At 61.4% G+C, this 54864-nt stretch carries 57 protein-coding genes, 1 tRNA gene and 1 other RNA gene (2 of these 59 running past the window's edge); 25 read left to right on the plus strand and 34 right to left on the minus strand.

Annotated elements, in window-relative coordinates; all coding sequences use genetic code 11:
- A protein-coding gene (locus tag JYU29_RS17735) for a PstS family phosphate ABC transporter substrate-binding protein (RefSeq protein ID WP_213986193.1) crosses the window boundary here: on the minus strand, nt 1–770 show its 5' portion. The gene continues 256 nt to the left of window position 1, outside the view; 770 of the gene's 1026 nt are visible here — the first part of the coding sequence; it begins with the start codon at nt 768–770; its stop codon lies off the left edge, out of view.
- A gap of 257 nt (nt 771–1027) precedes the next feature.
- Entirely contained in the window at nt 1028–1339 is a 312-nt protein-coding gene (locus JYU29_RS17740; protein ID WP_213986194.1) for a hypothetical protein, read from the minus strand.
- Nucleotides 1340–1507: 168 nt separating this feature from the next.
- On the opposite strand from JYU29_RS17740, the gene JYU29_RS17745 reads away from it, so the two are divergent.
- A complete protein-coding gene (locus JYU29_RS17745; RefSeq protein ID WP_250157562.1) occupies nt 1508–1870 on the plus strand; it encodes a hypothetical protein in 363 nt (120 codons plus the stop codon).
- Between the two features lie 159 nt (nt 1871–2029).
- A complete protein-coding gene (locus JYU29_RS17750; RefSeq protein ID WP_213986195.1) occupies nt 2030–3514 on the plus strand; it encodes a sensor histidine kinase in 1485 nt (494 codons plus the stop codon).
- A gap of 4 nt (nt 3515–3518) precedes the next feature.
- Here the strand turns inward: JYU29_RS17750 and JYU29_RS17755 are convergent, their stop codons facing one another.
- A complete protein-coding gene (locus JYU29_RS17755; protein ID WP_213986196.1) occupies nt 3519–4205 on the minus strand; it encodes a gamma-glutamylcyclotransferase in 687 nt (228 codons plus the stop codon).
- A gap of 283 nt (nt 4206–4488) precedes the next feature.
- Between JYU29_RS17755 and JYU29_RS17760 the strand changes: the two genes are divergently transcribed.
- The 3 genes from JYU29_RS17760 to JYU29_RS17770 all read left to right on the plus strand — a co-directional run bounded on the left by JYU29_RS17760 (nt 4489) and on the right by JYU29_RS17770 (nt 6386).
- Nucleotides 4489–4752: a hypothetical protein gene (locus tag JYU29_RS17760; RefSeq protein WP_213986197.1), complete on the plus strand. Its 264-nt coding sequence runs from the start codon at nt 4489–4491 to the stop codon at nt 4750–4752.
- A gap of 149 nt (nt 4753–4901) precedes the next feature.
- Entirely contained in the window at nt 4902–5222 is a 321-nt protein-coding gene (locus tag JYU29_RS17765; protein WP_213986198.1) for an RcnB family protein, read from the plus strand.
- A 153-nt stretch (nt 5223–5375) separates the two neighbouring features.
- Nucleotides 5376–6386, plus strand: coding sequence for a bile acid:sodium symporter family protein (locus JYU29_RS17770; protein ID WP_213986199.1), 1011 nt, complete (start codon nt 5376–5378; stop codon nt 6384–6386).
- 14 nt (nt 6387–6400) lie between these two features.
- Here JYU29_RS17770 and JYU29_RS17775 read toward each other — a convergent pair.
- Nucleotides 6401–6475 (minus strand) — tRNA-Glu (locus JYU29_RS17775).
- Between the two features lie 95 nt (nt 6476–6570).
- Nucleotides 6571–6957, minus strand: coding sequence for a fimbrial protein (locus JYU29_RS17780; RefSeq protein WP_213986200.1), 387 nt, complete (start codon nt 6955–6957; stop codon nt 6571–6573).
- A gap of 77 nt (nt 6958–7034) precedes the next feature.
- On the opposite strand from JYU29_RS17780, the gene JYU29_RS17785 reads away from it, so the two are divergent.
- Both JYU29_RS17785 and rpoH read left to right on the plus strand, forming a co-directional pair.
- On the plus strand, nt 7035–8048 hold the full coding sequence (locus JYU29_RS17785; RefSeq protein WP_250157577.1) for an RluA family pseudouridine synthase: 1014 nt from the start codon (nt 7035–7037) through the stop codon (nt 8046–8048).
- A gap of 165 nt (nt 8049–8213) precedes the next feature.
- Entirely contained in the window at nt 8214–9122 is a 909-nt protein-coding gene (gene rpoH, locus JYU29_RS17790; protein WP_213986202.1) for an RNA polymerase sigma factor RpoH, read from the plus strand.
- A gap of 101 nt (nt 9123–9223) precedes the next feature.
- Here rpoH and JYU29_RS17795 read toward each other — a convergent pair whose 3' ends face one another.
- Together JYU29_RS17795 and JYU29_RS17800 are read right to left on the minus strand one after the other, a co-directional pair.
- A complete protein-coding gene (locus JYU29_RS17795) occupies nt 9224–10873 on the minus strand; it encodes a prolipoprotein diacylglyceryl transferase (RefSeq protein ID WP_213986203.1) in 1650 nt (549 codons plus the stop codon).
- Nucleotides 10874–10940: 67 nt separating this feature from the next.
- Nucleotides 10941–12239, minus strand: coding sequence for an adenylosuccinate synthase (locus tag JYU29_RS17800; protein ID WP_213986204.1), 1299 nt, complete (start codon nt 12237–12239; stop codon nt 10941–10943).
- A gap of 195 nt (nt 12240–12434) precedes the next feature.
- On the opposite strand from JYU29_RS17800, the gene JYU29_RS17805 reads away from it, so the two are divergent.
- From JYU29_RS17805 to JYU29_RS17815, 3 genes are read left to right on the plus strand one after another with little or no spacing between them, the layout of a single operon-like run.
- A complete protein-coding gene (locus JYU29_RS17805; RefSeq protein ID WP_213986205.1) occupies nt 12435–13322 on the plus strand; it encodes a DMT family transporter in 888 nt (295 codons plus the stop codon).
- Between the two features lie 52 nt (nt 13323–13374).
- Complete coding sequence (locus JYU29_RS17810; protein ID WP_213986206.1) at nt 13375–13629, plus strand: FitA-like ribbon-helix-helix domain-containing protein; 255 nt, start codon at nt 13375–13377, stop codon at nt 13627–13629.
- Nucleotides 13626–14039, plus strand: a complete 414-nt coding sequence (locus JYU29_RS17815) for a type II toxin-antitoxin system VapC family toxin (RefSeq protein WP_284144937.1) — start codon at nt 13626–13628, stop codon at nt 14037–14039. Before JYU29_RS17810 ends, JYU29_RS17815 begins: the two co-directional genes overlap by 4 nt.
- A gap of 22 nt (nt 14040–14061) precedes the next feature.
- Here the strand turns inward: JYU29_RS17815 and serA are convergent, their stop codons facing one another.
- The 14 genes from serA to ybgC all read right to left on the minus strand — a co-directional run bounded on the left by serA (nt 14062) and on the right by ybgC (nt 30083).
- The gene (gene serA / locus JYU29_RS17820; protein ID WP_213986208.1) at nt 14062–15663 is read right to left on the minus strand and encodes a phosphoglycerate dehydrogenase; all 1602 of its coding nucleotides are present in this window, start codon (nt 15661–15663) and stop codon (nt 14062–14064) included.
- A 114-nt stretch (nt 15664–15777) separates the two neighbouring features.
- On the minus strand, nt 15778–16953 hold the full coding sequence (locus JYU29_RS17825; RefSeq protein ID WP_213986209.1) for a phosphoserine transaminase: 1176 nt from the start codon (nt 16951–16953) through the stop codon (nt 15778–15780).
- A 173-nt stretch (nt 16954–17126) separates the two neighbouring features.
- Complete coding sequence (locus JYU29_RS17830) at nt 17127–17831, minus strand: outer membrane protein (protein WP_213986210.1); 705 nt, start codon at nt 17829–17831, stop codon at nt 17127–17129.
- A gap of 173 nt (nt 17832–18004) precedes the next feature.
- The gene (locus JYU29_RS17835) at nt 18005–18793 is read right to left on the minus strand and encodes an outer membrane protein (protein WP_250157563.1); all 789 of its coding nucleotides are present in this window, start codon (nt 18791–18793) and stop codon (nt 18005–18007) included.
- Nucleotides 18794–18974: 181 nt separating this feature from the next.
- Nucleotides 18975–20324, minus strand: coding sequence for a phosphoglucosamine mutase (gene glmM, locus JYU29_RS17840; protein ID WP_213986211.1), 1350 nt, complete (start codon nt 20322–20324; stop codon nt 18975–18977).
- 214 nt (nt 20325–20538) lie between these two features.
- Nucleotides 20539–22482 (minus strand): ATP-dependent zinc metalloprotease FtsH, encoded by a 1944-nt coding sequence (ftsH, locus tag JYU29_RS17845; protein WP_213986212.1) that lies wholly within the window; start codon nt 22480–22482, stop codon nt 20539–20541.
- A 167-nt stretch (nt 22483–22649) separates the two neighbouring features.
- Nucleotides 22650–23789 carry a tRNA lysidine(34) synthetase TilS gene (tilS, locus tag JYU29_RS17850; protein ID WP_213986213.1) on the minus strand — a complete coding sequence of 380 codons (1140 nt, stop codon included), beginning with the start codon at nt 23787–23789 and terminating at the stop codon, nt 22650–22652.
- The gene (gene ybgF / locus JYU29_RS17855; protein WP_250157564.1) at nt 23783–24730 is read right to left on the minus strand and encodes a tol-pal system protein YbgF; all 948 of its coding nucleotides are present in this window, start codon (nt 24728–24730) and stop codon (nt 23783–23785) included. The genes tilS and ybgF overlap by 7 nt, the downstream gene beginning before the upstream one ends.
- A gap of 195 nt (nt 24731–24925) precedes the next feature.
- Nucleotides 24926–25447, minus strand: a complete 522-nt coding sequence (gene pal, locus JYU29_RS17860) for a peptidoglycan-associated lipoprotein Pal (protein ID WP_213986215.1) — start codon at nt 25445–25447, stop codon at nt 24926–24928.
- A gap of 249 nt (nt 25448–25696) precedes the next feature.
- Entirely contained in the window at nt 25697–27010 is a 1314-nt protein-coding gene (tolB, locus tag JYU29_RS17865; RefSeq protein ID WP_213986216.1) for a Tol-Pal system beta propeller repeat protein TolB, read from the minus strand.
- A 51-nt stretch (nt 27011–27061) separates the two neighbouring features.
- Nucleotides 27062–28183 (minus strand): TonB family protein, encoded by a 1122-nt coding sequence (locus JYU29_RS17870; protein WP_213986217.1) that lies wholly within the window; start codon nt 28181–28183, stop codon nt 27062–27064.
- A gap of 7 nt (nt 28184–28190) precedes the next feature.
- Nucleotides 28191–28643, minus strand: coding sequence for a protein TolR (gene tolR, locus JYU29_RS17875; RefSeq protein ID WP_213986218.1), 453 nt, complete (start codon nt 28641–28643; stop codon nt 28191–28193).
- A 31-nt stretch (nt 28644–28674) separates the two neighbouring features.
- On the minus strand, nt 28675–29391 hold the full coding sequence (tolQ, locus tag JYU29_RS17880) for a protein TolQ (protein ID WP_213986219.1): 717 nt from the start codon (nt 29389–29391) through the stop codon (nt 28675–28677).
- A 203-nt stretch (nt 29392–29594) separates the two neighbouring features.
- Nucleotides 29595–30083 (minus strand): tol-pal system-associated acyl-CoA thioesterase, encoded by a 489-nt coding sequence (gene ybgC / locus JYU29_RS17885; RefSeq protein WP_213986220.1) that lies wholly within the window; start codon nt 30081–30083, stop codon nt 29595–29597.
- A 43-nt stretch (nt 30084–30126) separates the two neighbouring features.
- Here ybgC and JYU29_RS17890 point away from each other — a divergent pair, with 43 nt between their 5' ends.
- Nucleotides 30127–31377 carry a glycoside hydrolase family 5 protein gene (locus tag JYU29_RS17890; protein ID WP_213986221.1) on the plus strand — a complete coding sequence of 417 codons (1251 nt, stop codon included), beginning with the start codon at nt 30127–30129 and terminating at the stop codon, nt 31375–31377.
- On the opposite strand, the gene ruvB is transcribed toward JYU29_RS17890, so the two are convergent.
- The 6 genes from ruvB to rcdA all read right to left on the minus strand — a co-directional run bounded on the left by ruvB (nt 31374) and on the right by rcdA (nt 34853).
- Complete coding sequence (gene ruvB, locus JYU29_RS17895) at nt 31374–32414, minus strand: Holliday junction branch migration DNA helicase RuvB (protein ID WP_213986222.1); 1041 nt, start codon at nt 32412–32414, stop codon at nt 31374–31376. The two genes, JYU29_RS17890 and ruvB, sit on opposite strands and share 4 nt — an antisense overlap.
- A gap of 10 nt (nt 32415–32424) precedes the next feature.
- Entirely contained in the window at nt 32425–33042 is a 618-nt protein-coding gene (ruvA, locus tag JYU29_RS17900; RefSeq protein ID WP_213986223.1) for a Holliday junction branch migration protein RuvA, read from the minus strand.
- A complete protein-coding gene (locus JYU29_RS17905) occupies nt 33039–33455 on the minus strand; it encodes a type II toxin-antitoxin system VapC family toxin (RefSeq protein ID WP_213986224.1) in 417 nt (138 codons plus the stop codon). Before JYU29_RS17905 ends, ruvA begins: the two co-directional genes overlap by 4 nt.
- Nucleotides 33433–33702, minus strand: coding sequence for an AbrB/MazE/SpoVT family DNA-binding domain-containing protein (locus JYU29_RS17910; RefSeq protein ID WP_213986225.1), 270 nt, complete (start codon nt 33700–33702; stop codon nt 33433–33435). The genes JYU29_RS17905 and JYU29_RS17910 overlap by 23 nt, the downstream gene beginning before the upstream one ends.
- A gap of 55 nt (nt 33703–33757) precedes the next feature.
- On the minus strand, nt 33758–34270 hold the full coding sequence (gene ruvC / locus JYU29_RS17915) for a crossover junction endodeoxyribonuclease RuvC (RefSeq protein ID WP_213986226.1): 513 nt from the start codon (nt 34268–34270) through the stop codon (nt 33758–33760).
- A gap of 64 nt (nt 34271–34334) precedes the next feature.
- Entirely contained in the window at nt 34335–34853 is a 519-nt protein-coding gene (rcdA, locus tag JYU29_RS17920) for a protease adaptor protein RcdA (protein ID WP_213986227.1), read from the minus strand.
- 399 nt (nt 34854–35252) lie between these two features.
- On the opposite strand from rcdA, the gene JYU29_RS17925 reads away from it, so the two are divergent.
- The 9 genes from JYU29_RS17925 to JYU29_RS17965 all read left to right on the plus strand — a co-directional run bounded on the left by JYU29_RS17925 (nt 35253) and on the right by JYU29_RS17965 (nt 44709).
- Nucleotides 35253–35915, plus strand: a complete 663-nt coding sequence (locus tag JYU29_RS17925) for a thiamine phosphate synthase (RefSeq protein WP_213986228.1) — start codon at nt 35253–35255, stop codon at nt 35913–35915.
- 16 nt (nt 35916–35931) lie between these two features.
- Nucleotides 35932–36900: a tetratricopeptide repeat protein gene (locus JYU29_RS17930; protein WP_213986229.1), complete on the plus strand. Its 969-nt coding sequence runs from the start codon at nt 35932–35934 to the stop codon at nt 36898–36900.
- A 116-nt stretch (nt 36901–37016) separates the two neighbouring features.
- Nucleotides 37017–37583: an elongation factor P gene (gene efp / locus JYU29_RS17935; RefSeq protein WP_213986230.1), complete on the plus strand. Its 567-nt coding sequence runs from the start codon at nt 37017–37019 to the stop codon at nt 37581–37583.
- Nucleotides 37584–37648: 65 nt separating this feature from the next.
- A complete protein-coding gene (locus tag JYU29_RS17940) occupies nt 37649–38449 on the plus strand; it encodes an inositol monophosphatase family protein (RefSeq protein WP_213986231.1) in 801 nt (266 codons plus the stop codon).
- 105 nt (nt 38450–38554) lie between these two features.
- On the plus strand, nt 38555–39580 hold the full coding sequence (locus tag JYU29_RS17945; RefSeq protein WP_213986232.1) for a MotA/TolQ/ExbB proton channel family protein: 1026 nt from the start codon (nt 38555–38557) through the stop codon (nt 39578–39580).
- 4 nt (nt 39581–39584) lie between these two features.
- On the plus strand, nt 39585–40616 hold the full coding sequence (locus tag JYU29_RS17950) for a peptidoglycan -binding protein (protein WP_213986233.1): 1032 nt from the start codon (nt 39585–39587) through the stop codon (nt 40614–40616).
- Nucleotides 40617–40775: 159 nt separating this feature from the next.
- Nucleotides 40776–42287, plus strand: coding sequence for an EAL domain-containing protein (locus JYU29_RS17955; RefSeq protein WP_213986234.1), 1512 nt, complete (start codon nt 40776–40778; stop codon nt 42285–42287).
- Between the two features lie 99 nt (nt 42288–42386).
- Nucleotides 42387–43868, plus strand: coding sequence for a carboxypeptidase M32 (locus JYU29_RS17960; protein ID WP_213986235.1), 1482 nt, complete (start codon nt 42387–42389; stop codon nt 43866–43868).
- Nucleotides 43869–43959: 91 nt separating this feature from the next.
- The gene (locus JYU29_RS17965) at nt 43960–44709 is read left to right on the plus strand and encodes a YebC/PmpR family DNA-binding transcriptional regulator (protein ID WP_213986236.1); all 750 of its coding nucleotides are present in this window, start codon (nt 43960–43962) and stop codon (nt 44707–44709) included.
- Nucleotides 44710–44827: 118 nt separating this feature from the next.
- Here the strand turns inward: JYU29_RS17965 and JYU29_RS17970 are convergent, their stop codons facing one another.
- Nucleotides 44828–45847, minus strand: coding sequence for a zinc-binding alcohol dehydrogenase family protein (locus JYU29_RS17970; RefSeq protein WP_213986237.1), 1020 nt, complete (start codon nt 45845–45847; stop codon nt 44828–44830).
- A gap of 107 nt (nt 45848–45954) precedes the next feature.
- Between JYU29_RS17970 and JYU29_RS17975 the strand changes: the two genes are divergently transcribed.
- Nucleotides 45955–46314, plus strand: a complete 360-nt coding sequence (locus JYU29_RS17975) for a winged helix-turn-helix transcriptional regulator (protein WP_213986238.1) — start codon at nt 45955–45957, stop codon at nt 46312–46314.
- Nucleotides 46315–46951: 637 nt separating this feature from the next.
- On the opposite strand, the gene rpmE is transcribed toward JYU29_RS17975, so the two are convergent.
- Nucleotides 46952–47173 (minus strand): 50S ribosomal protein L31, encoded by a 222-nt coding sequence (rpmE, locus tag JYU29_RS17980; protein ID WP_189505516.1) that lies wholly within the window; start codon nt 47171–47173, stop codon nt 46952–46954.
- A 209-nt stretch (nt 47174–47382) separates the two neighbouring features.
- Here rpmE and JYU29_RS17985 point away from each other — a divergent pair, with 209 nt between their 5' ends.
- Nucleotides 47383–49182, plus strand: a complete 1800-nt coding sequence (locus JYU29_RS17985; protein WP_213986239.1) for an ABC transporter transmembrane domain-containing protein — start codon at nt 47383–47385, stop codon at nt 49180–49182.
- 32 nt (nt 49183–49214) lie between these two features.
- Here JYU29_RS17985 and JYU29_RS17990 read toward each other — a convergent pair whose 3' ends face one another.
- The 5 genes from JYU29_RS17990 to JYU29_RS18010 all read right to left on the minus strand — a co-directional run bounded on the left by JYU29_RS17990 (nt 49215) and on the right by JYU29_RS18010 (nt 52250).
- The gene (locus JYU29_RS17990; protein ID WP_213986240.1) at nt 49215–49967 is read right to left on the minus strand and encodes a TerC family protein; all 753 of its coding nucleotides are present in this window, start codon (nt 49965–49967) and stop codon (nt 49215–49217) included.
- Between the two features lie 118 nt (nt 49968–50085).
- Entirely contained in the window at nt 50086–50910 is an 825-nt protein-coding gene (locus JYU29_RS17995; RefSeq protein WP_213986241.1) for a TIGR00282 family metallophosphoesterase, read from the minus strand.
- 54 nt (nt 50911–50964) lie between these two features.
- The gene (locus JYU29_RS18000; RefSeq protein ID WP_213986242.1) at nt 50965–51543 is read right to left on the minus strand and encodes a 5-formyltetrahydrofolate cyclo-ligase; all 579 of its coding nucleotides are present in this window, start codon (nt 51541–51543) and stop codon (nt 50965–50967) included.
- A 101-nt stretch (nt 51544–51644) separates the two neighbouring features.
- Nucleotides 51645–51801, minus strand: a non-coding RNA gene (gene ssrS, locus JYU29_RS18005) — 6S RNA.
- A gap of 2 nt (nt 51802–51803) precedes the next feature.
- Nucleotides 51804–52250 (minus strand): DUF4345 domain-containing protein, encoded by a 447-nt coding sequence (locus JYU29_RS18010; protein ID WP_213986243.1) that lies wholly within the window; start codon nt 52248–52250, stop codon nt 51804–51806.
- A gap of 117 nt (nt 52251–52367) precedes the next feature.
- On the opposite strand from JYU29_RS18010, the gene JYU29_RS18015 reads away from it, so the two are divergent.
- The 3 genes in view from JYU29_RS18015 to JYU29_RS18025 are tightly spaced (at most 11 nt apart) and all read left to right on the plus strand, a layout consistent with a single transcriptional unit that may run on beyond the window.
- On the plus strand, nt 52368–53207 hold the full coding sequence (locus tag JYU29_RS18015) for an AAA family ATPase (protein WP_213986244.1): 840 nt from the start codon (nt 52368–52370) through the stop codon (nt 53205–53207).
- A 10-nt stretch (nt 53208–53217) separates the two neighbouring features.
- A complete protein-coding gene (locus JYU29_RS18020) occupies nt 53218–53664 on the plus strand; it encodes a GNAT family N-acetyltransferase (protein WP_213986245.1) in 447 nt (148 codons plus the stop codon).
- 11 nt (nt 53665–53675) lie between these two features.
- On the plus strand, nt 53676–54864 hold the 5' portion of the coding sequence (locus JYU29_RS18025; protein WP_213986246.1) for a vWA domain-containing protein. Its footprint extends 2 nt past the window's final position; only the first 1189 of its 1191 coding nucleotides appear in the window; it begins with the start codon at nt 53676–53678; the stop codon is cut by the window's right edge — 1 of its three bases falls inside, at nt 54864.

Raw genomic sequence — 54864 nt, forward strand, 5'->3', positions numbered from 1 at the left:
TCGACGGTGGCGACCTTCAGCGTATCGCGGTTCTGGTCGTAGAAGGACAGACCGAACACGCCGACGGTGGACGGATTGGCCTGCAGGCGAGCGAGCGTTTCGGTGTAATCGCCCGAAATCTCGACAACGACGTCCTGGCGGAAGGTCTCGCAAGCCTTCGTCATGGCTTCCTTTTCCATTTCCGGCAGACCGGCTTCCTTGCAGCCCGGCGCGATCATCTTTTCCTGGAAGACTTCGCGGGTGCCGTGGTTGGAGCCAGGGATTGCGACGTTGATTTCCTGGTCGGGAAGCGAAGGATCGACATCCTTCCAGCTCTTGTAGGGGTTGGCGACCATCTTGCCGTCAACGGGAACTTCGGCGGCAATGGCCTTGTAGACCATGACCGGCGTCAGGGCGAAGTCTTCCTTGTCGGCGCTGGTGGCGAACACGATGCCATCATAGCCGATCCGGACTTCCTGGATCTTGGCGACGCCATTGGCCTGGCAGGTCTCGATCTCTTCGGCCTTGATCGGGCGCGAGGCGTTGGCGATGTCGATCGTGTTTTCACCGACGCCCTGGCAGAACTGCTTCAGGCCGCCGCCCGAACCACCGGAGCCGACCACCGGCGCCTTGAAGTCTGGAAATGCATTGCCGAACTCTTCCGCGACGATCGAGGCGAAAGGCAGCACGGTCGAGGAACCGGCGATCTGGATGGTGTCGCGGGACTGAGCCGAGGCTGGGCCAGCGAGAAGGATCGCCGCTACGGCTGTCGAAAGCAAAAGCTTGGTCATGGAGCCTACTCCGTTCCGGAAAAAATCTCTTCGGACACGCCGCAAGGCTTGCTGCCAGCGGCGATGAGGGAGGCTTTAGGGGGTCCATGTAACAGTTACATGACAGTTTTATATCGGCTCAATGATGCGTGCCGATGCGTTTGCGCAATGGCCTACGGAGCGCAGTTCGAGCGTCTTTCGCGCAGTGAGTTTTCACTGGCGCCGAAACAAAAAAAGCCGGCTCGAAAGCCGGCTCTTTCATGAAATGGGTGCTGCGATCAGCGGCGCGAGAAGAAGAACGCGATCAGCAGGCCGATGATGGTGATGCCCACGGCGGTGGTTGCCACCGGGTTTTCCTTGGCCGTGTTTTCCACGAAGCGGGCCTTGGAGTAGATCTCCTTGCGCGCGCCCTTCGTGTTGGTGAGGAAGCTGTCGATCATGTCAGCGATGGTTTCGGACGCATCGTCATAAACCTGCGACGACTGCTTCTTCACCTGCTTGCGCAGAACAGCCACTTCCTTCTGCAAGGAAGCAAGCTGATCGCCTACGTCGCTTTCAAGATCGTCGCGGAATTTCGAAAAAGACGCCATGGATCAGTCCTCAAATCAATGATTGGAAGTTTTCTGAACGGTTTGACGCGAGCTTTGTTCCCGGGCGGGACGTTTCGGGAGCGCGAGAATTTGCCGGATCATCCCGCAACGAACCGCCGCCACAACGGTTCTAGATCCGAACACCCTGTTTTGCGCAAGGAAACCAAGATGACCGACCAGAACAATCGCGAGAATGCGGAGATCGACGCGGAACGCGCTGAAACCATTCATGACCGCTCGCTGCAGGCCGCTTCGGCCCAGAACGAGGAAGCAGCTCTTGCCGGAAGCGATCTGCTTGATGGCGGCGCAGAAGACGCCGCCCTCGCCGATGCCGACCTGTTCGACAACGAAGACGACCTCGTGCCGCTCGACCAGATCGAAAACCTCGATGACGACGAAGCCGAGGACGTGACCGGTCAGGACGACGACAATCCGTATCAGGAGTCGGACGAGGCTTTGCCGGACGACCAGGAAGAACGCTCGATCGCCCGCGACAATTCCCGCGAAGGCTCGCGTTTCGATCAGGTCTGACCCCTCGCAAATTGAGAAAAATGGCCCGGCTGTTTCAGCCGGGCTTTTTTTATGTCAGGAGATCGGCCAAGGCTGATGCCGATCTTTTCTGTTGGTGATGACCCAGCGCGCTTAAGACGTTAGACTGACTTTATTTCCGTGTTGGACGAACGCCCATCTATGACGAATTCTGAATGGGTGAATGACCCGGTCCTGCAAGGTGGCGGCGAGTGCGGCGCGCTGATGCGCGCGCTCGATTGGACGCGCTGCCCGCTTGGCGTTCCGAGCTCCTGGACACCGCAGCTGCGCACCACGGTCGGTTTGGCGCTCGGCTCCGTTCAGCCGATGCTGATCGTCTGGGGCCCCGAGCAGATCACGCTCTATAATGACGGCTATGCCGTGATGTGCGGCAAGCGTCATCCGGCCTCCTTGGGCCAGCCTTTCAAGGATCTCTGGTTCGATATCTGGGACTCGGTCGAGCCCATCCTGACCCGCGCCTATGACGGGTTGGGCACGCAGATGGACGACATCCAGTTCACCATGCATCGTAACGGCTATCCCGAGGAAACGCATTTCGCCTTTTCCTACACGCCCGTGCGCGCCGATGACGGCACGGTGCTCGGCATGTTCTGCGCCTGCACGGAAACCACGGGGCAAATTCTCGCCAAGCGTCGGCATGATCGCGAGAGCGACCTGCTCAGGCAGGTTTTCGAACAGGCGCCGGGCAGCGTCGCGGTGCTTCGTGGCGACAGCTATGTCTTCGAAATGGCCAATGCATCTTATGAAAAGCTGGTCGGCCGCAGCGATCTGATCGGCAAAAAGGTCGACGATGCACTGCCGGAGGTCGCCGAACAGGGCTTCATCGATCTTCTGGACCAGGTGTACCGCAGCGGCGAAACCTATGCCGGCACCAACATGCCGATCACGCTCCAGTCCGGCCGCAATGGCGAGGCTGAAGAACGCTTCATCGATTTCGTTTATCAGCCGCTGCGGGGTGCGAACGGAAGCGTGGACGGTATCTTCGTTCAGTCCCTGGACGTCACCGACCGCGTGCAATCCGACCGCCAGCAGGAAGTCCTGAACCAGGAACTGGCGCACAGGCTGAAGAACCAGCTGGCGATGGTGCAGGCGATCGTTTCGCAGACCATGCGCTCGGCTGACAATCTGGCCGACGCACGCAAGAGCATCACCGACCGCATTCAGGTCCTCGGCCGCGCCCACGACATGATCCAGGTCGGCGTCGGCGGACGCACAAGCGTGACCGAGATCGTGGATGCCGTGGTCAACCTGCACAGCGACTTCCGCAACCAGCAGTTCACGATCAACGGTCCGAAGATCGCCTTCGGCTCCAGACAGGCTCTGTCGCTGTCGCTAATCCTTCACGAACTGGCCACCAACGCCTTCAAGCACGGTGCGCTGTCGGTGGAAGACGGACAGATCGACCTGCACTGGAGTGTGGAAACGCGCGACGGTCTCGAGCATTTTGTGATGGAATGGACGGAAAGCAACGGACCGCTCGTGGCCGAGCCTTCCACCCTGGGATCCGGCAGCCGCCTCATCAAGGCAGGCTTGGCCGGCGCGATCCGCTGCCGTGGTGAATCGATCTACGCGCCAGAAGGCTTCCGCTTCCGCTTGTCAGCCGATCTGTCGAGCCTGCGCGATTAAGCGCTCACGCAGCTGCGGCCGGGTGCAGCGCCTTCAGTTCCTGCGCCACGAGATCCTGCAAGCGCCAAAGATTGCGATCATGGATGCCGAAGGCTTCGAGATGGGCGACCGTGTTGTAGAGATATTCGGCGCATGATCCTGCGTGCCCGCACGCCCGCGCCAGGATAAAAGCGACGTCCGGCAAAGGCAGCTTTCGCTGGGTCTGCGGCCCGCTCGGCCCCGCCCAAAACGCCATTACCCGCTTCTTGCCTTCGGCCGTATCCACCGTGATCCAGCGGATCATGTGGGCGTTCTGGCGAAACCGCAATTCGCGAAACAGCATGCGGCGGATCTGGGCTGGCCGATTGTCTTCGGCAATGCGGTAGATCACGCCGTCGCAGCGTCCACCGCGCTCCATGGCCATCATCAGACCCGGCTGCTGCGGCGTGCCGCGCCAGGCGCGCATGGTCAGGCAAAAGGAGCGGTGCCAGCCATAGGCACTCGCGCGCATATGCGCGGTCGCATCGAAGTCCGGCTTCCAGATCAGCGAGCCATAGGCGAATACCCAAAGCGGATCGCTACCGCATTCGGCATCATAGCGGCGCGCCAGCGCTTCCAGTTCGTCATCGGTCAAAAGGGTCAAGCCGGGCTCAGGACCGAGTTCCGGCTCCGGGCGCACGCTCAAGGCGACAAGCTCGGGTGTCAAAGTCATGTGGCGGGTCATGGAAACACAAGCTAGGCGTCCGACAGCCTCCTGTCATCAGCGACGCAGCGTCAACCCCAACAATCCCCCGCTAACCCTGCGCCGCGATGCGGAATTACGCGGTTTCAGCGCCGAACTAGCGACTGACTGGCGAACCGAACTGACTAAACGGCCTTCCCGCCGAGATGCTAACTGACCTCATTGTCAGCAGGCTAAGCATTCCAGCTGCGAGCGGCCCTTCAAAAAGCGCAGGCAGTCCCTAAATTGGCGTGGATTCGGGGGTTTCGAAATCATGTCATCCAATCATCGGCTATCGGCCTGGGCCGCGGCCGAAGCCTATATTCTGGCGCGTCGCTCGTCGTCGCGCCCGCTTTCCACCCGTGCCGCCGTCGCGCATCTTCGCGAAACCGTTGCCGACTGCGAGCATACGGACGAGGAACTGGTGCAACTGATCGCCATCAGCGCAGTGCGCCATCGCTGCCCACTCGCTTTCGACGGTCCCTTCAAGCCAGATCCGGCTGTGATCGAACAGGCGGCCCTCAAGGCCGCCGGCTAGACGATTTTTCAGTGAAGTATCCGTGCCTTGGAAGCCAAGGACCTGAAAACAAGTCACTGTTTTCATTACGGTTTCTTAATGTGATCATTCACTCCTCGTTCATGGACACGGGCTCAAAAACGATCGCGTTGAGTTCAAGGAGTTTCCCAATGTCCAAGTTTTTCACACGCCTCGTTCTATCCACCGCCGCCGTTGCCATGCTGGCCGTTCCCATGGCGCAGGCGCAGAGCCGTCACGATACGCGACAGGGCCATCATTACAGCCAGAAGAAGCATCATGATGCCAAGCGCCACAACTGGAAGCGTGGCGAGCGCGTTTCTGATTGGCGCAAGCGTGCCGCGATCCGCGACTACAGGCGCCACGGTCTGCGCGCCCCCAACCGCGGTCAGCATTGGGTCAAGGTTGATAACCATTATCTGCTGATCACGCTGGCGACCGGCATCGTTGCCAGCATCGCGACTGCACGGTAGCCGACAAACCTTCTGCACCGGCCAGCTTCCGATGGCCGGTGCATAGTGCTAGGTCTGACCCGACTGGATGATCCATCTTCCAGCCTGTGCCCCTGCAACGAGCAGGGAATGATGCCATAGTGGCGGCTGTTCGATTCCCGAAAGCCTGCCGCCATGCATCTGTTCGTCCGCAAGATCCTGCTTGATCCGTTTCTGCTTCTGCTCCTGAGCGCCATGCTCATCGCCGCCGTATTGCCGGCGCGTGGAGAAGCGGCCGACCTGCTCCACTGGATCGTGACGGCGGCGATTGCGCTTCTGTTCTTCTTGTATGGCGCCAAGCTATCACCGGCAGCTGTTGCATCCGGCCTGCTGCATTGGCGGCTGCAATCCCTCGTTCTCGTGTGCACCTACGGCATCTTTCCCGTTCTGGGGCTGGTCGCCTCGCATCTCCTGCGCGGTCATCTGCCGGATGATCTGGTGCTCGGCATCCTGTTCCTGTGCTTGCTTCCTTCCACCGTGCAGTCCTCGATCGCCTTCACGTCGATCGCCCGCGGCAATGTGGCGGCCGCCATCACCAGCGCCAGCCTATCCAATCTGGCCGGCGTTTTCGTCACGCCGCTTCTGGTCGGCCTCGTCATCGGCACCCATGGCGGCGACGGCTTCGATCTGAGCTCGGTCGGCGATATCGCGCTGCAGATCCTCCTGCCCTTCGCGATCGGCCAGCTGTGCCGCCCTCTCGTCAGCGCTTTCCTGCAGCGCCATGCCCGCCTGACCCAGTTCACCGATCGCGGCGCGATCCTGCTGGTGGTGTATTCCGCTTTCAGCGAAGGCATGGTGGCCGGCATCTGGTCGCATGTGGATGGCACGGACCTGCTGTGGATCCTCGCCACGGCCTGCGTGCTTCTGGCGCTGATCCTGGCGATCACCGCGCTGTTGGGAAAGCTGTTCGGCTTCAGCCGCGAAGACCAGATCACCATCCTGTTTTGCGGCTCAAAGAAAAGCCTCGCCACCGGCGTGCCCATGGCCGGCATCCTGTTTGCCGGTCAATCCGTGTCGCTGGTGGTCCTGCCGCTGATGATCTTCCACCAGATCCAGCTCTTCGTCTGCGCCCTGCTGGCCGAGCGATTCGCAAGCCAACCAGAAACCGCGAGCACAGCGGTGCAGACTTCAGAACGACGGGTATGAAAGGGAGAAGGGTTTGGTACGCCCAAGGGGAATCGAACCCCTGTTTGCGCCGTGAGAGGGCGCCGTCCTAACCGCTAGACGATGGGCGCTAGCCGAGTGACCGCGATATAAACGGCACTTGGCGAAAAGGCAATGGCCTGTTGATGCGTGTGGCAAAAACCGGTGGAGATTACTCCAGGGGCAATTACAGGGCGGGCAAGGCGACGCGGGCGATCACGCGGCCGGCTGCGAAATCGTAGATCACCAGAACGCGGCTGCCGTCGGTGTTGATCGTATCCAGCGCAAGACGATTGCCCTCGAGCGACTGGCTGGTGACGCGTGCTCCCTCGGGCAAAGGCACGGTCTGGATGCGGTCGTCGCCCTGGGGAATGGTGGCCGTCTCGGCGGCGGGCGCGGCGTCCGGTTCCGGCGTTCGGGTCCACCGGTAGACAATTGCCAGCACGACCGCCATAAGCGCCACAAACAGCAGACCGAGATTGATGGCCATGAAGCGCACGAGCTTTCCGCGAACGCGCTCCATCGCCGGTTCGAGCGGCTGATCGTCGTCGAGTTCGGGTTCGGGCTGGTTCATGGTCTCGTTTCCAGGAGATGCGTGCCGCAATGAGTGGCCCTGATAACGAAGCCGACGCCCCAAAGGAAGGTGCCGAGATGGATCCAACCGCCGCAACGGCGCCGATTACACTTGTTGTTGAAGAGGATGGCGCTGGCACGCGGCTCGATCAATGGCTGTCGGCGCAACTGGCGCCCGATTATTCGCGCAGCCGCATCCAGGCGCTGATCAAGGCCGGCGCGGTGCAGATCAACGACGCCCCCGTCAGCGACCAGAAGCGCAAGCTGGCTGCCGGTCAAAGCGTGATTATCGCCGTGCCGCCGGCCGAAGATCCCGAACCGCAGGGCGAAAACATCCCGCTCGACGTGTTGTTCGAGGACGAGCACCTCATCGTCATCAACAAGCCGGCCGGCCTTGTCGTGCATCCGGGCGCCGGCAACTGGACGGGCACGCTGGTGAATGCGCTGATCCATCATTGCGGTTCCAGCCTTTCGGGCATCGGCGGCATCAAGCGGCCGGGTATCGTGCACCGGCTGGACAAGGACACGAGCGGCGTGATGGTGGCCGCGAAAACCGATCAGGCGCATCGTGTTTTGTCGGACGCCTTTGCCGATCACGGCCGCAGCGGCGATCTCGAGCGTGCTTATCTCGCGCTGATCTGGGGCACCCCGCCGCGCAGCGCCGGCAAGATCGACGCCGCGCTTGGCCGCGCATCCGATCGCGTCCGGCGCGCGGTGGTCCGCGAAACGCGCGAAGATGCGCGCCATGCCGTGACGCATTATCAGGTCACCGAAATCTTCGGCGACAAGGATGCGCCCTCCGCTTCTCTGGTGGAATGCACGCTGGAAACCGGTCGCACTCACCAGATCCGCGTGCATATGGCCCATATCGGTCATCCCGTGATCGGCGATGCCGATTATGGACAGGCCTTCCGCACCAAGGCGAACCGGCTGGCGGAACCGTTGCGCCAACAAGTCGTTGCATTCCCTCGGCAGGCCCTGCACGCTTGGCTCCTCGGCTTCACCCACCCGGCAACGGGCGAGCTGATGCGTTTCGAAGCACCACCGCCTGCCGATATGGCCGAACTGCTGGCGGGATTTCGCGCTTTGTAACGGCTCCTCCACCGCGTTCACACTAGGGTGACGCTGTGTTGCGGGCCACACAAAAGGTGTAATTTCTCGATTTGTTCTGATATAAGAACGTCGTCGCGCATGGCTTGTTCAGGCGCGCGCGACAGGCCTGCCAGCAGGAGGCCGTTCGAGAAGGAGGGTGCTTTTATGGCCCAGACATTACCAAGTATCGCTTCCGGCGAAGGCGGATTGTCCCGCTACCTGGAAGAAATTCGCCGCTTTCCCATGCTGCAGCCGCAGGAAGAGTACATGCTCGCCAAGCGGTATCTCGAGCATGAGGACACGAAGGCGGCGCACAAGCTCGTCACCAGCCATCTTCGCCTCGTGGCCAAGATCGCGATGGGCTATCGCGGCTACGGTTTGCCGATCGGCGAGGTCATTTCCGAAGGCAATGTCGGCCTCATGCAGGCCGTGAAGAAGTTCGAGCCGGAACGCGGCTTCCGCTTGGCGACCTATGCGATGTGGTGGATCAAGGCGTCGATTCAGGAATATATCCTGCGCTCGTGGAGCCTCGTGAAGATGGGCACCACCGCCAACCAGAAGCGGTTGTTCTTCAACCTGCGCAAGGTGAAGGGCAAGATCCAGGCTCTGGAAGACGGCGATTTGCGCCCCGACCAGATCGCCGAGATCGCAACCAAGCTGAACGTTTCGGAAGCCGAAGTCGTGTCGATGAACCGTCGCCTGTCCGGCGACGCCTCGCTCAACTCGCCGATCCGCGCCAGCGAAGGCGAGAGCGGCGAATGGCAGGACTGGCTGGTGGACGATTCCGAAAGCCAGGAAGCCATGCTGATCGAGCAGGATGAGCTGGATAACCGGCGCGGCATGCTGTCTTCTGCCATGGATGTTCTGAACGATCGCGAACGCCGCATCTTCGAAGCGCGCCGTTTGTCGGAAGACCCGCTGACCCTGGAAGAACTGTCGTCGGAATTCGACATCAGCCGCGAGCGCGTTCGCCAGATCGAAGTCCGTGCCTTTGAAAAGGTGCAGGAAGCCGTTCAGGTCGCTGCCCGCCGTCAGGCTCAGGCACTACGCACCATCGAGGCAGAACCGGCCTGATCCCAGGATCATCCGTGATCCCCGCGATCATGTAATCAAACAAAAAGCCCGCCCGGATCGCTCCCGGCGGGCTTTTTGATGCTTGGGTTTGATATTTTGGATCAGCGGCTCGCGGCGTTCTGCCAGGCCTGCATGGCTTCCTCGAACACGCGCTCGCCCGGCACACCCTTTTCCATCGTGATCAGGGCGCGGCGACCGGAATTGTAGATCAACGGCACGTCGATCCAGTCCTGACGGCGCAACAGCGTCATATTGGCCTGAATTTCGGCCGGTGAATCGCTCAGCGCCACAAGGAAGAAACCGTCGGCGATGCGCGCAGGGATGCCGAGCAGCGGACTGCCGGTGGCCTGTTCGCTGTCCTTCATCGCCACGCGAACCACGTTCTGGATGCCACCGCCCTCGAAGCCTTCCGGCGTCAGGAAGATCATTTCCATGATGTGGCTGGCCGGCAGCGTCGGATCCGCATTGCGGCGGATCGTCATGCGCAGCTGCAGGTTCTTGCCGGGAATGTTGGCTTCGGCCCGGATCGCAGGCTCGGGCGGTGCATCGCCGCCGGGCGATTCCTGCACGAGCGACCACACGATCGATCCGCTTTCGGCCGTGTTCGGCGAAGTGGAGGTGCGCTCCTCATAAAAGATCGCGCGCTGGCCAACCGGAACGGTCTGGTCCGATGAAGCAGGCGTGCTGCCGTTCGGCGTCGTGGCCGGGGTCGCGTCGGGGGCTGGCGTTGCCCCCTCGCCTGTTGTTGTATCGGCCTGCGCGGCTTGGCTCAATTCGGCAACCGACGTGCCCTCACCGATCGCAGCGCTGCCATCGGCAGGACCGGGATCGGTTTCACTGCCATCGGCCTGCAAACGCTGGGTGTATTTGCGCAGCGGCTCGGGCGCAGTGGCGGCCGGCGTTGCAGCCGCTTGTTCAGGCTGGTTGGGCGACACGGCGGCGACTTCCGGCTGATCGTCAGCGGCCTCCGGTTCAACGCCATCGGCCGGTGCAACGGCTGCACTATCGGCGTTCTCGCTGTTGGCCGCAGCATCGTCGGCCAGGTCCGTGCCTTCGTTGACGTCGCCCGCATCGTTCAGGCCGAGGAAAGCCGTCAGCGCATCCTTGTTCGACCAGGCGGCATAAGCGCCGCCGGCAACGAGGAGCAAGGCCACAACCGCGGCAATCAAGCCGCCGGACAGACCACGGCGTGGCTTGTTGCGATAAGGCGGCTGCGGCGTGAAGGGACGATCCTGCTCCCGGTCACGATCAAGGTCGCCGTCAAGATCACGATCGAGGTCACGATCCCGATCGATATCATCGAGCACCGGCTCGTTGTGATCGACATGGTCACGCGGCGCTTCCGCATCATGCGTGGGCGCTTCGACCTCATGCGCAGGCACGTCGTCCCGCTGCGTGTCGTGTGAAACGGCAAAGTCGCCGGTGCGCGGCAATGCTGCCGGTTCTTCGCGCTCGAAGGCCGGTTCGGGAAACTGGTCGTCATCCGCCTGGTAGGTGTCGAACAACGTGTCGAGTTCGTCGAGATCGTCTTCCGGTGGCGGCGGTGCGTAGTATTGCTCCACTGCCTGGATCGCATCCTCGATCGCCTGACGCTGGCGTTCGGCAACGGCGGCCGGTGGCGGCGGGTTGATCGCGGCCAGCTTGGCATCGATGGTCGCGCGCGCCTTGGCGTAAACCTTGGCGCGAACGTCCGGCGTGTTTTCGCTCAGCCCTTCGATCGTCTTCTTAAGGACGGCGACGAAATCTGCCATACGGGTTGAAACCTTATCTGGGCGGCGACGCCAGCCAAATCACCGGCGTCTGGTGTTTCCACGAAAATTAATCTTGAAACGGATCGGTCACAAGGATCGTGTCGTCGCGTTCCGGGCTCGTTGACAGAAGCGCCACCGGCGCACCGATCAATTCCTCGATATAGCGCACATATTTGACTGCCTGCGCCGGCAGGTCGTTCCAGGAACGAGCGCCCCGCGTGGTACCCTCCCAGCCTTCAAGCGTCTCGTAGATCGGCTCGACCCGCGCCTGCGCGCCCTGGCTGGCCGGCAGATAGTCGATCACTTCGCCATCCAGTCGATAACCGGTGCAGACCTTGATCTCGTCGAGCCCATCGAGCACGTCGAGCTTGGTCAGTGCGATGCCGTCGATGCCGTTCACGGCCACCGCCTGGCGAACCAGCACCGCATCGAACCAGCCGCAGCGCCTTTTACGCCCGGTAACTGTGCCGAATTCATGGCCGCGTTCACCTAGGAACTGGCCGACATCATTGTCCTGCTCGCTCGGGAACGGCCCTTCGCCGACGCGCGTCGTGTAGGCCTTGGTGATGCCGAGCACATAGCCGATCGCGCCCGGACCGACGCCCGAACCCGCCGCAGCCTGGCCGGCCACCGTGTTGGACGAGGTCACGAACGGATAGGTGCCGTGATCGATGTCGAGCAGCGTGCCCTGCGCACCTTCAAACAGGATGCGCTCGCCGGCGCGGCGCTTGTCGTCCAGCACCTTCCACACGCGGTCCATGTAAGGCAGGATCTTGTCGGCAACCGAGGTCACTTCCTGCAAGAGGTCGTCATAGGCGACTTCCGGATGACCGAGGCCGCGACGCAGCGCATTGTGGTGCGTCAAAAGGCGATCGAGCTTGGCCGGCAGCGTTTCAGTATCGGCCAAATCCATGATGCGGATCGCGCGGCGACCGACCTTGTCTTCGTAAGCCGGGCCGATACCGCGACGCGTGGTACCGATCTTGGTGCCCGAATTGGATGCGGCATCTTCACGGAAGCCGTCGAGTTCGCGATGCAGCGACAGGATCAGCGGCGTGTTTTCCGCAACCTTGAGGCGATCCGGCCCGACCTCGACGCCAAGCGCGCGAATGCGCTCGAGTTCGGCCACGAAAGCATGGGGATCAAACACCACGCCGCTGCCGATGATCGACAGCTTGCCGGGGCGCACGACGCCGGACGGCAGAAGCGAAAGCTTGTAGACCTTGCCGTCCACCACCAGCGTGTGACCGGCATTGTGGCCGCCCTGGAAGCGCACAACCACATCGGCGCGCTCCGACAGCCAATCAACGATCTTGCCCTTGCCTTCATCGCCCCATTGCGAGCCGACGACCACTACGTTGGCCATACTATCTTCCGTGCAGGTTCTTGGCGGCTGGAAACCGCAAACAGTTGAAAAGAAGTGGTCTCTATAACGTCTGCACTACCGTTGCGCGACCCTTCATTAACGTTTTCAGCCAATCCAGGCACAACAAACTGGCCCTCTTGCCACTTTACTCGGGCGAGCCTTGGCAGCTACTGCCCTGCTGATCCTGGAGGAGCAATGCGCAGAACCGCTTACATCTTGCTGGCATTGGCCACGCTCTTCTGGGCCGGCAACTCGATTGCCGGCAAACTGGCGATCGGCCATGTGTCGCCGATGATCCTCGTGCCCGCGCGCTGGGGCGCCATTCTCGTTATCCTCCTCGCATCGAGCCACCGCCAGCTCCGCCAGGACTGGCAGGCAATCAAAACACGGTCGATCTACCTTCTTGCGCTCGGCGCGCTCGGCTTCACGGTGTTCAGCGTCGCGCTTTATTATGCACTGCTTTACACAACGGCGATCAACACCAGCATCCTGCAGGGCGGCATGCCGCTTTTCGTGTTTGCGGCAAGCTTCGTTTTGTTCGGCAGCCGGGTTCAGCTGGAACAGGTTCTCGGCTTCACACTGTCATTCATCGGCGTTCTGGTGATCGCCTTGCGCGGCGATTGGTCGAACCTCGTCACGCTCAACATCAATTTCGGCGATGCGCTGATGCTGATCGCCATTGTCGCCTATGGCTTCTACACCGCTGCCCTCAAGGCCAAGCCGATCCTGCACTGGACGAGCCTGATGACCATGCTGTGCCTGGGCGCAACACTGGCCGCCCTGCCCTTCCTGGCGATTGAGGCGGTGAGTGGCTCCACCATCCTGCCCGATCTGGAAGGCTGGGCCCTGATCGCCTTTATCGTTCTCTTCCCGTCCCTGTTGGGACAGGTGCTTTATATCAAGGGCGTCGAACTGATCGGCTCCAACCGCGCCGGCCTGTTCATCAACCTGCTGCCTTTATGGGGTGCGCTGCTTGCCGTGGTCGTGCTTGGTGAAGCGTTCCACGTCTACCATGCCATCGCCCTCACCATGATCCTGGCCGGCATTGGTCTGGCCGAACGACGCAGTTTCGCTCGACCGTGATGACGCCAGGTGATATCATCGCCATGTGAATTGATATCACGGAGCAGAAACAATGGCTCAGCTTCTCATCCGCCGCCTTGACGACGACGTCAAAGAACGCCTGCGCAGCCGCGCAAAAGCGCATGGCGTCAGCATGGAAGAAGAAGCGCGGACGATCCTGGTGGATCAGCTTGCACCGACGGAGCAGCAGGATACGCGCGGTCTCGGTACCAAGATTGCGGACCTGTTTCGACATATTGATTGGGAAGGCGAGGAACTGCCCCGGCTCCCACATCAGCCGTATAAACCGTTCAGTTTCGACGAATGATAGTTCTCGACACGAATGTAGTTTCGGCTCTCATGAAGCCCGGCGACCATCCCGATATCGCGGGATGGCTGAACCATTGGCCTGAACGGCTGGTACGAACGACGTCCATCACGATCATGGAACTGAACTACGGCATCCATCGACTACCGTTTGGACGAAAGCGGCGGGAACTTACGGAAAGCCTAGAGACCTTGCGCAGGCAATACCTGTACGACGTTCTCGCCTTTGATCAAGACGCAGCCGAGTTTACCGCCACGCTCCTGGCTAAAGCGCATTCTGCCGGTCGCAATCTGGATTTTCCAGACACCCAGATCGCCGGCATCGTCTTGGCCAACAACGCCACCCTCGCCACACGCAACATCCGTGACTTCGACGGCTTGGGCTTGAAGCTCGTCAATCCCTGGGACTGACGAGCCTCATTGTCGTGTCGGCTTACGCAGCCGGCGCCACGTCGAAGCTCAGCGGCTTGGCGGACTGGATGACCTTAAGATCGCGCAGCTCGTTCAGAACGGCTTCAGGGAACGGCGCATCGAGGTAAAGCAGCGCGATCGCATCGCCGCCCGGATGGTCGCGACCCAGATGGAAGTTGGCGATGTTGACGCCGTTCTTGCCGCATACGCCACCCAGCAGACCGATCATGCCCGGCACGTCGGCATTGGTGGTGTAGAGCATGTGCTGGCCGACCTCGGCATCGAGGTTGATGTTCTTGATCTGGATGAAGCGCGGCTTGCCGTCGGAGAAACAGGTGCCGGCAATCGAGCGCGTCATCTTCTCGGTCTTCACCGTCAGCTTGATATAGCCGTCGAACACGCCGGATTTGTCGCGCTTGACCTCGGAAACGATGATGCCGCGCTCCTTCACCATGATCGGCGCCGACACCATGTTGACGTCGGCGACCTGCGGACGGATCAGGCCGGCCAGAGTGGCGCTGATGAGGGCGCGCGTGTTCATCGTGGCCGTTGCACCGTCGAACAGAATCTCGACTTCCTTGATCGGATCGTCGGTGACCTGACCCACAAACGCGCCGAGCACTTCGGCGAGCTTCACGAACGGCTTCAGGCGCGGCGCTTCCTCGGCCGAGATCGACGGCATGTTGATCGCGTTGGTGACGGCACCCTTGATCAGATAGTCGGCCATCTGCTCGGCCACCTGCAGCGCGACATTTTCCTGCGCTTCCGAGGTGGATGCGCCGAGATGCGGTGTCGCCACGACATTGTCCATGCCAAACAGCGCGTTCTCGGTTGCCGGCTCGGTTTCGAACACGTCGACGGCCGCACCCCCGACCTTGCCGCTCTTCAAGGCTTCAACCAGATCGGCCTCGACGATCAAACCGCCACGCGCGCAGTTGATGATGCGCACGCCGTTCTTCATCTTGGCGAAAGCGTCGGCATTGATGATGCCCTTGGTCTTATCGGTCATCGGCGTGTGCAGCGTGATGAAGTCGGCGCGCTTGAGCAGATCCTCGAGTTCGACCTTTTCGACGCCAAGCTCTTCCGCACGCTGTTCCGACAGGAACGGATCAAAGGCGATCACGCGCATTTTGAGGCCGACGCCGCGCGTCGCCACGATCGAACCGATATTGCCACAGCCGATCACGCCCAGAACCTTGCCGGTGATCTCGACGCCCATGAAGCGGTTCTTTTCCCACTTGCCGGCTTGCGTCGAGGCATTGGCTTCGGGCAGCTGACGGGCAAGCGCGAACATCAGGGCAATGGCGTGCTCGGCCGTGGTGATCGAGTTGCCGAAGGGCGTGTTCATCACGATGATGCCCTTGCGGCTGGCAGCCGGGATATCGACATTGTCGACGCCGATGCCGGCCCGGCCGATCACCTTGAGATTGGTCGCGGCTGCGATCAGCTTTTCCGTGACCTTGGTGGCCGAGCGGATCGCCAGGCCATCATACTGGTCGATCACGGAAAGCAGCTTTTCCTTGTCCTTGCCGAGATCCGGCAGGTAATCGACATCCACGCCGCGATCCTTGAAGATCTGAACGGCGGTCGGGGAAAGTTTGTCGGAAACGAGTACGCGCGGCATAGGAAGTTCCTTTGCGATGAAGTTCGCCTCTCAGCACCAAAGGGGCGAAGCGAAAGAAGAAGATCAAGAAATGAGATGGTGAGCGACGCGGCCGGAGCCGCGATCGCAAAAGCCTCAGGCCGCAGCCTTGAGCTGCGCCTTCTGCGCGGCGAAGGCCCAGTCGAGCCAAGGCAGCAGGGCCTCGATGTCGGCGGTTTCCACCGTCGCCCCACACCAGATCCGCAGGCCCGACGGCGCATCGCGATAAGCGCCGATGTCGAGCGCGACACCTTCCTTCTCGAGCGCGGAAACCATGCCCTTGGCGAAGGCCGCCTTTGCATCGTCATCCAGCGCCGCAACCTGCGCGTCGGTGATGGTGAGGCAAACGGAGGTGTTGGAGCGGGTATCCGGCTCAACCGCCAGATGTCCCAACCAATCGCTGGCCTGAACGAAGCCGTCCAGCGCGGCGAAGTTGGCGTCGGCGCGCTTGATCAGGCCATCAAGACCGCCAACCGACTTCGCCCAATGAAGCGCGTCGAGGTAATCTTCCACGCACAGCATGGAAGGCGTGTTGATCGTTTCGCCCTTGAAGATGCCTTCGATCAGCTTGCCGCCCTTCGTCATGCGGAAGATCTTGGGCAGCGGCCAGGCCGGCTTGTAGCTTTCGAGACGTTCAACGGCGCGTGGGCTGAGGATCAGCATGCCATGGGCCGCTTCACCGCCGAGCACCTTCTGCCAGGAAAAGGTCACGACATCGAGCTTGGCGAAATCGAGACGCTGCGCGAAGGCAGCCGACGTCGCGTCGCAGATCGTCAGACCCTGCCGGTCGGCCGGAATGAAGTCGCCATTAGGCACGCGCACGCCGGAGGTCGTACCGTTCCAGGTGAACACGACGTCGCGGTCGAAATCGACCTTGGCGAGATCGGGCAATTCGCCATAAGGCGCATCGAGCGTGCGCACATCAGGGAGCTTGAGCTGCTTGACCACATCGGTCACCCAGCCGGCGCCGAAGCTTTCCCAGGCGAGCACGTCGACAGGACGTGCGCCGAGCAGCGACCACAGCGCCATTTCAACGGCGCCGGTGTCGGAAGCGGGCACGATGCCGATGCGGTAATCCGCGGGCACCTGCAACACCTCACGCGTGAGGTCGATCGCTTCCTGAAGTTTGGATTTGCCGAGCTTGGCGCGATGCGAGCGGCCGAGTGCGGCATCGCTCAGGGCATCCAACGACCATCCTGGTCGTTTGGCGCAAGGTCCGGACGAGAATTGGGGATTGGCCGGGCGCACTGCCGGCTTGGTCTCAGTCGTCATCGTGGTCTATCCTTCCAGATAGTCGGCACCTCGTTGGGGAGGTGTGGCCCACGGACGGTTTTATTGGCGAAGCGCTCTGCCGTCAAGAACAAACAAAGCGTCGCTTCCAGACCACGCACAAACGAAAACGGCGGACCGAAGCCCGCCGCCTGATGCTGGTCTGGTGCAGTTCCTTACCAGAGGTCGTAGCGCAACCCGACCTTGATCTGATGCATGTCGAAGCCTTCGTCGACATAGGTGTCGCCGGATGCCGAGAAGTGCTTGGCATCCGGCGAATTCAGATACTGGTAGCCGACATCGAGCGACAGGTTCTGGCTCATGCGATAGGCGAAACCGGCATTGAGCGTGTAGGCGAAGGCGAAATCATCATCCGGATACGCGCCGGGGAAATCCGCGAGGGCGACATCCCCGGAATTGGTGTTGTGCGAATAGATGAAACCGGCACCGGCGCCGATATAGGGCGTGATCCCCACAACCGTGCCGAGATCCACATAGCCCGTTGCCATGCCGTAGCTCATCGTCGACTTGATGCTGCCGCGCAGGCCGCCGAGATCGAGCGTCGCTTCTTCCTGCTGAAGGAAAGCACCGGTGATGTCGGCGCGGAAGTAATCGGTGAAATGGTAGCCGACACCGCCGCCGCCAAAGACGCTCGTATGGTCTTCGTCGATGCCGAAGAAACCGCCGCCGCCATTATCCGAACCGTCCGAAACGGTGTAGCCGACGTCACCGCGCAGATACCAACCCGAGCCGACTTCCACCGGAACGACTTCCGGCGCGTCCTCGATGATGATCGGCGGATCGTAATCGGCGGCGAGCGATGGGCTCACAAAGGCTGCGACCAAAGCGGCAGGCAGAAAAAGACGCGAGATGGTCGACATCGAAATGAACTCCTGATCGGCGGCGTGTGCCGGTCCCTGTTGAGGGAGATCATTAACCATCCCGGTTAATTGCTGGTTAAGCATAACGGCCAAATCGCGGCTGGCGCGCACATCCGGAACGCAAAAAGGCCCGGCAGATCTGCCGGGCCTTTCTCACTGGGAGGATCGCGACCTCAGTTGAACTTGTAACGGAAGCCCATCTTGAAGTCGTGCGAATACAGATCCTTGAAGGTGAAGCCGTCATTGGGGCGCGAGAAAGCAGGATCGTAGTTGCGCGCTTCGCCCGTCTTGCCGTCACCGAGATGGACGTAGCTATAGCCGACATCCATGGTCAAACGATCGGTGACGGCATAGCCGAGGCCGGCATGCAGCGCGTAGGCGAATTCCCACTGTGAATCGCTTGGCGCATACCCACCGCCACCCGCCAGCACATTGCTGTCGTTGAAGTTCGAGATCGTGTTGCGAGATGCGCCGACGCCCGCGCCGATATAAGGCGTGATGCCGTGGAAATCGCCGAGATCGACATAGGCGTTGGCCAGCAGAAGCCATTCCGACTTCGTTGCCGAATAGTCGTTGGTGCCGATCACAGCACCCGTCGCATCGTTGGTGAAGCTGTCGAGCGCGTGGAAGCTGGACTTGCCGCGATATTCGGCCGTCAGATCCGTGCGCAGCCAACGATTGAACTGGTAACCGATACCGCCGCCGCCGATCGGGGCGGAATCGAAATCGCCGTCATCGAGCCAGTTCTGCGTGAAGCCGGGAACGTCGAAATACTCGTAATCGAGCCCCTTATGCTGCTGGTTGCTCATGCCGACATGGCCGCGCAGATACCAGCCGCCGAACTGCGGCGCGGCAACCGGTGCTTCCACCGGCAAGGGCTCGTAGAGGTCGGCGGCAACGGCCGGAACGGCGAAGCTGCCAAGCAGCAATGCGCCGACCAGCGGCATGCGGAAATTGAACATCGGTCGTACCCCTGATCATTCGCCGATGGCCCGGCGCCAATGAATTCAGGTCACGATGACACCCATTGGTTAAATCGCGCTTAACCGTCTTCCTTAACTACGATTGCCGATGATTTTTCGTAGCTCCAAAAAGAAAAAGCCGGCACGAGGCCGGCTTCGATAGGTGATGTGCTTTGCGTGATCAGGCGGCGCGCTGTTCGGCAATCACGCCGATCAGGTCGTTCACCACCGTTTCAACCAGGCTGCGATCATCGCCTTCCGCCATGACGCGGATCAGCGGCTCGGTGCCCGACGGACGGATCACGAGGCGACCGCCCTCGCCCAAACGCGAACGAACATCTTCGATCATCTTCTGGACAGGCTTGCTTTCGAGCGGCTTGCCGCCGGAGAAGCGCACGTTCTTGAGGACCTGCGGCACCGGCTCGAACTTGGCGCAGACTTCCGACGCCGGCCGTCCCTCGCGCTTGATGCAGGCCAGAACCTGCAAGGCGGCCACGAGGCCGTCACCCGTGGTCGAGAAATCCGACATCACGATATGGCCGGACTGCTCGCCGCCGACATTGAAGCCATGCGCGCGCATATGTTCCACCACATAGCGATCGCCGACCTTGGTGCGATGAAGCGACAGGCCCTGATCGGTCAGGAATCGCTCGAGGCCGAGATTGGACATCACGGTGGCAACGAGACCGCCGCCGGCGAGACGTCCGGATTTCGCCCAGCTTTCGGTGATCAGCGCCATGATCTGGTCGCCGTCGATCAGCGTGCCGTTTTCATCCACGATGATCATGCGATCGGCGTCGCCATCAAGCGCGATGCCGATATCGGCGCGCACTTCGTGAACCTTCTTCGACAGGCTCAAAGGATGGGTCGAGCCGCATTCCTTGTTGACGTTGATGCCGTCCGGCTCGTCGTGGATCGCGATCACCTCTGCGCCAAGTTCCCAGAGGGCCGCGGGCGCGACCTTGTAGGCAGCGCCATTGGCGCAATCGATCACTATGCGCAGACCCGACAGCGACATCGAACGCGGCAGCGTGCGCTTGGCGAACTCGATATAGCGATCATGCACGCCGTCGATGCGCTTGGCGCGGCCGATCTGGTCGGGTGCTGCAACCTGCAGCGGCTCCTTTTGATCGAGCATCGCTTCGATCTGCATCTCGATCGCGTCCGACAGCTTGTAGCCGTCGGGGCCGAACAGCTTGATGCCGTTGTCATTGTAAGGGTTGTGCGAGGCCGAGATCATCACGCCGAGATCGGCGCGCAGCGAGCGCGCCAGCATGGCGACGGCGGGCGTCGGAATGGGTCCGAGCAGGAACACGTCCATGCCTGCAGCCGTGAAGCCCGCGACCAACGCGTTCTCGATCATGTAACCGGACAGCCGCGTGTCCTTGCCGATCACCACCCGGTGGCGGTGGCTGCCGCGATGGAAGCAAAGCCCTGCGGCCATGCCAACCTTCATCGCGACGTCGACAGTCATCGGGAACTGGTTTGCCGTTCCGCGGATGCCGTCCGTTCCGAAATACTTCCTGCTCATATCAGTCGATTGCCCGCAATGTTATGGGTCATGGCGCTTGCTTTGGCACGAATTCGCAAGATGCGAGCATCACAATATATGAGCAGGTGTTACTTCTTCCTAAGCAACCCCTTGCACGGCAAGGTTGACGCAAGCCTGGATGCTTGCGCGCAAAACAAAAAATGCCAGCAGGCGACCTGCTGGCATTTTGATTGTCGAAGTCTCGGAAGGACGCTTAGCCCTGCGGCTGCGGCTCCATTCCGCCTTCCGGCTCTTCGCCACCCTTCTTGCGGCGGCCACCGCCCGAACCGGCATTCGGCACGGCCGACCCGCGTGATGGCGGCGTATCGTCACCGATGTCGCGCGAAGGCTTCTTGCCTTCCATCATGCCGCGCAACTCGTCGCCCGTCAGCGTTTCGTATTCCAAGAGACCTTCCGCGATCGAGATGAAGGTATCATGGTTTTCGGTGATGATCTTGCGCGCTTCCGTTTCACCATACTCGATCAAACGGCGCACTTCCTCGTCGATCAGCTTGGCGGTTTCCTCGGACATGTTGTTGCTCTGCGCAACCGAGTGGCCGAGGAATACTTCCTGGTCGTTGCTCTTGTAGCGCACGCGGCCGAGCTTTTCGGACATGCCCCATTCCATCACCATCGAGCGGGCAAGATTGGTCGCCATCTGGATGTCGCCTGACGCGCCTGTCGTGACCTTCTCCTTGCCGAAGGTGATGATCTCGGCTTCGCGACCGCCAAACAGCATGATCAGGCGGGCAACGGCCTTTTCATAGGTCCAGTTGTAGCGGTCCGATTCCGGCAAGGTCATCACCATGCCGAGCGAACGGCCGCGCGGAATGATCGTCGCCTTGTGGATCGGATCGATCGTGGACGACAGCATCAGCGCGATGATGGCGTGACCGGCTTCGTGATAGGCGGTGTTCTTCTTTTCCTCGGGCGTCATGGCGAGCGAGCGGCGCTCGGCACCCATCATCACCTTGTCCTTGGCGTCCTCGAACTCGGCCATGGTCACGAGACGCTTGTTGCGCCGCGCAGCCATCAGGGCCGCCTCGTTGACGAGGTTCATCAGATCGGCGCCGGAGAAGCCGGGCGTGCCGCGTGCCAGGATCTTGAGATCGACATTGGGAGCCAGCGGCACGTTGCGAACGTGAACCTTGAGGATCTTTTCGCGGCCGTTGACGTCCGGATTGGGCACAGTGACCTGACGGTCGAAGCGGCCTGGACGCAGCAAAGCGGGATCGAGCACGTCCGGACGGTTGGTCGCGGCGATCAGGATCACGCCTTCATTGGCCTCGAAGCCGTCCATCTCGACCAGCAACTGGTTGAGCGTTTGTTCGCGCTCGTCGTTACCGCCGCCGAGACCGGCGCCGCGATGACGGCCGACAGCATCGATCTCGTCGATGAAGATGATGCAAGGCGCGTTCTTCTTGGCCTGCTCGAACATGTCGCGCACACGGGATGCGCCGACGCCGACGAACATTTCAACGAAGTCGGAACCCGAGATCGTGAAGAACGGCACATTGGCTTCGCCGGCAACCGCACGCGCGGTCAGCGTCTTACCCGTACCGGGAGGGCCCACGAGCAGGACGCCGCGCGGAATCTTGCCGCCCAGACGCTGGAACTTCTGCGGATCGCGCAGGAACTCGACGATTTCTTCCAGGTCCTGCTTGGCTTCGTCGACGCCCGCCACATCGGCAAAGGTCACGCGCCCATGCGCTTCGGTGAGCAGCTTGGCCTTGGACTTACCGAAGCCCATGGCGCGGCCCGAACCCGACTGCATCTGGCGCATGAAGAAGATCCACACGCCGAGGATCAGGATCATCGGCAGCCAGGACAGGAGCAGGCCAAGAATACCGCTTTGGCCGTCGCTTTCCGGGCGCGCATTAATCGTGACATTCTTGCCTTCGAGGCGCTGAACGAGGTTGGTATCGCCCGGCGAATAGGTCTGGAAGCCGGTTTGATTGTCCGTGTAGGTGCCGGTGATGCGCTCGCCGGCGATCGTCACGCTCTTGACGCGGCCGGAGTCCACTTCCTGCAGGAACTCGGAATAGGCCACATCGCGCGATGCGCCACGCTGCTGCGGCGTTTGAAACAGATTGAAGAGCGCAATCAGAAGGACAGCGATGATCGCCCAAAGAGCGAGATTGCGATAATTCGGATTCATTCTTTGTCCTGTCGGGCCTGTTTTCGCAGACCGCTTTGTGGCCGCACTGGCCCGTTCATCTCGCCCCGGTTTCCAACCAGCCCGCTGAACAAACAGCTGCGCCTCGGGAAGTTCCTTGTAACATAGGTGGAGCTATCTCCCTTGCCAAGGAGATCACATGCGATGGTTTAAGGGAATGGCGCATTGTGTTGGGAGGAAGGCGAGGCCGGCAAATCCTGCGCCTTCAGGATCTTCGCCAGCGCCCGCATGGCCGCAAGATCAAAGCCAGGAACGATTGGTCGCAGCACGCGATGAGCAAACATCGTCGTGATCGTGCCGTGATCGCCCGTCCCCCGGCGCTCGGGCCGCAGGGAAATCCCGGCACGGCGGTGACGACCGACGCAGCCGGAGAGCGAACCGGAGAAGCCGGGCTGGCTCATTTGCTCGAACATAAGCGTCGCACGCGGCAAGTCTGGCCAATGCGGCTGGCGGCCAAGGACGCCAAGCAGAAGGCGAAAAGCGTGGATCGCCGCATCGTGATCCACCGCCTGAAAAAACCCTGGCGCGATCATCACCGCCTCGTCAGTGGCCGCGCAATGCTCAACCAGCAGGCCAGCCGCCTCCTCCGCCAGCGCCCGCCGTGCAGCGCCAGCCTGCCCTGCTTGTTCAACCAGCCGCATCCGATCATCCGGCGTCAGTGCCGCTCTCACCCGCACGCGCTCTGATCGGGGATTGCTGTTGCTCGGATCATCGATCCAGCTGACGCCCTCACCCTGAAGATGGGCGCGCAGAGCCGCACGGCTGACGGGAAGCAGCGGCCGCAGGAGCCAGATCGATCCGTCCAGCAGCGTTTCCGCCGCCATCCCGGCCAGGCCGATGCCTGTCGAGCGTTCGGCGCGCATCGCAACGGTTTCCGCCTGATCGTCAGCAGTATGCCCCGTCAGGACCACGTCAGTGCCAATCTCCCGCGCGGTCTCGATCAAAAGGCGATACCGCGCCGCGCGCGCGGCAGCGGCCAGACCGGTCTGCGGCTTTTCGCCGGTCCAGACCTTGGTGATGTGAGGAATGGCGCGTTCCGCGCAAAAGGCAGCGACGGCGCGCGCCTCATCAGTGGCTTCCGCGCGCAAACGATGATCCACGGTGACGGCAACGAGCGCGTCGCGTCTTCCGTGTTCGTGAAACCAGCTTCGAAGGAGTGTGAGCAGCGACAGCGAGTCGCTTCCGCCGGATACGGCTACGAGAACCGAGCGGCGTTGAAAAAGGCCGAGCTCGCCAAACAGGCGCTCAGGCGCAAGATCTGAACCCGAAGCAAAGGTCGGGTTCAGCAACCGTTTGTTGCGAGTTCCTGCCGAACCCGCTCCTTGAGCGCGTCTGAGGCCTTTGGGTAACGCGAACCGACTTCGCGCAAGGTGGCGCAGGCGACTTCGCGCTGCTTGAGCGCGGAAAGGCTGATGCCGAGCTTCAACAGCGTATCGGGCGCCTTCTTGGAATCCGGATACTGGCGGCTGGTGGCCAGAAACACTTCGGCGGCTTCGCGATGACGCTTCTGCGCGGCCAGCGCTTCGCCCAGCCAGAAATTCGCATCCGGCACGCGGTTGGCGGACGGGAAACGGTCGATATAGGAGCGGAAACCGGCTTCGGCGGTCTTGTAGTCGCCCGACAGAATGAACTCGTAGGAATTGCGATAAAGCTCTTCCGGATCATCCGTCGCAGGCAGGGCAGCAACCGTGGTGTCGCTTTGCGCCGGTGCGCTCTGCGTGCCGCTCAAAAGATCGACCGGATCGGAATTGGTCGTGCCGCCGATCAGATTGCCATTGGTGTCGAAGCGGATCGAACCGAGCGTGGTCGGCGCACCGACCGTGCTCTGCTGATCGGTCGCGGCAACCTGGCTGTTGTTGTCGATCGCGGGCTGCGTTGCAGCCGGCGATGTGCCGGCTGCGGATGTATCTGGCGTGGCGAGCGGGGGAACGCTCGCCGTCTGGGTTCCGGTGTCGGTGCCGAGATCCGACTTCTTGGCCGGAGCAGGCTTCGCGCCGCCGCTGCCGCCTTCCAGCTCCTGGAAGCGGAATTCGTTGTCTTCCTGCTGCTTGCGCAGCTGTTCCTGCGTTTGCAGAATGAGGAAGTTCAGCTCTTCCAGCTTGCCGTTGAGCGAGCGCACCTGTTCTTCCAGTGCCTGAACGCGCGGATCACCAGCCTGCGCCGAAGCGGGAACAGCTGCCGACAGCATTAGCGCGGCCGCCATAGCGCCCAAGGCCAATTTAGTCTTCAAGGTCTTTGCTAAAATCATCCGTGTCTCTCGATCGATCAATCCGGTCGTTGGAGAACCGTTGCTTTCACGTTGGAGATGAACTGCGTCAGGGACTTCGGCCGAATTTTGTTGCAGATGGGTGTGGAACCGCAGAAACAGCAAAAAGGCGATCCGAGGACCGCCTTTTCACCTGTTCATGCGGCATTAATGCGGCAATCAGCTGCCGGCGCCGTTGAGCACGGTGACGGCGCGACGGTTCTGCGACCAGCAGGAAATGTCGTCGCAAACGGCAACCGGACGTTCCTTGCCGTAGGAGATCGTGCGGATACGGTTGGCCGGAACGCCGCGCGAAGCGAGGAAGTCGCGGGCAGCCGCGGCGCGACGCGCGCCCAGTGCCAGGTTGTATTCGCGGGTGCCGCGCTCGTCGGAGTGACCTTCAACGGTGATGGCGTAGTTGGAATACTGCTGCAGCCACTGGGCCTGACGCGACAGCGTCTGCTGCGCATCGGCGCGGATGGCCGAAGAGTCGGTGTCGAAGAAGATGCGGTCGCCGACATTGACCGTGAAGTCCTGGCTGGAACCGGGCGTTGCCGCACCAGCACCGCGTCCGCCGTTCAGGCCGAGCTCGGAGCTGCTGTTGGGCAGATTGTTCTTCTTGTTGGCGCAACCGGCGATCGCCAGCGACGCGACCAGCGCGACGGCGACCGGATTGCGGGTAATAGCTGCGAAACGACGCATTGCCCTCTCCTGAGCATTAAAGTGAATTCGTTGAAGCACCAGTAACCACAGTTTGGTTAACCCTGATTCAACGAACAAGGTTAATAATCTCTTGCACTGCCGGTCGTGGACGTCACGTTTCGGTTCTGCGTTCACCCTGATCCCCGGCGAATCATCGAACCGCATCCCTTCGATTGCGGCTCAAAGGTGACAAAAAAAAGGAGGCCCCCAAGGGAGCCTCCTTCAAACCGTCAGCAATCAGCGCCCCGATCATTCCAGCAGCGGCGACCAGGCCGGATCCGACGCGTAGTTCGCGGTCGGGATCTGTTGTTCGTTGCGGCCGGTCAGATCAACCGAAACCAGCTTCGGACCGCCCGAGCCAGAGCCTTCGCGGAAGAACATCAGCACGCGGCCGTTGGGTGCCCAGGTCGGGCCTTCCTGCTGGAAGCCGGACGACAGGATGCGCTCGCCCGAGCCATCGGTGCGCATGACGCCGATCTGGAAGTCGCCGCCGGTCTGCTTGGTGAAGGCGATCAGATCGCCGCGCGGCGACCACACCGGCGTGGAATAAGAGCCACCGCCGAACGAGATACGCGAAGCGCCCGAACCATCCGCGCCCATCACATAGATCTGCGGCTGACCGCCACGATCCGAGGTGAACACGACCTTGGAGCCATCCGGCGAATAGGATGGCGAGGTGTCGATCGCGTTGGAATTGGTCAGGCGCATCGTGTTGCGGCTGCGCAGATCCATGGTGAAGATGTTGGAGTTACCATCGTCGCGCAAAAGGCTCATGATGACCTTCTGGCCATCGGGCGAAAAGCGCGGCGCAAAGGTCATGCCGGGGAAGTTGCCGACGAGCTCGCGCTGTCCCGTTTCGATCTGCAGCAGGTAAACCTGCGGCTGACCGCTTTCATAGGACATGTAGGTGATTTCCTGGCGCGTCGGCGAGAAACGCGGCGTCAAGGCAATGGTGCGGCCATCCGACAGAAAGCGCTTGTTGGCGCCGTCCTGATCCATGATCGCCAGACGCTTCACGCGCTGCGCCTTCGATCCGGACTCGTCGATATAAACGACGCGGGTGTCGAAATAGCCCTTCTCGCCCGTCAGCGCCTCGTAGATCGCATCGGCAATGATGTGGGCGACCCGGCGCGAATTCTGCGGATTGGCGAAGAACTGCTCGCCCGTGATCTGCTTGTTGCCGAACGTGTCCCAAAGGCGGAACTCGGCGCGCAAACGGCCATCGCCTTCCTTCGTCACGCGTCCGGTGACGATCGCCTGCGCATTGATGACCTGCCAGTCCTGGAAACGCGGTGCGACATCCGGGTTGGAGATCTTCTCGATAAAGGCTTCGCGGCCGATCGGCGCGAACAGGCCGGAGCGCTTCAGATCCGCCGTCACGATAGACGAGATTTCCGCGCCCATGCCGTCACCCGACACGAAATCGGTGATGGCGATCGGCAGCGGCTGCACATTGCCCTTGTTGACGTCGATAACAAGCTGCGCATGCGCCGGTGCTATGGCGAAAACGGCGCTCAAACCGAGCGTCGCGGCAGTCATAAGAACTTTGAGTGTTCGGATCATTCCATCCAGCCTCTTGGTCTCTTGCATGGGAGCGGGTTCGACCTCATCGGGTCAGAACATCTCGCTCGGATCGAAATTAACAACGACGCCGCTGGCCCAAACCTCGGACTTGCTGGCGGGAACTTTCAGGCCCTGGCGGTTGCAGATCTGCACCGCGCGAACCGCACTGCGATCGAAAGCGGAATTGCCGCTGGAGCTCGACACCACCGGTTCGCCATCGAGCTGACCACTCGGATCGAGCCGGAAGGACACCGAGGTGCGCAGACCTTCCGCGCCTTCGGCACCGGCCGGAAGCGACCAGCAGCTTGCGAGCTGATCGCGCAGCGCACCTTCTTCGCTTTGCGACAGTTTCGCGCCGGTTGTCTTCCTGCCGCCGAGCGAAGCCGTTTCGGTCGAACGCTTGGCGCCACCGCCCTGCGACGCCGCCTTGTTCAGGAGGGCCGCGACTTCATCGGCGTCGAACGTCTTTTCTTCCGACTTCGGCTTGGAAGCGGCAGCCGTTTCCTTCGGCTTTTCCGGCTTCTTGGCTTCTTCCGGCTTCTTTGCCGGCTCTTTCGGCTTTTCTTCCACCTTGGCCGTTTCAACCGGCTTCGGTTCGGGCTGCGGACGCATCTGCGGGGCCGGCGCGCTCGTTGGCAGCGGCAAGGCTTCCGCCTGCGGCGCAGGCTGGGGTGCCGGCTCGGGCTCTACGGCTGGCTCTGGCGCGGGCGTCGGTTCAGGTGCCGGCGCTGGTTCCGGGGCCGGTGTGGGCTCAGGTGCTGGCGTCGGTTCGGGCGCCGGCGTTGGCTCAGGTGTGGGCTCGGGCGCAGGTTCCGGTGCTTCGGCCGGTGTTGGTGTCGGATCGGGCGAAGGCGGCGGCGCGGCAGCCTGCTCGACCTCGCGCGTCGCGGGCTTTTCGGATTGCGGCGTCGACAGGTCGGCATCGTTGTCGCCGACATTCTGCGCTTCGGCCATCACTTCGGGTCGCGTGGTGGGCACGGGTGCCGGCGTTTCCGAAACCGGCGCTTCCTTGTCGCCCTGCACGCTTTCGGCGAACTCGGCCATCGGCACGATATCGACCGGAAAGGATTCCTGCGAACCGGCATCGAGCGGCGCAGGCGCAGACAGCGTCAGCAGGCCGAAGCCAAGCGCTGCCGCGTGCAGAACTACCGATGTGGTGAGCCCCGCCTTCATGTCCATCTCAGTTGGTCTGCTCCGGCAGCGTCACGAGGCCGAGATTGCGGTAGCCGGCCGCGTTGATCCGCGCCATCACCTGCATCACCATGCCGTAATCCGCCGCCTTGTCGCCGCGCACGAAAATGCGCTCCTCATAACCGGTCTGCGCGATCGCCTGCAGCTTGGCCACGATCTCGTCCGCCGGGATTTCGGTTTCCTGCAGGAACACCTGGCCGGCCTGGTTCACGGTGACCGTGATCGGCTGCGTGTCGGCGTTGAGCGCCTTGGCCTGCGTTTCCGGCATGTCGATCGGCACGCCGACGGTCAGCATCGGCGCGGCAACCATGAAGATGATGAGAAGCACGAGCATCACGTCCACGAAGGGCGTGACGTTGATCTCGGACATCACGCCATGCTTGCGGCCGCGTCGGCGATGACCGCCCCGTCCACTTCCGCCCTGGCTGACTGACATACCCATTGATGATCACTCCTTGGTGCAGCGGCGGCGATCAGGCCGCTGCGCGCTGCACGACCTTTTCATCGATTTGGCGCGAAAGGATGGCGGAGAACTCGTCGGAGAAGCCTTCCATGCGGCTGGACAGCTTGGACGCGTCCGTCGACAGCTTGTTGTAGGCGATAACGGCGGGAATAGCGGCCAGAAGGCCGATGGCGGTCGCCAGCAGCGCTTCGGCGATACCCGGCGCCACAACCGCGAGATTGGTGGAGCTCGATCCGGCAATGGCCTGGAACGAAGTCATGATGCCGACAACCGTGCCGAACAGGCCGATAAAGGGTGCGGCCGACCCGACCGTCGCCAGGAAGCTCAAACGGCTTTCGAGGCGCTCCATTTCGCGGGTCAGCGCGAGATCCATCGCCTTGTCGATACGGTTCTGCAGCCCGAGCGGCGTGCGTGCGCCCTTCTCAAAGCTCTTCTTCCATTCGCGCATGGCGGCCACGAAGATCGCGCCCATGCCGACCGCGTTCTTGTCGGACAGATTGCGATAAAGCTCTTCCAGCGACTGGCCGGACCAGAAGGTCTGCTCGAAGCGGTTCAGCGCCGCACGCATGCGGTTGTAGGACACCACCTTGTCGACCACGATTGCCCAGGTCCAGACGGAAGCTGCAAGCAGGCCGATCATCACGAGCTTGACGACCCAGCCGGCCTGCCAGAACAGACCCCAGATCGACATATCATGGCCTGTCGCGGCCATCGGCAACGTTTCCATCTCAACAGATCCTTGATCGATGCGGGTTCCGAGACACCCTCGCGCTGCGCTCGACCTGTTTGCCAACACGGCCGAAGCTGCACATGAACGCTTGTTTCGGCTTGTTCCGGCAAATCTTGGTCAAACGAAGGCGCGTCGAAAACCTCTAACCATCCAGCTTTTGTTCATGAAGCAGTAAGGTTAAGGATCTGTAACGATGCGGGTCAGGCCGGCTGATCCGGCTGAAAAGCCTCGATCCATTCTTTCGGAAAGCGCCGCGGCCGCCCATCGGGTCCAAGCACCGCTGCCTGAACCTTGGCCTGAACGAGAACCGTTTCGCCGCGCTTGATCACCTGCGCCATCGTGATGCGGGCACCCGAAATCGCCTGCGTGCGCGTTTCGATCGTCAGGATGTGGTCGATGCGCGCCGGCGAGCGCCAGTCGATCTCCATGCGCGTCACCACCCAGATCAGCGCTTCGCCATGCTGCCCGGCCGCAAGCTGGTTATGATGCACGCCGGCAAGCCTGAGATAATCGGAGCGCCCGCGTTCAAAGAATTCGAGATAGCGGCCATGATAAACCACGCCGGAAAAGTCCGTATCGGCGAAGTAAACGCGCGCTTGAAGACGATGCCCGCCGGGAAACAGCGTGCCTGCCAGACCAACGCTTGGGTTCACATCGGCAGCGGCTGCAGATTCAGCATGATCGGCCATGAGGGTCTTTCCTCCGTGATCTCGAAATGACATGACTTGCCGCATGGCACCATCATCTGTCTGGATCAAGACTTGCCTTCTCGCCGCCGGCCTTCTCCTCGCCGCAGCGATCCCGTCTTCGGCCGCCAGCTTCACGATCAAGCGCGGCATCAATCTCGACCAGTGGGTCACCTGGCCCATGGAAGACCGCTGGAACGATGAAACGGCCCTCCTCCCCTTCCCCGAATGGAAGCGCTTCGTCGTTCCCGAAAAGCTCGCACAGCTGAAAGCTGACGGCTTCGACTTCGTGCGCATGCCGATCGATCCCGCACCGTTTCTCTCCGCCAAAGCCACGGCCCTGCACGACCGTCTGTTTGAGGAAGTGCTTGAAGCCGTACGCCTCCTAGATGCGGCCGGGCTCAAGGTGATCGTCGATCTGCATCTGATCGAGCGCGACGACAATCCGGCCAACGGCATGTCGGGCGTGCTTGGCTCGCCTGAACGCTTCGACGATTATCTCGCGTTCGTCAGGCAGATGGGCCGAACGCTGGCCACGCAAGATCCGTCCCGCGTCGCGCTCGAACTCATGAATGAGCCCGGCACTACCTGCGACGAGGCCGGCAATGCCGATTGGCGCGATCGTCTTCTCAAGCTTTATGCCGCTGCCCGGTCATCCGCCACCAAGCTGACGCTCGTTCTCACCGGCGGCTGCGCCGGCAACGCCGAAGGACTGGTCGCTCTCGATGCAAAGGACATCCCGGACGAAAACGTCATCTGGACCTTCCACTCCTACCAGCCCTTTCTTCTCACCCATCAGGGCGCGCTATGGGCTGGCGACTTCATCCGCTATGTGACCGGCCTGTCCTACCCGCTCGATGGATCGACAAACGACGTGCGCGAAACGATCCGAAAGCGCATCCAGGAAGAAGCGCCCGTCCACCGCCGCGCCGGCATGCTTTATTATCTCGATGAACAACTGGCCGAACTCGACACGCCGGAAAAACTCGACGCCGTGATCCAGCGTCCGTTCGACCAGGTCGCCGAGTGGGCGAAGCACAATCAGGTCGCGCCTGAGCGGATCCTGCTCGGAGAGTTCGGCATGATCCGGCAGGAATACCAGAACCCCTTCATTATGCCCGCCGCAAGCCGAGCCAAATACGCAAAAGACATGATTTCGGCCGCGCAAAAGCATGGTTTTGCCTGGGCCATCTGGGGATATGGCGGTGCTTTCGGCGTCGTGGAAAGCTTCGACGGCCAGCCCGCGGAGCCCGATGTCCTCGACGTCATCCGCGCTTTGCCGAAGCAGAAAAACTAGTCTTCGTCCTGGAACAGAGCGATCTGCTGCTGCGCCAGATCGCGCGGCGCTTCGAGCCCAAGATGCTTCCAGGCATTGGCCGTCAGCACCCGTCCGCGCGGCGTGCGCTGGATGAAACCCTGCTGGATCAGAAACGGCTCGATGATGTCCTCGATCGCATCGCGCGGCTCGAAAAGCCCCGCCGCGATCGTCTCGATCCCCACCGGCCCGCCGCCGAAATTGTTAGCAATCATCGTGAGATAGCGCCGGTCGAGCTGGTCCAGCCCGAGTGAATCCACATCGAGCCGCGACAAGGCCGCATCCGCGATCTGGCGCGTCACTTTTTCGGATTTGGCGACATCCGCGAAGTCGCGCACGCGCCGAAGCAGACGCCCCGCAATACGCGGCGTGCCCCTTGCGCGCCGCGCAATCTCCAGCGCCCCCGCATCGTCGATCGCCAAGCCCATCAGCCGCGCCCCGCGCCGCACGATGAGCTCCAGCTCGTCCACCGTATAGAAATTGAGCCGCACCGGAATGCCGAAGCGATCGCGCAGCGGCGTCGTCAAAAGCCCGAGCCGCGTGGTCGCCGCCACCAGAGTGAACTTGGCCAGATCGATCTTCACCGACCGCGCCGCCGGCCCTTCGCCGATGATCAAGTCGAGCTGGAAATCCTCCATCGCCGGATAAAGAATTTCTTCCACGGCCGGACTAAGTCGATGAATTTCATCGATAAACAAAACGTCGCGATCTTCCAGATTGGTCAGGAGTGCGGCGAGATCGCCGGCCTTGGCAATGACCGGGCCGGACGTCGAGCGAAAGTTGACGCCAAGCTCGCGCGCCATGATCTGCGCCAGCGTGGTCTTGCCGAGACCGGGCGGACCAACGAAAAGCACGTGATCGAGCGCTTCCCCGCGACCGCGCGCGGCCTCAATGAACACTTTGAGATTGGCGCGTGCGGCGGCCTGGCCGACGAAATCGTCCAGCACCTGCGGCCGCAGCGATGCATCCACATCTTCGGACCGCTTCTCCGGCGTGATCAAACGCGGCGCATCACTCATAGGGGCAGTCTCAACGCGCCAGTTCCTTCAGGCCGAGCCGGATCAGCTTGGCTGAATCCGCTCCTTCTCCGGCTTCCTTCATCGCCGCGGCAACGGCATTGGCCGCGATGTCGCGGGAATAGCCGAGATTGGTCAGCGCCGAAACCGCATCCGCCACGGGCGCCGGCGCAACACCTTCGCCGATCTCCTGCTTCAACCCGATCGTGCCGGTCGCCTCGCCTGCAAAGGCCGGCGCCTTGGTTTTCAGCTCGGTCACGATCCGCTCGGCCACCTTCTTGCCGACGCCCGGAGCACGCGACACCATCGTGATGTCACGCAACGCGATCGCGTTAGCGAGTTCGGCGGTCGTCAGCGTCGACAACACCGCCAGCGCCACTTTCGCGCCAACGCTTTGAACCGATTGCAGCAGCCGGAACCATTCGCGTTCGAGATGGCTGCGGAAGCCGTAAAGACGGATCATGTCTTCACGCACATAGGTCTCGATAAACAGGGCAGTCGCCTCACCCGGCCCCGGCAAAGCGCCCAGCGTGCGCGCCGAGCAATAAGCGACATACCCGACGCCGCCAACATCGATGATGCAATGATCCTCGGCGATCTCGTCAACCAGTCCCTTGAGCTTGCCGATCATGGATGTGTGTCCGGTGCAATGAGGTCGAGGTCGGGGAAATAGGTGCGGTAGCGTTTCACGTCGCGTGTCAGAAGGCGATGCCCTCCAACAAGCGCGTGCGCACCAATCAGGAAGTCCGGCAAGGTCTTTTCCCGAAGGCCACCGCGCGCCTTGTAGGTCCGGTGCGCCAGGCCAGCGGGATAGGCCGCTTCAAACGGGAAGTCTTCCCGCTGCGGTTTGAGCCATTGCAGCTTTCTCCAAAGCTGCTCTTCGGTGAGGCCCGGTGTGGCAAACTCCGCCCACACGACGGCGCTTAAGACGATCGGGCCATCATGCATGGCTTGTTCCAGCGCATCAGCGGATGAGGGGTGCAGCGGCCCACTCCCAAAGATGTCGATCAGGATGTTGGTATCAATGAGGGTCGAGGTCTTCATAAGGTCCGCGCAGCCAATCGACGAATTCTTTGCCATCCATGCCGTTCGTGTCGATCGTCCCGCGTACGGACTGGAGCCATTCACGAAACTCGCGCGCTTGCACGTCGGGATCTTCGCGCTCGGCTTGTCTCACCAGACGCACCCCGTCATCATCCTCGATGAAAGCCACTTCGCTTCCCTCCTCGATCCCCAGACGGTCGCGGATTGGCTTTGGGATCGTCACCTGCCCCTTGGATGTCACACGCATGGTAATACCTCGCTGGTATTACTTAGGCGGAGATATCGGAACAAGTCAAGAACATCTAGGAAGCAGCAGCTAGCGGAATGCGTCGTGTGACCTGCCGGTGATGCGCATGACAGATCGCGATGGCCAGCGCGTCGGCGGAATCTGCGCCGTTGTAAACGGCCTTCGGCATCAGCACCTTCACCATCATCTGGATCTGCTTCTTGTCGCCGTGGCCAACGCCGATCACCGCCTTCTTCACTGCGTTCGGCGTATATTCGGCAACGGCCAGTCCGGCGCGTGCGGGAACCAGCAGCGCGATACCGCGTGCCTGTCCAAGCTTGAGCGTGGAGGTCGGATTGACGTTGACGAAGGTGTGCTCGACCGCAGCTTCTTCGGGCTCGAACGCCTGGATGATCCCAACCAAGCCATCATGCAGCTGGCACAAGCGCTCGGCCAGGCTGCAGGTGTCGTCGGACTGAACCGTGCCTGCGCCGATGAAGCGCAGACTGTTGCCAGCGCTTTCAATCACGCCCCAGCCGGTGCGGCGAAGGCCGGGATCGATGCCGATGATGCGAATCGCGTTTGCCATGGCAGATACCATAGCACGTTCACATTGTGTTCCTGGTTAACGGCTTTATGCGCGATTGCTGTTTTTAGTGCGCGAAAGCTGTTTTCAGCAAAAGGATCTGCTCGGACACCGGATTGTCGTTGGCCCGCGCGCTGAGGCTCGGATGCCCGAGACCGTAAATTTCGTCATCCATGCGCCGCACGCGCGTCTGCAGGGACAGCGAGCGCTCTACGAGATCGCGGAAGGCACTCGGCAGGTCGGCAAACAGCGGCGCTTCGTTGAAGGCCGAAGCCGTATCCAGCCGCACCTTCGCCTTTTCGGCTGAAACCTGATCGCGCGTCATCTCACCGGAATTGGCGGCGCGCTGCAAAAGAAGCCAGGATGCGATCTGCATCAAACGCGTGGTCAGCCGCATGGATTCAGCAGCGTAGAGCATCGACACGTCCCGATCGAGCACCTTGGCTTCGACGCGTCCCGGACCATCGAGATAAGCAGCCGCCTGTTCGACGAGGCCCATGCCCTCGTCATAGATCATCTGAAACAAAGGTGAGAGTATGCGCCGCTCCGCCAGGTTGACGGGAACGTTCAGTTCCACTTCGTTCATCAAAAACTCCTGGGACTCACACACTCGCGTATCGACGCCACAGCGGACTATTGGTTCCACGACGTCATGCGAATGGAGAGTGCAATCCTCTCCACCGCAAAGCAAGCACATGTTTAACAGAAGGTTAACGGCGAGATTGGGGCATTTGACGCGCTGCCCGATCGATCAACCGATAAAAAAAGAGCCGCTGGAAGCGGCTCAGGAGTTAACAGGGAGGCGTCAAACAAAGTGGCTGCACCACTCAGTCAAATCCAGGATCGCTGGATGACGATAGTAATGACCTGTAAACCTTAATGATCAGTTAAGCGGTGCCCTTTCGCCTGACGCACCCTGTTCAAGAAGCATCCGCTACGCTAGGCGTGCCCCACTCGCACCATGATCTCCTGAGATAGCGCACCCATGTCCAAAACCGCCCTGCCCGATCGCTGCCGCCTTGTTCTGATTGCGCCTCCTGAAGGCGACATCGGCGCCTGCGTGGCCAAGGTGGAAAGTGCGCTGGAAGGCGGGGATGTGGCGTCGCTCATCATTCCCGTCGGCGGCCGCGACGAAGCCAGCCTGCAAAAGCTCGGCGAAGCGCTTCTTCCGCTGGCCCAGGCCAAGGGCGTCGCGGTGATGATCGAGAACGACACCCGCATTGCGGGCCGCATCAAGGCCGATGGCGTTCATCTGGAAACCAGCGCAGCCGATCTCGCCGAGCAGATCGAGCATCTGGATGGCCGCCTGATGGTTGGCGCCGGCGGCATCAAGACCCGCGACGAAGCGCTCGATCTCGGCGAAGCGCAGCCGGATTACGTGTTTTTCGGCCGCTTCGGCTACGACAACAAGCCGGAAGCCCATAGCCGCAACCTGAAGCTCGCCGAATGGTGGTCGGAAATGATTTCGCTGCCTTGCGTCGTGCTCGGCGGCACCGACATTGCGTCCGCCCTGGCGGTGGCCGAAACCCGTGCGGATTTCGTTGCCTTGTCCGCAGCCGTGTTCGATGGCGCGAACGGCACGCCGGCGCAAGCTGTTGCCGCCGTCAACGCCCTGCTCGATCAATCCGCTCCCCGCTTCACCGAATAAGATCCGGTTCGCACCGATGTCGCACGCGCTTCGCATTCCCCTTCTGATCCTTGCCGGTCTGACTGCCTTGCCGGCGGCGGCCCAAGGACCGGACGGCGACCGTCCCGGCGCGCCGAAGGTGGAAGAAGCGATCCCGCGCCGGTTCGGCCAGCGCGCACCGGACGAAGCCTTTGGTGCCTATCAGCGCGGCCTTTACGTCACCGCCCGCAATCTCGCCGAACCGCGCGCCGAACTCGGCGATGCCGCCGCGCAGGTGCTGATCGCGGAGATCTATTCGCGCGGCCTCGGCGTCAAGCGCGACGAGGCGGAAGCCGCCAAATGGTACAGCCGTGCGGCTGAACGCGGCGTCACGGAAGCGCAGTTCCAGTATGCCATGATGCTGCTCGACGGCCGCGGCGTGAAGCGCGACCAAAAGCAGGCCTTTGCGCTGATGGAAGAAGCGGCCAATTCCGGCAATCGACTGGCTCAGTTCAACCTGGCGCAGATGATCCTGTCGGGCGACGCCGAACCGACGCCGGAGGCCGTGAACCGTGCGGTCGGCTATTTCGAAAAGGCTGCCGACCAGAGGCTTGCCGACGCCGAATATGCCATGGCGGAAGTCTATGCCAACGGTCTGGGCGGCCGCACGAAGAACGAATCCATCGCGCGCAACTTCCTCGAGCGCGCGGCGAAACAGAACTACGACACGGCCCAGCTCGAATATGCCAGCTGGCTGATTGCCGGACGCGGCGGCGAGCGCGAGTCCGCTGCCGGTTTCGCCTGGATGAAGCGCGCGGCCGAAGGCGGCAATGTCGCGGCGCGCAATCGCCTCGCCAAGCTTTATGTCGCCGGCATCGGCGTCGAAGGCGATCCGGTCCTGGGGGCCGCCTGGTATCTGCGCGCTCAACGCGCCGGTTTGCGCGATCCGGAGATGGACGATCACCTCGCGGGCCTCACCGAAGCACAGCTGAAAGCAGCGGAAGACCAGGCCGACAAGCTGCGCTGAGGCCCCGTCTTCGACCCTCGCCTGCTCCGTTCCATCTTGTTTCTGGCGGCGAAGTGTGGTTGTGGGAGCGCCAATCGCGCCGTTTTGGCGCCAACAATCCCGGACATTCAACCACCATGGCAAAGATCAACGGCAACGAAATTCGTCCAGGCAACGTCATCGAGCATGATGGCGGCCTTTGGGTTGCGGTAAAGACCAATGCGGTGAAGCCCGGCAAGGGTGGCGCCTATAACCAGGTCGAACTGAAGAACCTGATCAACGGCACCAAGCTCAACGAGCGTTTTCGCGCCGCAGAAACCGTTGAAAAGATCCGCCTGGAGCAGAAGGACTTCTCCTTCCTCTACGAGCAGGGCGAAGCTCTGGTGTTCATGGATACCGAAAGCTACGAGCAGCTCGAACTCGCCAAGGACTTCGTTGGCGATCGCGCGGCCTTCCTGCAGGACGGCATGATGGTCACGGTCGAGCTCTATGAAGAGCGCCCAATCGGCATTGCACTGCCCGATCAGGTCACGCTGACGATCACCGAAGCCGATCCGGTCGTGAAGGGCCAGACGGCCGCTTCGTCCTACAAGCCGGCCGTGCTCGAAAATGGCGTTCGCGTTCTCGTGCCGCCGTTCATCTCGTCGGGCGAGCGCATCATCGTTGACACCAACGAACTCACCTATATCCGCCGCGCCGACTGAGGCACGGCCAGTTCCCTTCCGATCCATTCGCGAGGGACAGTTCTTTCTAACGATCGGGATCAAGCATGGCGCGTTCGGCTCTTATCAACGTCATGATCGGCGCTGCCACCAAGGCTGGCCGCTCGCTCGCGCGTGACTTCGGCGAAGTGCAGAACCTTCAGGTTTCGGTGAAAGGTCCTGGCGATTACGTCAGCCAGGCCGATCGCAAGGCCGAGGAAATCATCTACACCGAACTGTCGCGGGCGCGCCCCGGCTATTCCTTCCTGATGGAAGAGCGCGGCGTGGTTGAAGGCGACGACGACCAGCATCGCTGGATCGTCGATCCACTCGACGGCACCACCAACTTCCTGCACGGCATTCCGGTGTTCGGCATTTCCATTGCCTTGGAACGCCAGGGCCAGGTCGTTGCCGGCGTGATCTATAATCCGGCCATGGACGAGATGTTTGTGGCCGAGCGCGGCGGCGGTGCCTTCATGAACGATCGCCGAATGCGGGTGGCTGCACGCCGCCAGCTGTCGGATTGCGTTGTTGCCACCGGCATCCCGCATCTTGGCCTCGGCAATCACGGCCGCGCCCTGATCGACCTGCGCAACGTCATGGCCGACAGTTCCGGCATCCGCCGCTTCGGCGCAGCTGCCATCGATCTCGCTTATGTCGCGGCCGGCCGCTTCGACGCGTTCTGGGAAGACAGCCTCAAGCCATGGGACATGGCGGCAGGCATCCTGATGATCCGCGAAGCCGGCGGCTTCGTTTCCACCCGCAACAGCGGTCAGGACATGCTGGACACTGGTTCGGTTGTCGCCGGCAACGAGATCATCCACGGCGCGCTGGTCAAGACGCTGAACAAGCCGCTGCAGCGCAGCTGATTTCACGCACATGGCGCGCAGCTTTTTGATGCGCGCCTTTCTTTTACCACCCGTTTTCGTTTAGAACCGGGCGACGATGACGTCGCAGGATTTGGGAGCGGGTGAATGGCGTTGGCAAAGACGCTCGGATTGGAACGCATGGTCGATCGTCCTGAATCCGATCCTTACAAACTGTCCAATCCGCAGGTGTTTCTGGCATCCATGGTCGTCTTTCTGGCGATCGCGGGTTTTGTTGCCGTTATTCTGACCCGGCAGATCGCCACTGCCTTCCGCACCAATCCCGGTTTGAACGGGCTGATCCTGGGCGTGCTGGTTGTCGGCATCCTTCTTGCGCTTCTGCAGGTCATCCGGCTGTTTCGCGAAGTGCGCTGGGTCAAGAACTTCCGCGCTGGCAATGACAGCGGCGATCCCGTTCTTCTGGCGCCCATGCGCGCCCTGCTCAGCCGCTCCTCCACCATTGCGCTGACCACCAACTCCACCCGCGCCATCCTCGATTCGATCGCCAACCGCTTGGATGAAAGCCGCGACATCTCGCGCTATCTCATCGGTTTGCTGGTGTTTCTCGGTCTGCTCGGAACTTTCTGGGGTCTGCTCGGCACGATCGGCTCGATCGGCCAGACGATCCAGTCGCTCGATCCGGGCACCGGCAGCACCAATGATGTGCTCAATTCCCTGAAGACAGGCCTGTCCGCGCCTTTGCAGGGCATGGGCACGGCCTTTTCGTCGAGCCTGTTCGGTCTTGCCGGCTCGCTCGTGCTCGGTTTCCTCGACCTTCAGGCCGGCCGCGCCCAGAACCGCTTCTACACCGAACTGGAAAACTGGCTGTCTTCGGTGACCGATCTCGAATCCACCCTGCCGATCGTCGACACCGCCTCGTCTTCCAGTTCCAGCGAAGAGTTGAAGCTGATGTCCGAGCGCCTGCGCGCCATGCAGGACAGTGGCGGGTCCAACCAGCGCGTCGCCGCAGCCATGGCCAATCTCGCCGACGGCATTTCCGGTCTGGTCAAGAACATGCGCTCGGAACAGCAGATCATGCGCGATTGGGTGGAAGCGCAGGCCGAAGAACAAAAGGCCGTGCGCGCCACGCTCGACCGTCTCGCCAACACCTTGGCCGACAAAGAGCGCGGCTAGGATCATGGCGCTTGCTCGCGGCCGCCGCAGCCATCGTGGCGTTGATTACTGGCCGGGCTTCGTGGATGCCCTGTCCACCCTGCTGCTCGCCATCATGTTCCTCTTGTCGGTGTTCGTGCTGGCGCAGTTTCTTCTGTCGCGCGAAGTCAGCGGCCAGGACGAGGCGCTCACCCGCCTGAACTCGCAGATCAACGAGCTGACGCAGCTGCTGGCGCTCGAGCGCTCCAACAATCAGGACGCCGCCGACCAGCTGGCCGGTCTTCAGGCCTCGCTCAGCCAGGCCGAACAGGACCGCAGCCGGTTGCAGCAACTGCTCAATCAGGGCACCGGTGCCGACCAGGCAGCCGAAGCGCAGATCGGATCGCTGACCGGCGAGCTGGAAGGCCAGCGCGAGATCAGCCAGCGGGCGCTCAGCCAGGTCGAACTGCTGAACCAGCAGATTTCGGCGCTGCGCATGCAGATCGGCGCGCTGGAATCCGCTCTCGACGCATCCGAAACGCGCGACCGAGAATCCAACACCAAGATCGCCGATCTCGGCCGCCGCCTGAACGTGGCGCTCGCCCAGCGCGTGCAGGAACTGAACCGTTATCGCTCCGACTTCTTCGGCCGTTTGCGCGAAATCCTGTCGGACCGCGAAAACATCCGCATCGTCGGCGACCGTTTCGTGTTCCAGTCGGAAGTGCTGTTCCCCGTCGGCGGCGACGAGATCAACCCAGCCGGCCAGAACGAAATGCAGAAACTCGCCCAGGCCATCATCGAGCTGCAGCGCGAGATCCCGCCCGAAATCAACTGGGTGCTGCGCGTCGACGGCCATACCGACGACCGTCCTTTGTCCGGCACCGGCCGCTTTCGCGACAATTGGGAGCTCTCCTCCGCCCGCGCGACCTCCGTCGTAAAATACCTCATCTCCCAAGGCGTCCCCGCCAACCGCCTCGTCGCCGCCGGCTTCGGCGAATACCAACCGCTCGATCCCGCCGACACGCCGGAAGCGCGGGATCGGAACAGGCGCATCGAGCTCAAGCTGACGGAGCGGTGAGTAGCAGTTGCCGTCTCCATATGAAGCGGCCTTTACGCAGCGTTAAACTCCCTCTCCCCAGATAGACGCATTGAGCGCTGTCGGAAGGGTGCGATCATTCATCGTCGTTTCGTTATCTGGACATCCATTCTGCTGGCGGTGCTCGCAATCACTTTGCCGATGGTTGCCATTGCGATCTATGCGCGCGTCCAGTCCGTGGCCGATGAGCGCGATCATCTCCGCGATTATGCAAACTGGACCCTGGAAAGAGCGCAGCTGAGCGTCGATGCAGCCGACGAGACGTTCAAGCAGCTTGCAACCGAACAATGGAACAGCTGTAGCGACGCGCATATCGACCGCATGCGCGAGCTCGTGGTCAATTCCCGCTTCATCGATGGCCTTGGCTACCTTGTTGATGGCCGGATTGCCTGCGCGAGCTGGGGCCGCTCGACCGGCACGGTTTCAATCGGCGCCGCGAGCAGCCTGTTGTCCGACGGAACAAGCCTTCATCTCGACGCACGCTCGCAGATGATCGGCCCGACCGCCATGGTCGCCCTGTCGCGCGGCAGCTATGTCATCTTCGTGCATCGCGACCGGCTGGTCGATGTTCTGACTGAAGACGCCATGACGCTCGGGCTTACAACACGCGAAGGCGCGCTGATCGCTATCAAGAGTGGCCTTCCTGGATCAATGCAGGAAGGGAGGGTCCCTCCGAGCTCCCCCAACGACATTCGTGCTACCGTTCAAGACGCCGATTTCGAAGCATTCGGCATCGCCGACACCGCCCAGATCCAGCAAAGGCTGATGAAGCACCTGTGGTTGCTGGCTCCCTTGGCCGCTTTGACCTCGGCAATTCTCATCGCCTTGATCATCTGGGTGTCGCGCCAGCGCATGTCGCCGCGCTCCGAGCTTCAGCTCGGCTTGAAGCGCAACGAATTCATCGCCGTGTATCAACCCATCATCGAGCTTGCGTCCGGCCGCTGCATCGGTGCGGAGGCGCTTGCCAGATGGCACCGTCCAGGCGGCGCGGCGATCTCGCCCGACGTCTTCATCCCCTTGGCGGAAGACAACAACCTCATCGAACAGCTGACCGAACGGATCATCCGCGTTTCGGCCGGCGAGCTTGGCCCCCTGCTGCGCGGGAACAAAGACCTCCACATCTCGATCAACCTGTCATCGGCCGACATGGCCAGCGGACACTTTCTTCGCGTTCTCCAAGAAGTTCTGCCGCAAGCAGGCATCGCGCCGGCACAGATCTGGCTTGAAGCCACCGAACGCAGCTTTATCGATGTGGAAAGAGCGCGCACGATCCTCGATCAGGCCCGCGCGCGCGGTCACCCCGTCGCGATCGACGATTTCGGAACGGGTTACTCCAACCTGTCACTTCTCGAAGCCCTGCCGCTCGACACGCTGAAGATCGACAAGTCCTTTGTTGCCGCCATCGGCCAGGACGCCAGCACCAGCGTTGTTGTCGCCCACATCATCAGCATGGCCAACAATCTCGGCCTCGCCATTGTCGCCGAGGGCGTGGAAACCCGCGAACAGGAAAGCTACCTCGTGCATGCGCAAGCCCGCTATGCGCAAGGCTGGCTCTATGCTCGGCCCATGTCGGCCGAAAAGTTCACTTCCTTCCTGCAAGACAATGCCCGGACCGATGCGCAAACCTTGACGCCCGCCCCCGGGACGGTCTGAACGCCAAGCTCTTTCCGCAACACCGTCACAAGAGCGGTTCAACCAAGCCGCCTTGTGCGCTAAGCAGGCTCGTCAGCCCAATCCAGGATCCCGCCCCCTATGTCCTTCCAGAAACTCGACGACCTGAACCGCCGCCTCGAAGCCTTCAGCCATGCCTTGTCGATCCTCGGCGTGGACGAAGCCGTGTCGATGGCGACAGGTGGTGGTGAGGCGCGGGCGGAATCGATGTCGGCGCTGGCCGGCATGCAGCATCGCCAGGCATCCGCCCCCGAAATCGCCGAATGGATCGATGCCGCCGAGCGCGAGGATCTCGACGACGAACAAAAGGCCGCCGTGCGCGAGTTTAAGCGGCAATATGTCAACCTCACCTGCCTGCCCGCCGAGTTCGTGGAAAAACAGATGCGCACCCGCCTGCGCTCCGAGCAGCTGTGGCGCGATCTGCGGGCCAAGAACGATTGGGCGTCCTTCGAGCCGGCGCTTGACGGCGTGATCCAGATGGTGCGCGAAGAAGCCGCAATGCGCGCCGACGTGCTGAAGCTCGATCCCTATGATGCCCTGCTCGAGCAATACGATCCCGGCACACGCGCCGCGACGATCGCGCCCGTATTCGATGATCTGAAGACTTTTCTCGTTGATTTCGTGCCCCGCGCCCTGGCCGTTCAAGAGGAAAAGCGCGCGAAGCGTCCGTTGAAGGCGCTGTCCGGCTCCTATCCCATCGAGCGCCAGCGCGAGCTTGGCCTCACCCTGATGCAGGCGGTGGGCTTCGATCTCACTCATGGCAGCCTCGCTGTATCGCATCACCCCTTCTGCGGCGGCGTGCCGACCGATGTGCGCATCACCACGCGCTACAAGACCACCGAGTTTCTCTCGTCGCTGATGGGCGTGCTGCACGAAACCGGCCATGCGCTGTACGAGCAGAACCTGCCGAAGCAATGGGCGCACTGGCCGCTCGGCAAGGCGCGCGGCATGGCCGTGCATGAAAGCCAGAGCCTGTTCGTGGAAAAGCAGCTCGGGTGCAATCCCGCCTTCTGGACCTGGGCGCTGCCGATCGTGGAACAGCACCTCGGCGAAGACTGGGCGATCGACGACATCTTGCCCCATGTCCACCATGTCGAACGTGGTCTGATCCGCGTCGACGCCGATGAAGTCACCTATCCCCTCCACATCATCCTGCGCTTCGAAATGGAGCAGGAGCTTGTGGCCGGCCGTTTGCAGACCCGCGACATTCCGCAAGCCTGGGACGCGCGCATGAAGGACACACTCGGCCTGTCCACGATCGATTCACCCGGCGATGGTCCGATGCAGGACGTGCATTGGCCGGCCGGCCTGTTCGGCTATTTCCCGTCTTATTCGCTGGGCGCCATGATGGCCGCGCAGCAGTGGGCGACGATTGCCGAAACGATGCCGGACATCGACGCCGATCTGGCCGAAGGCCGCTTCGAGCGCGTCAACGACTGGCGCCGCGACAACATCTGGAGCCAGGGTTCGCGCTGGTCGACGCCCGAGCTGATGCAGCGCGCCACCGGCTCGCCCCTCGACGCCACCCACTTCAAGCGCCATCTGGAAGCCCGCTACGGCTAAGCCGCGCGCTGGATTTTGTCGGGAAATCCCATTATAAACCGCCAACTCCGAAAACCCGACACTTTTTGATCTTCGATCCCGCAGAGGTACTATGGCTGGCCATTCACAATTCAAGAACATCATGCATCGCAAGGGCCGCCAGGATGCGGTTCGCTCCAAGATGTTCTCGAAGCTTGCCCGCGAAATTACAGTTGCCGCTAAAGCGGGACTGCCCGACCCGGACATGAACCCGCGCCTGCGTCTGGCCGTCCAGAACGCCAAGGCTGTGTCGATGCCCAAGGACAACATCGCCCGCGCGATCGCCAAGGCATCCGGCGGCGATGCCGAGAACTACGAAGAAGTCCGCTACGAGGGTTACGGCCCCGGCGGCGTTGCGCTGATCGTGGAAGCGCTTACCGACAATCGCAACCGCACGGCGGCCAATGTCCGCGCAGCCTTCACCAAGGCCGGCGGTGCGCTGGGTGAAACCGGTTCCGTGTCCTTTATGTGGGACCGCACCGGCGAAATCACCTATCCGGCCAAGGTCGGCGACGCCGACAAGGTTATGGAAGCCGCCATAGAAGCCGGTGCCGAAGATGTCGCCAGCGACGAAGAAGGCCACACCATCCTGTGCGCCTTCGAGGATCTGGGCGACGTGTCGTCCGCTCTTGAAAAGTCGCTCGGCGAAGCCGACTCCGTCAAGACGATCTGGAAGCCGCAGAACAACGTGCCGGTGGACGAGGATCGCGCCCAGTCGATCCTGAAGCTCGTCAACACGCTCGAAGACGACGACGACGTGCAGAACGTCTATGTCAACTTCGAGGTCGACCAAGAAACCATGGCCAAGCTCAGCGCCGCCTGAGTCACAAGCGCGGCGACCCGCCCGCGCTTTTCACTTATCGGCTGCACGCAAGGTCCATGGATCCTGCGTGCAGCCTGCCTCGCTCAGAAACGGCTGTTGACCATCCGCACTTGCGCGATCACGCCCAGCCTTCCAGCACAACCTTGCCCCGCATGGCCGCGCTTTCAACGAGCGCATGTGCCTTTTTGAGATTGGCGACATTGATCGGCGACAGGTGCTCGGTCAGCGTGGTTCTGATGCGACCCGCATCCACCATCTCAGCCACCTCGTTCAGCAGCGCGCCCTGGGCGCCGATATCGACCGTCTCGAAGATCGGCCGCGTAAACATCAGCTCCCAATGAACCGACACGGATTTGCGCTTGAAGGGAACGATGTCCACCACCTTCGGATCATCGATCAACGCAAACCGGCCTTGCGGCGCGATCGCTTCGGCGATGTCGGCCATGTGGCGGTCCGTATGCGTCGTCGAGAACACAAAGCCGGGCGCGCCGATGCCGAGCTCTGCGATCTGCGGCGCCAGGGGCTTGGAATGGTCGATCACGTGATGAGCGCCCATCTCACGCGCCCAGTTCTGCGTTTCGGTGCGTGATGCGGTAGCGATCACGGTCAGGTCGGTCAGCTGCCGGGCAAGCTGGATGGCGATCGAGCCCACGCCGCCGGCACCGCCGATGATCACAATGGCGTTGGCGGCACCGGGCACGGCCTTGCGCACATCCAGGCGATCGAACAGGGCCTCCCATGCGGTGATCGAGGTCAAGGGCAAGGCGGCGGCCTGCGCCCAGTTCAAGGACTGCGGCTTGTGCCCGACAATACGCTCGTCGACGAGATGGAACTGCGCGTTGGTTCCGGGCCGGATCAGACTGCCGGCATAGAACACCTCGTCGCCCGGTTGAAACGAACCCGCTTGCGGCCCCACGGCTTCGACGATCCCGCTGGCATCCCAGCCGAGAACGCGCACGTCATCGTCGCCAAGCGGCCCACTGCTTGCACGGATTTTCATATCCACCGGATTGACGGAAACGGCCTTGATCGAAACCAGCAAGTCGCGACCCTCCGGCTTCGGTGTTTCCCGCTCGATCTCGATCAGGGATTCGGCGGCCTCGATCGGACCTGGATTTTTATAGGCGATAACACGCATGGCTTGCTCCTGTTATGGTGTGCTTATCTAACAATAGAGGATGTTGCCTGTCATACGCACAAGGATTACCCTTAGTATGGAAAAGGAACCGTGCCGGAGTGTCCCCTATGGCGAAAGCGCGTCATTCTCGTTTGGATTGCGATCCCGGTTGTTCGGTTGAAGCTGCGATCAGCCTGATCGACGGCAAATGGAAGTGTGTCATCCTTTATCATCTGCAAGATGGCACCAAGCGCTTCAACGAACTGCGCCGCAAGATACCAGCCGTAACCCAGCGCATGCTGACCAATCAGTTGCGGGAATTGGAGCTGGATGGCCTGGTTGATCGTGTTGTTTACGCGCAGGTTCCGCCGAAGGTGGAGTACAGCCTGTCCGAACGTGGCCGCAGCCTGCTCCCGATCATCGATGCGCTGAAGAACTGGGGCGACGAAAACATCGCCTTGTTCAACAAACGCTTGGAGGCGGCTTGAACACGCAACGCGTCGGCTCTGACAAACGAGCTGTCTTTAGGCTTCTTCCGTTCGTGACCTGAGCCGGGGACAGGAAACGACGCTTAGTGGAGCTAAGCCTTTGCCATCGTTGATCCCCTGCGACGAACAACCAAAATCTTGTCCACGCCTTCCAGCCCTCCCCTATCCTCCACCCATCGCCCTCACGGGAACTCTGGTGCGCACCGGGGATCAGAGGAGGGCGGCGGTGTCCGGGTTGGTTGAACTACGGTAGTTCGACTTGGAGGGTAATCAGTCCCTCCCCAAACCCGGACCCTGTGCTGGTCAGTGCGGGAGCACTTGGTGAGGTGGCGACTAGTCTGCACCGAGCCCGCCCACCGGCATTGGGGTGAAAGCACCGACGGACGCGAGATCTCCGCGCCGTATCTAAAATCATCAAGGCGCGGGGTTTCGCGTCCGCTTCCCAAGCTCAGACGCGCGGGAAGGCGAACCCGTATGAACAGCCAAGCGGCATCAAAACAGGACAACGATCCTGTGTTCTTTGAACGATCCAAAAACGCACCAGAGCGCGGAAACGCAGGCGGTCCAAAGTTTCGGGCATAAACAAAAACGCCGCTGCGAGTGGCAACGGCGTTTTGAAATTTGATAGGCCGGCAGATTAGATGCCGAGGCCTTCGTAGCGCTTCTTGAACTTCGACAGGCGACCGCCGCGATCGAGCAGGGTCTGCGTGCCGCCCGTCCAGGCCGGATGGGTGGTCGGATCGATGTCGAGGTTCATCGTGTCGCCGGCTGCACCCCAAGTGGACTTGGTCTGGTATTCGGTGCCGTCGGTCATCACGACCTTGATCGTGTGGTAGTCGGGATGAATGCTGTCTTTCATGGCGCTTGTCCTGGTTCAAACTGGGCTTGCGCCGGACCAGATGCGAGAAGCTCGCTTCGGCCCTGCGGCGATGTCACCCGTTCCTAAAACTTGAAGCCGCAGCGAATGACCGCTACGGCTTCATAAAGGGTCGGCGAGCCTATACATCAGCCTCAACCCAAGCACAAGGCCGGCCCGTATGCGTTCGGCCGGTTAGCCAGGAGTTCAAAATGGCCGCTAAAGAGCCGTCACCCGACGCTCGCCGCCGCTCGCTCGCTCCCTTGTCGCGCCTGCTTCCTTATCTGAAGCATTATCGTGGCCTGGTCGCCGGCGCCATCGTCTCGCTGATCATCGCTGCGGTGACCACGCTGACCCTGCCGATCGCGGTACGCCGCATGATCGATCACGGCTTCAACGGCGTGGAAACCGGCATGATCCAGGGCTATTTCGGCATGCTGGTGGCAATCGCCGCCCTGCTCGCTGCGGCCTCGGCCCTGCGCTATTATTTCGTCATCACGCTCGGCGAGCGCGTCGTCGCCGATCTGCGCCGCGACGTTTTCGCCCATGTGACGAAGCTCTCCTCATCCTTCTTCGACACCGCTCATTCCGGCGAGATCGTATCGCGCCTGACGGCCGATGCCACGCAGATCAAGGCGGTGGTGAGTTCAACGGCCTCGCAGGCGCTGCGCAACACGATCATGACGATCGGCGCCATCGTGATGATGGTCGTCACCAGCCCGAAACTGTCGTCCATGGTGATCGGCGCGATCCCCATCATCGTGCTGATCCTGGTCGGCTTCGGCCGCTCGGTGCGCGCAAAGTCGCGCCATGCCCAGGACATGCTGGCGCAGGCCAGCGCTTATGCCGGCGAACAGATCTCGGCCGTGCGCACCCTCCAAGCCTTCACCAATGAAAGCATGGTGGTCGGTCGCTTTTCCGCAGCGGTTGACCGCGCCTTCGAAGCTGCCCGCTCGTCGATCATGGCGCGCGCCGTTCTCACCTTCTTCGCGATCTTCTTCATCTTCGCGTCGGTGGTGGCCGTGTTGTGGTTCGGCTCGCGCGATGTGCTGACCGGTGCCATGAGCCCCGGCACGCTCAGCCAGTTCCTGCTTTATGCGGTGCTGGCCGCCGGCGCGCTGGGCTCCTTGTCGGAAGTCGGCGGCGACTTTGCCCAGGCTGCCGGTGCAGCCGAGCGCATGAGCGACATCCTCGAGGAAGTGCCGGATGTCGGGGCGCCTTCAAACCCCCAGGCCCTGCCCGCCAAGGCGCTCGGCGCAATCGAATTCCGGCAGGTGTCCTTCGCCTATCCCTCGCGTCCCGGCATGCCGACGCTGACGGATCTCTCCTTCGCGGTGCGTCCCGGCGAAACGGTGGCCATCGTCGGGCCGTCCGGTTCGGGCAAGAGCACGATCTTCTCCCTGCTCATGCGCTTCTACGATCCGAACGCAGGGTCCGTCGTGATCGACGGCGTCGATCTGCGCCACGCCGATCCGATCGACCTGCGCGCCCGCATGGCCGTCGTGCCGCAAGACGTCGCGATCTTTGCCGACACGGCCGGCGGCAACATCGCCTTCGGCAAGGCCGATGCCAACCAGGACGCGATCGAAGCGGCCGCGCGCGATGCCCTGGCCGACACCTTCATCCGCAATCTCAATCACGGCTACGACACCCAGGTCGGCGAGCGCGGCATCACCTTGTCGGGCGGACAGCGTCAGCGCATCGGCATCGCCCGCGCCATTCTGCGCGACGCACCGATCCTGCTGCTCGACGAAGCGACGTCCGCCCTCGATGCCGAAAGCGAAACGCTGGTGCAAACGGCGCTCGAACGCCTGATGCAGGGCCGCACCACGCTGGTGATCGCCCATCGCCTGGCAACCATCCTCAAGGCCGACCGCATCCTGGTGCTGGACGGCGGCCGTATCGTCGAGGAAGGCACGCATCAAACGCTGGTGCAGAAGAACGGCGTGTACGCCAAGCTCGCCCGCCTCCAGTTCGAGCACGGAGCCGACGCCTTCCAGGCTGCTGAATGAAAAAAGGCCCGCTCGAAGCGGGCCTTTTCGTATCAGTGTAGCTGTGCCGGCTTTGCCCGGCTCTTTCGCCGACGCGCCAACATGTTGAGCACCTCCACAAGCGCCGAGAAGCCCATCGCGGCATAGATGTAGCCTTTGGGAACCTTGAAGTGGAAACCTTCGGCGATCAGCGTCATGCCGATCATCAAAAGGAACGACAACGCCAGCATGACGATCGTCGGGTTCTTGGCGATGAAGCGCGACAGCGGCTCTGCTGCAACAAGCATCACGGTCACGGCCGAGATAACGGCAATGAACATGATGGCGATTTCATCGGTCATGCCGACTGCCGTGATGATGGAGTCCACCGAAAACACCAGATCCAGCACTAGGATCTGTGCAATGGCCGAACCCACGGTCAACTGGACGGTCTTGCCAACCATGTTGCTCTTGTCGTCCACGACATCCACCGTGTGATGGATCTCCTTCGTGGCTTTCCAGACAAGGAACAAACCGCCCGCGATCAGGATGAGATCCTTCCACGAGAAGGCGATGTCGAAAGCCGTGAAGACGGGTTCCGTCAGCTGAACGATGATGGAGATGGTGAAAAGCAGGCCGAGACGCAGAACAAGTGCGGCACCGATGCCGAGCCGTCGCGCAAACTGCTGCTTTTCCGGCGGCAGTTTGTTGGTGAGAATCGAGATGAAGATCAGATTGTCGATCCCCAGCACGATCTCCATAACCACCAGCGTCGCAAGCGCGACCCATGCGGTTGGATCGTTGATAAACCCGAAATACTCGGTCACGGCCTAAAATACCCTTTCTTCATCATTGAAGTCGGCAAGAGGTAAGGCCAATTTCGGCTTCTACAACACGGCACCTGCTGACATTCCCGTTATCACGAGCCTGTCATCGATCCGTGAGCTACTGCCAGAAGGCCGGAATCGTCTCTTCCAAGCGCGGTCCGAGGCGCAGCGGCGCGATCTTTTCGGCTAGACCGGTGCGGTCGGAAATCTGCACACCGACACCGCAAATCGTCGCCGGACCGGATGCTGCTTCCATGCGCCCCTTCGGCACCTTGGATAGAAAGCGGTTCAGCGGCTCGTCTTTTTCCATGCCCAGTGATGAATCATAATCGCCGCACATGCCGGCATCCGACATATAGCCCGTGCCGCCATTCAGGATCTGATGATCACCAGTCGGCTGATGCGTATGCGTGCCGACAACGAGGCTGGCGCGACCATCCACGAAATGGCCGAAACAGACTTTTTCGCTGGTGGCTTCGGCATGAAAGTCGAACACCACCGCATCCGCCTGCTCACCCAGCGGACAAGCCGCAAGCTCGCGTTCGCCGGCCTGGAACGGATCGTCCAACTCCGGATGCATGAAGATGCGGCCCATGATGTTCGACACCATGACCCGCGCGCCATTGCGCGCGATGTAGAGACCGGCCCCCTTGCCCGGCGTACCCTTGGGAAAATTGGCGGGACGCAGGAAGCGATCTTCGCGCGCTGCAAACCCGAGCGCTTCGCGCTGGTCCCAAACATGGTTGCCGGTGGTGACAACATCAGCGCCGGCCTTGATCGTTTCGTGGAAGATGTCTTCGGTAATACCGAAGCCACCTGCCGCATTCTCGCCGTTGACGATGGTGAAGTCGAGCTTGAGGTCGGCGATCAGGCCCGGCAGGCGTTCCCATACAGCCGTGCGGCCAGTGCGCCCCACCATGTCACCGAGAAAAAGCAGTCGCACGTTCCAAACCTCCGCCACATACTGATCAATAGCTGGCTTGCTGAAAACGTCCTATCAGCCCGGCTCGAAGGCGCGCAAGCCGCTCTCTGTCAGCATTTCGGACAAGCGGATATCATGCGGTTCGTTCGGCACGAAGTCGACCTGCTGGCAATCGAAGGCAACGCCGATCAAGCGCGGCAGGATGCCCTTGGCATGCAAGCCGGCGATCGCGCGATCATAATAACCTGCACCATAGCCAATGCGGTGGCCCCGATTGTCAAAAGCCACCAACGGCACCAGCATGACGGTCGGATCAAGCACAGCGGCGGTCTCCGGCGGGCCCATAGTGCCGAAGCCCATGTCGATCAGCTTTCCATCGGGTGTGTATTCACGAAATACGATGGTCGTCCTGTCGAGGATCGCAGGCAAACAGATCCGTGCACCGATCTCAGCGAAAGCAGCCATCAAGGGATGCACATCCACTTCGGTGCGCATCGGCCAGAAGCCTGAAACAACTGCGCCTTTTGCGATGCCGAACTCACCAACTTGATCCGCCATCGCATCGGCCGCCCGAGATCGATAATCCGGCGACAAGGCATCGCGCCGTTTGAGCGTTTCCGAGCGCAGCGATTTCTTCAGGAGAGCGGTATCCATGAAGCGTTTATGAGCGAGAAAACCGCTAGACGCGACCACAGAAGCGGCAAGATGCGGCTTCCTCTCGCAAAGAGCGCAGTAAAATTGAAAACGAAGAGAGGTGGCGAACCAGGACAACCGGTGAAGAGATCGATCCCGGGACCTACAACGTAGGTGGGCGCCGTGTGTCCAAACCCACGGGTCTGAACAGGGACAGCTCCCTTGAGATCAATAAGGCCCCGAGAATTATGTTACTTCTGTCGCGAAGCCCAGAACGCCGACTACTTAGATAGTCCTCTCCGCCGCACTTCGCCAGTGGCGATCCCTGCTTTCCGACCAACTTTGATAAGCCGATGATGCCACAACAGCAGCAGCGGAACGCCAATCAGTTCAAGGCACAGACCGAGAAGGTGACCGGCACTTGGCACGCCATCCACAAACAAAGACAACAACCGCGCCAAGCCGCCGCAGATCGTGAGAACACCGAGGAGACGAAAGCGGCTGGCCGAACGATCGAGATCCCACAGGCACAGCCACCAGCTGATCCCGAAGGCTAGAAAAATTCCGGATAAGAACCGGAGATGACTTGCGAGGTCTGTCGGAAAAGGCGGCTGAACGCGAAGAAAGTCGGGCCCGAGCACGACGCCGGCCAAGCCGGCGGAGACCGGAACCAGCGCAAGCAGCGCCACGGTGATTGTGAAAAGAAGACGTTCGGCTGCAAGCGACATGGGGAATCTCCATTCCCCTTGGGAACGCGCTTGAGCCTGCGCGGTTTCGCGAGGCGTGTCGATTGGCTAAGAAGGCAGAAAGACTGCAGGGTTCACTCACAGATGCAAGGAGAAGCAATGCGTTTCGAAGGCACCTCGGCCTATGTTGCCGACAAGGATCTGATGGTTGCGGTCAACGCGGCCATCGCTCTGGAACGCCCGCTTCTCGTCAAGGGTGAGCCCGGTACCGGCAAGACAGAATTGGCCCGGCAGGTGGCCGCAGCACTGGATGTCGACTTCATCGAATGGAACGTAAAGTCGACCACGAAGGCGCAACAGGGCCTTTATGAATATGACGCCGTGTCCCGTTTGCGCGACAGCCAGCTCGGTGATCCTCGCTTCAACGACATTGCCAACTACATCCGCCGCGGCAAGCTGTGGGACGCTTTCGCCGCGGGCAAGAAGGTCGTGCTCCTGATCGACGAGATCGACAAGGCGGACATCGAATTTCCAAATGATCTCCTTCAGGAGCTCGATCGGAACGAGTTTTATGTCTACGAGACCGTCGAAACGATCCGCGCGGCTGTGCGCCCGATCGTGATCATCACCTCGAACAACGAGAAGGAGCTGCCCGATGCGTTTCTGCGCCGCTGCTTCTTCCACTACATCCGCTTCCCTGAAGCCGAAACGCTGCAGAAGATCGTGGATGTCCATTATCCCGGCATCAAGCAGAACCTGGTGCGTGCAGCGCTTACACGCTTTTACGAAATCCGCGATGTACCGGGTCTCAAGAAGAAGCCGTCGACTTCTGAAGCACTCGACTGGATCCGCCTGCTGGTGGCCGACGATGTCGAGCCTGAAGATCTGCGCGCCGACCCCAAGAATGCGCTGCCCAAGCTACATGGCGCACTGTTGAAGAACGAGCAGGATGTGCATCTGTTTGAACGCTTGGCCTTCATGGCCAGGCGGCAAGGCTGAGGAAACCGTCATGGAAGGCATGGAAGTTCGCCCGGCAACACGCGATGATGAAGCCGACTGGCGCCGGCTTTGGACGGAGTACCTCGACTTCTACAACACCAAGGTGCCGGAAGAGGTGTATGCCGAGACCTGGAAACGCCTGCATACGGCGGGCGAGTTCGAGCCGAAGTGTCTGCTTGCGGTGACCCATACGAAACCGATGGGGCTGGTGCACTTCCTGTATCATCGGACCACCTGGACGGTGGCCAACAACTGCTACCTGCAGGATCTCTATGTCGATCCGGAGCGCCGCGGCACCGGGCTTGGACGCGTGCTGATCGAAGCGGTGAAGCGTGTTGCTGCCGAAGATGGCATCTCTAACCTGTATTGGCTCACCCAGGAGTCCAATACCACGGCACGACAGCTCTATGACCGCCTTGCAAAGAATACCGGCTTTATTCGCTATCGGATGGATTAACGGGTCGAGCGATGTTCATCCCCTTCTTCCTCGAACTCAAGGCCGCGCGCATTCCCGTTTCGCTTCGGGAATATCTCAGCCTACTCGAAGGGCTTGAAGCGGATCTCGTTGAGTATGACGTCGAGGGTTTCTATTACCTCGCACGCGCAGCGCTGGTGAAGGACGAGCGCCACATCGACCGCTTCGACCAGGTCTTTGCCCATGTCTTCAAGGGACTGGACGCTGTCACGGGCGAAGACGGGATGGAAGCGGCCAATCTGCCGGAGGAATGGCTCCGGCGCCTGGCTGAAAAGCATCTGACCGAAGATGAAAAGAAGCTGGTCGAGGCGCTTGGCGGCTTCGATAAGCTCATGGAAACGCTGAAACAGCGTCTGGAAGAACAGAAAGGTCGCCATCAGGGCGGCTCGAAGTGGATCGGCACCGCCGGCACCTCACCTTTCGGCGCTTATGGCTACAATCCCGAGGGCGTGCGGATCGGCCAGCACGAAAGCCGTCATCGCCGCGCGGTGAAGGTCTGGGACAAGCGGGAATTCCGAAATTTCGACGACTCGGTCGAACTCGGCACCCGCAACATCAAGGTCGCGCTGAAGCGCCTGCGTCGCTGGGTACGCGAAGGGGCTGCCGATGAACTCGACCTTCCCGGCACGATCCATGCCACGGCCGAGCACGGATATCTTGACGTGCAAACAAGGCCGGAGCGACGCAATGCGGTGAAGCTCTTGATGTTCTTCGATGTCGGCGGCTCGATGGACGATCACATCAAGATCGTCGAGGAGCTGTTTTCCGCCGCCCGCGCCGAGTTTCGGCAGCTGGAATATTTCTACTTCCACAACTGCCTTTATGAAGGCGTGTGGAAAGACAATCGTCGTCGTCATGCCGAGGTGATCCCGACCTTCGACGTGCTGCATCGCTATGGTCCCGATTACAAAGCGATCTTTGTCGGCGATGCTTCCATGAGCCCGTACGAGATCGCGCATCCCGGCGGCTCCGTGGAACACTGGAACACGGAAGCTGGCGCGGTCTGGCTGCAACGTGCGCTTCAGCAATGGCCGGGCACGATCTGGCTCAACCCCAGCGCTGAGCGGCTATGGCCTTATACGCATTCGATCTCGATGATCCGTGAGATCTTCAACGACCGCATGTTTCCTTTGACGCTGACCGGCCTGGAAGCGGCGACGAAGGCGCTGTCGCGCAAGCATT

Source organism: Tianweitania aestuarii, from assembly GCF_018457165.1.
Taxonomy (GTDB): Bacteria; Pseudomonadota; Alphaproteobacteria; order Rhizobiales; family Rhizobiaceae; genus Tianweitania; species Tianweitania aestuarii.

What these genes read in the sequence shown, in the direction of transcription:
- ybgC (WP_213986220.1), bottom strand. Translation starts at nt 30,083, where the DNA reads ATGGCCGATCATGCTGAATCTGCAGCCGCTGCCGATGTGAACCCAAGC.
- JYU29_RS17945 (WP_213986232.1), top strand. Translation starts at nt 38,555, where the DNA reads ATGGCGTTGGCAAAGACGCTCGGATTGGAACGCATGGTCGATCGTCCT.
- tolQ (WP_213986219.1), bottom strand. Translation starts at nt 29,391, where the DNA reads ATGGAAACGTTGCCGATGGCCGCGACAGGCCATGATATGTCGATCTGG.
- JYU29_RS17740 (WP_213986194.1), bottom strand. Translation starts at nt 1,339, where the DNA reads ATGGCGTCTTTTTCGAAATTCCGCGACGATCTTGAAAGCGACGTAGGC.
- JYU29_RS17745 (WP_250157562.1), top strand. Translation starts at nt 1,508, where the DNA reads ATGACCGACCAGAACAATCGCGAGAATGCGGAGATCGACGCGGAACGC.
- JYU29_RS17815 (WP_284144937.1), top strand. Translation starts at nt 13,626, where the DNA reads ATGATAGTTCTCGACACGAATGTAGTTTCGGCTCTCATGAAGCCCGGC.
- rpmE (WP_189505516.1), bottom strand. Translation starts at nt 47,173, where the DNA reads ATGAAAGACAGCATTCATCCCGACTACCACACGATCAAGGTCGTGATG.
- JYU29_RS17765 (WP_213986198.1), top strand. Translation starts at nt 4,902, where the DNA reads ATGTCCAAGTTTTTCACACGCCTCGTTCTATCCACCGCCGCCGTTGCC.
- JYU29_RS18000 (WP_213986242.1), bottom strand. Translation starts at nt 51,543, where the DNA reads ATGGATACCGCTCTCCTGAAGAAATCGCTGCGCTCGGAAACGCTCAAA.
- JYU29_RS18020 (WP_213986245.1), top strand. Translation starts at nt 53,218, where the DNA reads ATGGAAGGCATGGAAGTTCGCCCGGCAACACGCGATGATGAAGCCGAC.
- JYU29_RS17805 (WP_213986205.1), top strand. Translation starts at nt 12,435, where the DNA reads ATGCGCAGAACCGCTTACATCTTGCTGGCATTGGCCACGCTCTTCTGG.
- JYU29_RS17795 (WP_213986203.1), bottom strand. Translation starts at nt 10,873, where the DNA reads ATGGCAGATTTCGTCGCCGTCCTTAAGAAGACGATCGAAGGGCTGAGC.
- JYU29_RS17810 (WP_213986206.1), top strand. Translation starts at nt 13,375, where the DNA reads ATGGCTCAGCTTCTCATCCGCCGCCTTGACGACGACGTCAAAGAACGC.
- ftsH (WP_213986212.1), bottom strand. Translation starts at nt 22,482, where the DNA reads ATGAATCCGAATTATCGCAATCTCGCTCTTTGGGCGATCATCGCTGTC.
- rpoH (WP_213986202.1), top strand. Translation starts at nt 8,214, where the DNA reads ATGGCCCAGACATTACCAAGTATCGCTTCCGGCGAAGGCGGATTGTCC.
- serA (WP_213986208.1), bottom strand. Translation starts at nt 15,663, where the DNA reads ATGCCGCGCGTACTCGTTTCCGACAAACTTTCCCCGACCGCCGTTCAG.
- JYU29_RS17870 (WP_213986217.1), bottom strand. Translation starts at nt 28,183, where the DNA reads ATGAAGGCGGGGCTCACCACATCGGTAGTTCTGCACGCGGCAGCGCTT.
- JYU29_RS17770 (WP_213986199.1), top strand. Translation starts at nt 5,376, where the DNA reads ATGCATCTGTTCGTCCGCAAGATCCTGCTTGATCCGTTTCTGCTTCTG.
- JYU29_RS17975 (WP_213986238.1), top strand. Translation starts at nt 45,955, where the DNA reads ATGGCGAAAGCGCGTCATTCTCGTTTGGATTGCGATCCCGGTTGTTCG.
- JYU29_RS18015 (WP_213986244.1), top strand. Translation starts at nt 52,368, where the DNA reads ATGCGTTTCGAAGGCACCTCGGCCTATGTTGCCGACAAGGATCTGATG.
- JYU29_RS17960 (WP_213986235.1), top strand. Translation starts at nt 42,387, where the DNA reads ATGTCCTTCCAGAAACTCGACGACCTGAACCGCCGCCTCGAAGCCTTC.
- JYU29_RS17825 (WP_213986209.1), bottom strand. Translation starts at nt 16,953, where the DNA reads ATGACGACTGAGACCAAGCCGGCAGTGCGCCCGGCCAATCCCCAATTC.
- glmM (WP_213986211.1), bottom strand. Translation starts at nt 20,324, where the DNA reads ATGAGCAGGAAGTATTTCGGAACGGACGGCATCCGCGGAACGGCAAAC.
- JYU29_RS17890 (WP_213986221.1), top strand. Translation starts at nt 30,127, where the DNA reads ATGGCACCATCATCTGTCTGGATCAAGACTTGCCTTCTCGCCGCCGGC.
- efp (WP_213986230.1), top strand. Translation starts at nt 37,017, where the DNA reads ATGGCAAAGATCAACGGCAACGAAATTCGTCCAGGCAACGTCATCGAG.
- JYU29_RS17940 (WP_213986231.1), top strand. Translation starts at nt 37,649, where the DNA reads ATGGCGCGTTCGGCTCTTATCAACGTCATGATCGGCGCTGCCACCAAG.
- tolR (WP_213986218.1), bottom strand. Translation starts at nt 28,643, where the DNA reads ATGGGTATGTCAGTCAGCCAGGGCGGAAGTGGACGGGGCGGTCATCGC.
- JYU29_RS17750 (WP_213986195.1), top strand. Translation starts at nt 2,030, where the DNA reads ATGACGAATTCTGAATGGGTGAATGACCCGGTCCTGCAAGGTGGCGGC.
- pal (WP_213986215.1), bottom strand. Translation starts at nt 25,447, where the DNA reads ATGCGTCGTTTCGCAGCTATTACCCGCAATCCGGTCGCCGTCGCGCTG.
- JYU29_RS17930 (WP_213986229.1), top strand. Translation starts at nt 35,932, where the DNA reads ATGTCGCACGCGCTTCGCATTCCCCTTCTGATCCTTGCCGGTCTGACT.
- JYU29_RS17800 (WP_213986204.1), bottom strand. Translation starts at nt 12,239, where the DNA reads ATGGCCAACGTAGTGGTCGTCGGCTCGCAATGGGGCGATGAAGGCAAG.
- ruvB (WP_213986222.1), bottom strand. Translation starts at nt 32,414, where the DNA reads ATGAGTGATGCGCCGCGTTTGATCACGCCGGAGAAGCGGTCCGAAGAT.
- JYU29_RS17835 (WP_250157563.1), bottom strand. Translation starts at nt 18,793, where the DNA reads ATGTTCAATTTCCGCATGCCGCTGGTCGGCGCATTGCTGCTTGGCAGC.
- ruvC (WP_213986226.1), bottom strand. Translation starts at nt 34,270, where the DNA reads ATGGCAAACGCGATTCGCATCATCGGCATCGATCCCGGCCTTCGCCGC.
- ruvA (WP_213986223.1), bottom strand. Translation starts at nt 33,042, where the DNA reads ATGATCGGCAAGCTCAAGGGACTGGTTGACGAGATCGCCGAGGATCAT.
- JYU29_RS17910 (WP_213986225.1), bottom strand. Translation starts at nt 33,702, where the DNA reads ATGCGTGTGACATCCAAGGGGCAGGTGACGATCCCAAAGCCAATCCGC.
- JYU29_RS18010 (WP_213986243.1), bottom strand. Translation starts at nt 52,250, where the DNA reads ATGTCGCTTGCAGCCGAACGTCTTCTTTTCACAATCACCGTGGCGCTG.
- JYU29_RS17965 (WP_213986236.1), top strand. Translation starts at nt 43,960, where the DNA reads ATGGCTGGCCATTCACAATTCAAGAACATCATGCATCGCAAGGGCCGC.
- JYU29_RS17780 (WP_213986200.1), bottom strand. Translation starts at nt 6,957, where the DNA reads ATGAACCAGCCCGAACCCGAACTCGACGACGATCAGCCGCTCGAACCG.
- JYU29_RS17950 (WP_213986233.1), top strand. Translation starts at nt 39,585, where the DNA reads ATGGCGCTTGCTCGCGGCCGCCGCAGCCATCGTGGCGTTGATTACTGG.
- JYU29_RS17755 (WP_213986196.1), bottom strand. Translation starts at nt 4,205, where the DNA reads ATGACTTTGACACCCGAGCTTGTCGCCTTGAGCGTGCGCCCGGAGCCG.
- JYU29_RS17760 (WP_213986197.1), top strand. Translation starts at nt 4,489, where the DNA reads ATGTCATCCAATCATCGGCTATCGGCCTGGGCCGCGGCCGAAGCCTAT.
- JYU29_RS17830 (WP_213986210.1), bottom strand. Translation starts at nt 17,831, where the DNA reads ATGTCGACCATCTCGCGTCTTTTTCTGCCTGCCGCTTTGGTCGCAGCC.
- JYU29_RS17905 (WP_213986224.1), bottom strand. Translation starts at nt 33,455, where the DNA reads ATGAAGACCTCGACCCTCATTGATACCAACATCCTGATCGACATCTTT.
- rcdA (WP_213986227.1), bottom strand. Translation starts at nt 34,853, where the DNA reads ATGAACGAAGTGGAACTGAACGTTCCCGTCAACCTGGCGGAGCGGCGC.
- JYU29_RS17985 (WP_213986239.1), top strand. Translation starts at nt 47,383, where the DNA reads ATGGCCGCTAAAGAGCCGTCACCCGACGCTCGCCGCCGCTCGCTCGCT.
- JYU29_RS17970 (WP_213986237.1), bottom strand. Translation starts at nt 45,847, where the DNA reads ATGCGTGTTATCGCCTATAAAAATCCAGGTCCGATCGAGGCCGCCGAA.
- JYU29_RS17925 (WP_213986228.1), top strand. Translation starts at nt 35,253, where the DNA reads ATGTCCAAAACCGCCCTGCCCGATCGCTGCCGCCTTGTTCTGATTGCG.
- JYU29_RS17955 (WP_213986234.1), top strand. Translation starts at nt 40,776, where the DNA reads ATGGTTGCCATTGCGATCTATGCGCGCGTCCAGTCCGTGGCCGATGAG.
- JYU29_RS17785 (WP_250157577.1), top strand. Translation starts at nt 7,035, where the DNA reads ATGGATCCAACCGCCGCAACGGCGCCGATTACACTTGTTGTTGAAGAG.
- tolB (WP_213986216.1), bottom strand. Translation starts at nt 27,010, where the DNA reads ATGATCCGAACACTCAAAGTTCTTATGACTGCCGCGACGCTCGGTTTG.